We start from the raw sequence: 57671 nt of genomic DNA, 5'->3' as shown, positions 1-57671 counted from the left end.
CCGGATATCATTTTGCAACAGGAAAATCTGGGGCGCAGGGTTTTTCTTACCGGGCTGCGGGAACTGGATTGTCTGAAAATATTCTGGTCGGTGGATACGCATCTCAATATGCACTGGCACGGTCTTTACGGGTCTTTATTCGACGGAGTTCTGACCACCCAGAAAAAATATGTTTCGCGACTGGAAAAGTGCTGCGAGGCGAAAATACATTGGATGCCGTGGATGGGGGGGCATCCGGGGCCGGAAACAGGTACGGCAGCAGGTCTGATTCCATACGGGAAGCGCGAGCACGATCTTACTTTCGTGGGCAGGGTGTCCCCGGAGCGCCGGGCCCGGCAATGGTTTGTTGATTTCCTGAAGAGCGGTTACAACCTGCATCTTGTAGAAGGTCTTAATTACAGCGCAATGATGGAGGTCTACAGGCAGACACGGGTTGTGCCCAATGAATCAATTTTCGGGGAAGTGAATTTCCGTTTGTTCGAAGCCTGCTCCTGTGGCTGTGCAATGGTCACCCCGGACGCAGGTCCCGAACTGGGAGAGCTTTTCGATATCGGGCGTGAGATCATGGTTTACGATGATGTTCTGGAATTGAAGGAGATTCTGGATCGGTTTGAGCGTGACCCCGACTATGCCGCAATGATGGGTCTTGCCGGTTATGAACGGGTTATGCGTGACCATCTGCCGGATAATCGTGCGGCTGCGATTCTTGATTTTGCGGAAGGTCTGGAAAAGCGGTCGGTTTCTGAAACAGAAGCCGGGCTACTGCTCTGCCTCGTGGAAGCGGCTCTGGGCGAGGCCGGTGATCCTGTAACAGATTGGCCCGGGCTTATTAAAAGATTGCTGGCTCTGCCGCAGGATTTTAGGCGGGACGGAGTCCTGTTGCGCATCTTTGCTGTAAGTGGGCTCAAGGATCTTTTTCTGGATGTGGCGCGGTCGTATATGGTCCGGCAGGATCTGGAGTTTGACTGCTATTTTTGTATGTCCGCATCCCTTGCCGCTCTGAAGCTCGGCATGTGGGATATAGCGAAACATTTCTGGTATTCCTGGAGAACAAGAAATCCTGGGGAAAAAGCTTCCGTGCCTGCTGATGAAGTCTCGCTTCTGCTTCTCTGGGGAGATGAGCTTTGCAGAACGGGGAATACGGTTCGGTCCGGTGTGACCTTTAATGAAGTGAAGGGAATCCCTTCCTGCGCTGCAGACTGCTACTTTGCCGCACTGTATCTGGTTCCGGGCAGTCTTGCTGTTTTCAAAAAACTGGACGCAGTTTTTTCCGGAGTAAAAGGTGCTGAGCCGACACGGCTGGGTTTTCTTTCCCATCTTTCTCTGCATGCTCCAGATGACTGGAGGACGAGTGCGGATGTCGGTATAACCAGCCTGAAGGCCTTCAGGTTGACCGAAGGAATGGAGGAACTGAAGCACGCTCGTTTGCTTGCTGCTGCGGAAGGACGCGAGCGTTTCTTCCACCGCAAGATCGGCACCGAATTACCCCGGTATTTTGAATTGGTTAGTGAGGACTGATTATGTTATCTTATAGTCAGGGATCGGGTCATATTCATATCTGTGAGCAAGGAGGAAGGCGATGGACGCCTCTGGGGTCGTTTTAAATACGTCAGCCTTTTATGCCCATCTGGGCGGAGACAAGGAACTCGGTGCGGAAATTCTTACCGTTTATCTGGACGATGCTCCCCAGCGTTTCAATTCGCTGGTCAAGGCCCTTGAAGAGGATGACCAGGTGCTGGCAGTAAAATTTTCCCACGCCTTGAAAGGTATTTCCGCCACCATACGGGCTGAAAGGGTTTCATCTTTGTCCGGCAGTGCCGAGAGGGCTGCACGACAGGGCGACCTTGAAAAGGCGGGGCTCCTTATCCCCGAGATTGAAAATGAGTTGAAGCTGGTGCTGCAGGCCATTGCAACTGCTTTGTCCGCTTAGCATAGAACTGCTGCGGGCGTTCTGCACTTTTTCAAGTCCGATTCTTTTTATCCTCATTTTTTTGAAGACCTGCTTCTATGGCATATTTGGTGCCGGAAGGAACTTAGGTGCTATTGTCAACGTATTGAAGATGCAGTTGCAATTTAGCAAAAAATCCAATAACGCCATTGACATCCGTTATCACTCAGTTGTAGTCGCAGTGAGTACACCTATGCGTTTTATGCCCGGTTCAGAGTTGTCTTAATAAAATCCCGGAGAAATATCGATGTTCAAGAATTTGAAGCTTGGATGGAAAATCGGAGGCGGTTTCGTTCTTGTACTGCTTCTTGCTGTAGTTGTCGGAGGGGTCGGATGGTATGGGCTCAGCGGTGTTGCCAAAGAAAATGCCCGTACTGAGGTTGTCAGCAAAGCTGTTGTCGACATGTATAATTCGAGGCTGATGGTTCTTTACTACACTCTTAGTGGGACATCGGAATATGAAAATAAATTCAACGCGGCCATATCGGAAGTGGCGAACAATCTTTCTGCAAACGAGTCGCTCTTCAGCGGCAAAGGGCTTGCGGACGTAAAGGATGTTGAATCCAAAGCTTCGGAATACGCAAAGAGCTTCAAGGCATATGCCGGGTTTGGCAAGGAAAAGAAAGAAGCTGTGAGCATTTGTCTTACTGCCGCCGAAAATCTTGGCAGTGCTGTTTCCGAGATGGAAAAGCAGGGCCATCAATATCTGCATAAAAATTTCGAGAGCGGTTCCGGTTCCGCAGATGCTGTTGCCGTGTTCGAGGCATATACTTCTCTGGTTGATGCGGATAAACTTTTCCGCAATGCCCGGACACTGGTCAATTCATTCCTGCGGTCAGGCAGGGAAGAGCATGTAAAGGAAGTCCGCCGGGAATTAAACAGCATCCTTGATATCTGCGGTGACCTCAAACGCAATGAATGGGTGAGCACCGCTTCCGGTTGGAATATTTCCGTGCTCGAAAAAGCTGTTCGCTCCTATCTTGATAGTTTCAACGTTCTTGTTGAAAAATCAGAGAGTCAGGCTGTTGAGTTGAAGAATATGGCTTCCATCGGTGCGGATGCTTTCGACCTCGGTTCGAAAATAAAGGATGCACAGCAGGAAGCTGCTAACGCCATCATGTCCTTTTCCTTTTATCTTATTCTTGGAGGATTGGGGCTGGCACTCCTTTGCGGTGTGATTATTTCCATTACTGTCACCCGTGCGATAACGGGACCTGTAAGCAAGGGCGTTGAGTTTGCGGAAAATATGTCCCGCGGTGATTTTACCAGGACTCTTGATATTGAGCAGCGGGATGAAATCGGGATTCTGGCGGCCGCGCTTAATGATATGGTAGCCAGACTTTCCTCCGTTGTTGCGGAAGTGAGCAGTTCGTCCGAGAATGTTGCTTCCGGCAGTGAAGAGCTTTCCGCTACTGCGGAAAGTCTTTCCCAGGCTTCAACCGAGCAGGCGGCCAATGTAGAAGAAGTCTCCGCTTCCATGGAGGAGATGACGGCCAATATCAGGCAGAACGCTGACAATGCCCACCAGACCGAGCAGATCGCTCTCCAGGCTTCCTCTCAGGCAGAGGAAGGCGGTGAAGCCGTAGCCCGCGCGGTGGATGCCATGAAGAATATTGCCGAGAAAATATCCATAATAGAAGAGATTGCCCGCCAGACCAACCTGCTGGCACTCAATGCGGCCATTGAAGCGGCCCGTGCAGGCGAACATGGGAAGGGATTTGCCGTGGTCGCCGCAGAAGTCCGGAAACTGGCTGAACGCAGCGGCGCAGCAGCCGGGGAGATCGGTGAGCTTTCTTCAAGTACTGTCGGTGTGGCTGAAAAGGCCGGTGAAATGCTCAAGCGGCTTGTTCCGGATATCAGGCGTACTGCCGAACTGGTGCAGGAGATTGCAGCCGGCAGCGGTGAGCAGCTTTCCGGTGCGGAGCAGATCAACAAGGCTGTGCAGCAGCTTGATCAGGTTACGCAGCAGAATGCTTCCGCATCCGAGGAAATGGCTTCCACATCCGAAGAACTTTCCAGCCAGGCTGAACAGTTGCAGCAGGTTATGAGCTTCTTCCGGGTGAGTCAGCAGCCGGTAAGGCAGGTCAGGGCATTGCCTGCACCGCAAAAGCCGAGACCGAGCTCAATGCCTTCCGATTTCAGGAGATCCTCCTCTGCTTCAGATGAATCCGGCGTGTCTCTCGATTTGGGCAGCGATTTTTCGGACGGTGATTTCGAAAAATTCTGATAAACTCTGGCTGAGAACATCCTTTTATACTATAGTCCATAGAGGACAAGGTATGTGCAGTCTTCGGATATATTAAAAAGCAGGTGGTAAGGATGAGCGCTGAAATAAATAGCACGACTAACCAGTATCTGACCTTTACACTGAACAAGGACGTCTATGCTCTGGATATCTCCAGTGTAAGGGAGGTGTTGGAACTGACACCCATTACCCGTATTCCGAGAACCCCCAAGTTCATGCGGGGAGTCATCAATCTGCGGGGGCACGCCGTTCCGGTCGTTGATATGCGTCTCAAGTTCGGCATGAGCAGGACTGAGGACACCATCAACACCTGCATCATCATAGTCGAGGTCGTTTTTGATGGCGAAGGAACTGTCATGGGTGCTCTGGCCGACTCTGTAAGGGAAGTTATCGAGCTTACGGAAAACATGATTGAAGAGCCTCCAAGAATGGGCACGACAATCAAGACTGAATTCATCCGGGGCATGGGCAAACAGGACGATGAGTTTGTTATCATCCTTGATATCAACAAGATTCTTTCGGTTGAGGAATTGGCAATGCTCAGGAATGTGCAGCAGGATTCACCTTCCGGAGAAGCCGTTCAGGACTCAGGGGGATCGCAGGGAATGACCTTGAGTCTTTAAATCGTTTCCTTGCTCTTTCTGTGTACCGCTACGGTGCAAAGAATTGAATTGGACAGCCCGCCGTTTAACAAATGGCGGGCTGTTTTTTTTGATGAAACCGGACTTCATATCCTTGCTGTTCCCGGCAGAGCCAGCTGTTTTAATCCGCAAAGTGTCTCAAAAACGATTATTGCTTGAAAATGTGCCTCATGTTCAATACACTTTTTTATAAATTATATTTTTCGGCTGATGTACCGATAGACTGACAAGCTAATTTACTGACGGGTTAATATTATATGAAAAATATATATCCAGCATTGTATGCGGGGGGGCTCGTTTGTGCCGCTTTTTCTGCGGGCACATTTCTGGATGAAAACAGTGTGGGAGCTTTGACTGCCGGGGGATTATGCCTTGCAGCGGTTTGTACTGTTGTAATTCTATATCTGCGCAGAGCCGGGGCGGGGGCTACGTGTAGAAAAAAGGCTGTTTGCGAGGCCATATCCGCGGCCGGTATAGGCTACTACATAACGGACCTCTCCGGGGAAATTGTTTTTTCAGGAGGAGAGGAATCCGTACTGCCCGGTCTCAATAAAGATACGTGCTGTAGTCCTTCCTTCTACAATATAGATTCTTCAACTCTCGGATTAAATGGGACCGTCTTCCGGTCTTTGGCCGCAGGAATGGGAAAATGCAGTTTCAAGACCAAAGTGGATATGCCTGACGGTAAGACGTGCGTCCTTGTCCATACAGCCGTTCTTGTACGCGACGAACACGGTAAACCTGCCGGATGTTCTGTGGTTGTTGTAAACTCCAGTGCATTGATAAAACTTGAGAACGACCTGTGCAGGGAAAAACGATACCTGGACTCTGTAATGAACAGTTCCCCGGACTCGGTTCTCATCATGGATTTGAAGGGAAATTTCCTGCGGGTGAACAGCGTGTTTGCTTCATACGCCGGTGCATCGGACCCGGAGGTCTGCGTCGGCATGAATGTGTATAATTTTTTGAATCCGCAGGCGGCGGAAATCGTTCTGAATGACATAGAAGCATTACAAAGAGGCGAAGAGGGAGGCTGCTTCAATTTTACTGTCGCGGACAGCCGGGGAAATGATCTTTGCCTTAATGTAAGGCATCACCTGCATCGGGACAGTTTCGGCAACCCTGAGTATATTGTAGGCTACGCGCGGGAGTGCCCTCCTGTCGGAGAAAATATTTCAAAGGAAGGATGTTGCGACTTGGCAATGCTTGAGAATCTATCCCATGAACTGCGTACGCCTCTGGCCGGGATAACCGGGAGTCTGCAGATTCTGGAAGGAGAAGACCTTACGCCTGCGGCCAGGGAGTATGTCGGTAAAAGCAAGCATTTGATACGGCGGCTGAAGACGGCTGTAAATAATTTCCTGCGCGGACTCTCGGGTGAGACCGCAGGTTCCGATGCTGTATCCGGCAATTCGGAGAATTCGGCTCCATTTGTGCGGGATGTGCCTGTGGAGGGCGGGAATATTCTGCTGGCAGAGGATGATATGAGCAGCCAGTTTTTTATGCGGCGTACTCTCGAAAACTGGGGATATCAGGTGCGCACTGCAAGTAACGGCTCTGACGTGCTCAAATTCCTTGCCGAGCAGGATTGTGATCTTGTGCTGATGGACATCCACATGCCGGAACTGAGCGGATACGAGGCCATTGCACGGATACGTGAAATGGACGCGCCTGCAGCCCGGCTTCCCATCATAGTGATGAGCGCTTACGGGGCGGAAAGCGACACCGCGAAACTGGAAGAACTTGGCGTTGCAGAATTCATTGCCAAGCCTGTGCGCGCCGAAGCTTTGAAAGCCGCAATGGACAGGCTTCTTGGCGGAAGTTGATCCTATGGCTTCAATAAGTGGTTTATGTAATATGCTATTCCGTCCTCAAGCATTTGTACTGACAGCAGAATAAGAATCAGGCCCATAAGTCTTTCACAGGCCCGCAGTCCTCTTTGACCCAGCAGCCGGGCCAGTGCCGGGCCGGTAAGCATGATGATGACGGATGCTCCCCAGGCCAGCAGGACTCCGGACAGAACAGTCAGGTTTCCGTCCCCTCTTGAGCCGTAAACCATTACTGCGGCAAGCAGGGAAGGTCCGGCGAAAAGGGGAACTGCAATGGGGACTATGAAAGGGTCCTTCTCCGCTTCCGTCGCATTTCCATCCGTTTTCGGGAAGATCATTTTCATGGAGATTATGAACAGGATCACCCCTCCGGCTATTCGCAGCGTTGACTGGTGAATGTTCAGCACATTCATCAGCCCGGCTCCGAGGTACATGAACAGAACCGTGATGAATAAGGCAAAGAGAAGTTCACGCAGGAGGATTCGGCGCTGTCTGCGCGGCGAGAAATCCTTGAGCATGGACAGGCAGACCGGCAGGTTGCCCAGCGGGTCCATTATCAGGAACAGGGGAAATGCTATTTCGAAAACACCGGTCTGAAAAAAAGCATTCATGAATCGCTACTCCTTTCCCCCGGCCTGTCCGTAAGTGGAAAATTTATCAATCACGCGGTCCATCTCTTCGTCAGGCACTAGGACCGGTTTTCCGGCTGAAAGGGCCTGAATATAAATTCTGGCAACAAGTTCCAGTTCTTCCGCAGCGTCAAAGGCGTTGCCGATAGCTTTACCCACAGTGATCAGTCCGTGGTTGGCGAGCAGCACGGCGTTGTAATTTCCTATGGTCTCGGCCACGTATCCGGCAAGTTCCGGGCTGCCGAAGGTGGCGTATGGGGCGAGAGGCACTTTTCTGCCTGAAAAACCCACCAGATAATGGACAGCGGGCAGTTCCATGTTCAGGCAGGCGACCGTTGTGGCGTAGACAGAGTGGGTGTGCACAACCGCGTTTATGTCTTCCCGTTGTTTGTAAAGTATGGAGTGAAAGCCGTGTTCGCTCGAAGGTTTGCGTTCACCCTCGACGATATTCCCGTCAAGATCCATCAGGACAACATCTTTCGGGGTGGCGTCCAGATAATTCAGTCCGCTCGCGCTGATGGCCATGAACCCTTTTTCCCTGTTTACTATGCTTAAATTTCCGCCGGTTCCCGTTGTCAGTCCCGCACGCAGCAGTTTGCGGCCGTATTCCACCACCAGTTCCCTTTCTTTTTTGAGCAGCACGGGCTAGGCCTCCTGTTTGAATGATTTCAGATTTTCGATGCGCTTTATAACAGGGGGATGACTGTATTCCAGCCATACATAGAAAGGATGCGGGGTCAGGTTTGAAAGGCTGCTTACCGACAGCTTTTTCAGACCGCTGATCAGAGCTTCCGGGTGTCCTGTTTTTTCAGCGGAGAAATTGTCCGCTTCATATTCGTGCTTGCGTGAGCGGATGTTGCTGAAGATTGAAAGCACCAGTGAAACGGGAGTGTAGAGGAGTGCAAAGAAAACAAGCCCGGCATGGACTGAGATATGTTCCATTCCGAAGGCCGCGAAAAGCTGACTGTTGCCGAGGAAGAAAGACATGAGCAGAAAGACCACCCCGGTATTCAAAATGCTCATAATCATCATTTTGCGAATATGACCGAGCTTGCAGTGCCCTATTTCATGGGCCAGTACGGCAACGATTTCGTCTGCGCCAAGTTCTTGTACAAGGGTATCGAACAGAGCGATTCGTTTCTTTTTGCCGAATCCGGTAAAGTAGGCGTTGGCCTTTGTGGAGCGTTTTGAACCGTCGATCATGAAAATGCCGTTGAGTTCGAAACCGTTTGCAGCCGCAAAAGTTTCGATTTTATCTTTCAGTTCCCCATCCTCGATGGGAGTGAACTTGTTGAATAGCGGAAGAATCCAGGCCGGGGCGATGTACTGCACGCCGATGGTGATGAGCACGGTGAATATCCAGCACCACAGCCATGCGGTTTTTCCCGCGGCATTGAAGAAAAGCAGTATTCCGCCGAGAATTATGCCTCCGATGATAACGGTGAGCAGGCAGCCTTTTATTTTATCCGTGACAAAGGTTTTCAGGTCGGTTTTGTTGAATCCGAATTTTTCTTCGATCACAAAAGTATGGTACAGGGAGAAGGGCAGGGAGAGCAGTTCGCTCAGCAGTCCCAGACATGCAAAGAATATCAGGCCGGTGCCTATGTCCGCGAACCCGAAACTGCGTGCCAGGAGATCAATTGCATTGAATCCTCCGAAAATTATGAACAGGATTGTGGCGGCGGTACTCAGTGCTCCGGTTATATTTTCAAAGCCCATTTCCGTTTTCGCATAGGCCTGCGATCTGCTATACTCATCAGGGTCGAATATGCCTGTGAATTCTTGTGGTAGAATGGGTGAAAGTGCTTTGCGATTGAGCTGGCGGGCTGTAAGCCCGAGAAAGAAAGCTCCTGCCAGTGAGAATATTATGATAAATAAATAGATGTTCATCGGTGGTACTTAATTCCGGTTTTCAGTGTTTGCAACGGCTGACTTGCAGAGAAATCATGGCGAAACTACCTTTCGCAGGCTTTGGCGTCAATTGCATCTCAGCTTCCCGTCACGGGGTTGTACTGACCGCTGGTATCTGTATCCGGTCTTGACAATGTCGGACTTAGTGTAAAGAATTATATATTAAACAGCCACAGTGCAAAGCGTGTGGTTTGTAAGGTCAGCAGAGCAGCATTTTTCTGTGAAATAAATTTTTTCTCTGTCTTTCAGCCATTGTTTTTCGGGAATCAGATTGCGCTGTCAAGTAACGACGGTTTGCAGAATAAAAAGTAAGTGTTAAGTCCGGGCAGATGTCCAGGATTATAAAGGGAGTCATATGAGTTCACCCAAGACCATCAAGGAAAATATTGCCCGCGCCAAGTCCTACGGGCAACGTAAGGACTATCTGCGCTGTCTGCACGCCTTGAGCCTGTCCCTTGATGATCTGGCTGAAAGCCAGGTGTTCGGACGTGAAAAGTTTGAGATCGGTATCCTGGTTGACGAAGTGATTCGGCAGTTGCTTTCCATGGAAGAATTGCAGCGGGTGCTGCCCCGGAATATGAAGTACACCAAGGGGCAGGAAAAGAAACTCGCGGCAATGCTGCTCAAGATCCATAACACGATCAAGGATGCCATGGAGAAGGCCGCTGTTGAGAAGGTTCGAAAGCAGAAGAACCATATCGACAAATACATCCTTGCCGGACAGAAGTTTCTTGCCGAAAAGAATGTGAAGGAAGCCAAGAAATATTTCCGCAAGATTACGGATGCTTTTCCGGATGAACGTGGCTTGCTGCAGGATGTCGGAGGTCGGCTGGTCAAGTCCGGATTTCCCGCTGACGGCATTGAATATCTGGAGAGAGCCATCGCCGCGACACCCAATGACAGCCGGGCTTATATTTCCCTGCTGCTGGCCTGGGAGATGATGGCTGAGCACGACAAGGCCCTTGATGTCATCAAGGAGATATCCCGCAGATTCGGCGCCAACGAGAGTATTTATATCCGCCAGGCAAAGCTTTTTCTGGGCAAACGCATGTATACTGAAGCATACGACGCCGCAGCAATGGTGCTGAAGACAAATCCCATGAACGCCGAGGCCAAAAAGATTTCCGACAAGCTCGGCCCCAAAGTTTTCGGCAGCAGATATACTCCGGGACAGACAACTGCTGATGCAGCCAAGTCACGGGCCAGGAAAAACGGGAACAAATCTTCCGCATCCATCAATCTGGATGGTTCTTCTGCCGGAACTGAAAAGAAAGCCAGGAAAAAGGCTCCTTCCCGCCAGCCTTCCAAAGTCATCAAGCTGGATTTCTGATAATTGCGGCCTTTGCCGTTTTTATTTCGGCTGCAGGTCCCGTGTTTCCGATCCGTCCTGTCTGGTCCTGTCGGCAATGGCTATGCCGGAGATGTTATGCCACAGGCTGAACAGAGCTCCCGGAAGCGCTGTGGCCGTTCCGAAATACTTGGTTGCCAGCGCCACCCCCAGACCTGAATTCTGCATTCCTACTTCTATCGCCAGAGTAAGACTGTCCCGTTTGTCGAATCCGGCTATCCGTCCCACCCCGTATCCGGCTATAAGTCCACCTGCGTTGTGCAGAGCCACTGCAGCAAGAATCAGCAGCGGAAAGGTCGCCAGCATATCCCTGTTCAAGCCTATGATACAGGCCACAAGCATTGCGATGACAATAATCGATACCGAAGGAAAAATGTGAATTACCGGGTCTATTCTTTTGCGAAGAAAACGGCGCAGCACAAGACCGTCAACCAGCGGAAAAATAACAATCCAGAATACTGATTTTATCATGGGCAGCAGGGGAATTTCCACCTGCTGGTTTAACACCGCGTATATTATCATAGGGGTGAGCAGCGGAGCCAGGCAGGTGGAGATCATGGTCATGGTGACGGAAAGAGCCACGTTTGCCCCGGCAAGGTGCGCGATTACGTTTGAAGCCGTGCCTCCGGGACAGGCCCCGACGACAACCATTCCGATCAGGGCTTCCTGCGGCAGTCCCATCAGGGATGAAAGTATGACCGCAAGGGCCGGCATGACGGTGTATTGCAGGATGATGCCCAGACATACTGCCTTGTAGTTTTTGATAGCAGAAGCAAAATCGCTGAATTGAAGTGTCAGCCCCATCCCGAACATGATCACGCCGAGACAGAATGCAATATGCGGCTTTATCCAGATAAAAAGAGGAGGGGACAGGTACGCGGCTAAACTTGAAAAAACGGCTATCAGAAGAAAGTGCCGTTCAATGAAACGGCAGATTGAATACACCATTAATCCTCCATGACAGGGTGCTGCAGTGACGTTGCTGTAGTTCATAATTCTGATGCATGCAAGCAGGAAAAATAAAACCGGGGCTTGAAAATACAACGGTTTTCAGCGTATAGTAAAGATTATCTCTTTTACCTGCGAGTAGAAATGAATTTAAATAATGCGCTGAATATTCAGACTCTTAATGACAGAGCAGAGGGGAATCTCCGTCTTCTGTTTCATTATTTACAGCGGTACGGAAACAGGTGCGCGTCTTATTCTGTATTGCAGCCCGGCATGAGCTACAGCCTGTGGGAGGGGGTGGGTTTTGCCGCATGGCTGAACGCAAAAAATCTGATTTCCGGTGACCATGCTGTTGTGCTGTCCAATCCTGTTGTCTCGGCACAATTGCAGCAGCTGTTTGTTGAAAGGCTTGCCGGACATCTCGGCAAAACAACTCTGGTACAGATAGACGAGAATCTGGCCAGGCAGTTGTATTTATCCGGATTCCGGGTTTATCAGCTTGGAGTTGAAACCGAGCTTGATATCGGGGCGTTCAATCTTGAGGGGGGAGAGAAAGCTTCCCTTAGACAGTGGAAAAACAAGTGTTTGCGGGCAGGGATAACTGTTGAGGAAAAAAAGTTATCCGAGGTTGATCCGCGCGAAGTCTCAGGATTATGTGCAAGCTGGCTGCAGAATAAGGGAGGCAGGGAGCTTTCTTTTCTTACCCGGCCTATGCCCGGTAAGGATGAGAAAGGGGTTCGTTTTTTCTGGGCCAGATCAGGAGAGCGGTTGGTTGGCCTGGCCGGATTTGATCCAATTTACAGTGCCGGCCGCGTAATCGGTTACTATCACAATTTCGACAGGGTTGAAGATGGAGCCTTAAACGGCATATCTCCTTACATCGTCCTGTGTGCGCTGGAAAAATTCAAAGCCGAGGGCATCGGGACACTGAGTCTGGGGCTTTCGCCTCTTGTGGAGATGAGTTGCGGGTTCAACCTCTCCGGTGCACTGAAAAAGATTTCCGAATTTTTTTTCCGGTTCGGCGAATCCATCTACCCGTTCAAGGGGAATGCCAGACATAAATCCAAATTCTGCGGTAACCGGAAGAAAGTATATGTCGCCAGCAATGCCGGTTGGTTTGATACAATGGTTGCTGCTGCAACTGCTTGCGGACTGGAAGTGGGTAAATCCTGAAAACCGCATGTCAGCTCAATTGTTTTTTAAGTTCATCAAGGTAGATGCGGTATTTTTTGACCAAGGGTTCAAGCGCATCAGACATGCCTAATTCCGATACATCCTGAATCGTAGTGCCCAGTCTGGATAGTGGCTCAAGACAGAAGTTGGCCGCCGCGCCCTTGAGGCTGTGGCCCAACCTTCCTATTCCCTTGAAATCTTCTGAGGCGAGACAATCCTCCATCTGGCAGAGTTCTTCAAGCTGATGAGTGACGAAATGCGGAAGCAATTCCCGCAGGTCTTCATTAATTGTGAACAATATTTTTCCCCGGCCTTCGTCGGCTGTCATTTTTTACTCCGTGAGTGTGATTTTGGCAGGAAGCCCGTATCCGTCTGCTAATGCTGCAATTGTCGCACGTATGGTATCCCATCTTACCGGTTTTGAAATGAAACCGTCACAGCCTGCCTGGCGGCAGTCTTCCTTGTGTTCTCCGAAAGCGTGCGCAGCAAGGGCTACAATTGCCGCCGGTTTTTTGCTTTCCTGCTGCTCAAGTTCACGTATTCTGGAGACAGCCTCAACTCCGTTTACAAGCGGCAGGCCGAGGTCCATGAAGACAAGATCGAAATCATTGTCTGCAAATAGTTGTACCGCCTGCAGACCGTCAGAGGCTATTATTGTTTCCGCCCCTGTTTCAGCTATGAACAGTTCCAGAATTCTGCTGTGATCCTCATTGTCTTCCACCAGCAGAATCTTCATTCCCGTTCCCGGCTTATCCTTTATCGGTTTTTCTCTTTCGTCCGCAGCCTGCAGGCAGCGCAGAATGTCCGCATCGAAAACAGGCTTGATCAGTGTCTGGTCCGCTCCTGCCTCCCTGGCATTGCGTCTTTCCTCTTCGGAGCAGCCTGCTGAAAACATTATTGCCGACAGTCCGGAAATTATTTTTTCCTGCTGCGCTCTTTTCAGAAATTCAATACCCGACATGTCCGGCATTTCGCTGTCGATAAAAATCATGTCGTATTCTTCTTTGCCGCTTGAAGATGCTTTCAGGAATTCCAGACCTTCGTTTCCGTCTGCCGCCATTGATGCTTCAATACCGAAGGTCAGGAGCCTTCTGCCCATGACCTCCCTTACGGTGCGGTTGTCGTCCACCAGCAGAACCTTCACGTCGGAAAAGTCGGCCACGTTCCCGGCCGTTTCATAGGATGATTTTTTGAAGGGTATGGAAAAGTAGAAGACGGTCCCTTTCCCCCTTGCGCTTTCAAATCTGATTTCTCCATCCATGAGGTCTGCCAGCCTGGATGCTGCTGCAAGACCCAGCCCTATTCCGCCGTATTCTCTGGCGGTTGTGCTGTCGGCCTGAACAAAGCTGTCGAAAATATTGCCTTGTATACCATCGGGAATGCCTGCCCCGGTATCTCTGACAGTGTATAGAAGCCTGTCGTAATCATTAGCGGATTCTTCAAGGGTCAGCCGAATGGCAACTTCTCCGCTTGAGGTGTACTTGATGGCGTTTGCGATGATATTCATCAGTATCTGACGGACCCGGACGGGATCGCCCATGACCTGATGGGGAACACTCCGGTCCACATCACAGATTATTTCTATGTCTTTGGCGTGCGCGGAATGGGCCATGCTTTTGCACACGCTCTGCATATCCTCTGAGGGGTTGAACGGAACGGGAACCAGTTCTATCAGGCCTGATTCTATTTGTACGAAGTCAAGAATATCGTTGATGATCTTTAAGAGGATTTCTCCGGAACCCCGAAATATTTCCACATACCCCAACTGCTCTGCATCCAGTTCGGTTTCCTGAAGCAACTCACCCATACCTAGTATGGCATTCATGGGTGTTCTGATTTCGTGGCTTATCATGGCCAGAAATTCACTTTTGAATCGGCTGGACTTTTCTGCCTTTTCCCGTGCTTTTTCCAGTTGCTTCATGGAAAAAGAAAGCTGTTCAAGAGTTGTCTTAAGGTGGGCTTCGATTTCACCGTGTTCAAGAATCTCGTCGCTGAGTTTGCGGTTGGAAATGTTCAGTTCCTCGGTCCTGTTGCGCACCTGCTGGTCAAGATCATTCTGCAGTTGTGAAAATTTGGTTGCAAGAGTGTTCAGGGAGCGGGCCAGTTCGCCTATTTCATCCTTGCGGCCATTATCTCCGGATTCCGTATATTTTTCCTCCGCTATGTCCTGTGCCTGGCGGGAAAGTTTGATGACCGGATTAAGTATTGATTTTCCGAGGAAAAATATCATAGCCAGCCCCCCGAAGACGAAGGCGGCAGCCAAAGCAGGCAGCATAATTTTCAGAAAGAAGCCCCTGTTTTCCGTATCTGCATTTTTGAGGACCCCGACTCTTACGTATCCCAGATATTCTCCGTCCCGGATAATTCTCTTTTGCACAAAAACCGTTTTGTCTTCAGGGTAATCGGATTTGTCTGCGGTGTAGTATTCGCTGAATATTTCCCCTTTTGGCGTATACACGGCACAAAAAAAGATATGTTCGGTCGAACAGGCACTTTTGACCAGTTCCCGTATTTTGTGATTCTGGAATTTGACTATGGGGTCGCCGCTGGATGTGGCTACCAACGCAGCAATTCCTTCCCCTCGGGCGAGTTGGGAATCGGAGACCTCGTTGCTGCGGTAAGCTGTTATAAGTATCCCTAGAGCAATCAGAATTACAGCCTGTATAAGCAACAGGCCGACAATTGCTTTGGCTTTGATGCGTAGAAAATCAAACATGCAAAGGCGTGCTCCGTTCTATTTGTCCGGGCAGTCCAACCGGATCAGCCCCTTGGACAGCTTCTCTTTCAGTTCTGCCAGTTTTTGCAGAACATCTTCTGCTATCAGGTCTTTTGAATATTTCATTTCAGTAAGCCCGATACCATTGTTTGAAATATTGTATTCCTTGGGGCCGGGAATGAACCTGCCCTCAAGCACAGACAGAACTTCATTATATACGGCAACGTCAAGCCTTTTCATCATACTGGTCAGAACAGTGCCCTTGGCAATGCCGTCCTGATCCGAATCCACCCCGATAACGTAGTTTCCGCTTTTGCGTGCCGCGGCAATAACTCCGTTGCCGGACAGTCCGGCAACAGCGTATATTATGTCGACTCCTGAGTTGTACATGCGGGCTGCTATCACGCTGGCCTGTTCGGGGTCTTCGAATCCTTCCCAGTTGTTTCCCCTGCGGACGAACGCCGTCTCTATTTGTACATCGCGATCTGAAAGACGGATTCCTTCTTTGAAGCCGCAGAGAAAATCCTTGATAATAGGCATCTCGTTGGCCCCTATGAATCCTATCCGATCTGTCGCGGTCTGCCATGCACAGAGTGCCCCTACCAGGCATGAGCCCATGCGCTGGTTATAAACGGTTGAAGATACATTGGCGTATCCGCTGACCCTTGCATCGTTGATTATGAACGGGATTTCGGGATATTGGCTTATGAATTCAAGAAGTTTGTCCAGATCAGATGAAAAATTGATGACAATAACCTGAGCCCCACAATCAAGCAGCGATTTGATCTGTTTTTTGTGCTCCTCAAGGGAGAAGCCGCCCTGCCGGACTTCAATCCGTACATGGTTGTTTTTTTCCAGCTTTCGCAAACCTGCAACGGTCATGCTGTTGAAAGAGTCGTCATCAATTGCCGAGCCGCTTGCAACAAAACCCACAACGAACTTGTGTGCAAAGCAGGGGGACGGGCAGGCACAGGCCAGTCCGAACGCGAGCAGTATTACTGCCAGAGCCAGATGGGACACTGTCTTTTTCATTCAGGTTCAGTCCATATCCTTCATGCGGTTGCGGTTAACTGGTGCTGTCCTCTTCCTCATCAATCAGTCCTCCCAGGTCAGCTCCAAGCACTCTGCCTGGCCACTTGTAAAAGCAGTATCCGTATTCCTCCACGGATTTTTTTATCTTCTGCTGTCCGCCGCGGGCAAAGGGCAGGGATGAAAAACCGATATGCTTTTTCGTTACCTCAATGTCTCCGAAAATATACATCAGGTTGAAAGGAACCGCTTTTTCCGGATGAATTTCAGCAGGAACAACGAGATGCATGGCTTTTGAGTTGCTGCCCCGGTAAACATTGATTTTCCCGGTAAGTTCTTTTCGCTCTTCAGTTTCGTCCTTGAAAAAAGGCTCAATCAGCCTGCTCAGGGTACCGTCAACTTTGGCCACGGCAAGCCCGTAGTTGGTGATGGGTACCTGTTGGCGGTCGCAATCCCTTATTCTTCTGAGCATGTCCGCTCTGTCTGCCATGCAGGCTCCGCAGTGGACCACAAGTTTGTATGCGCTCAAGTCAAGGGGAAGCCCGCATCCTGTTTTGGATTCAAAAATTATATTGCGCCCTGTGTATCCTGCTATGCGCGCCGGGATCATTTCCTTTCCAAGGTCTTCCGCCTTGGGGTGGTGCGGGCAGGCTTCCACTATGAGCACCCGGTCGCCGTCTTTAAGGGTGTCAATTGCGTTTGCTCCCTGAACAAGCTGTTCAAGGTTCCCTTTGTGCCGGGCAAACAGAATCGGGAAGGTGGTCATGGAAACATCACCGGGGACGGTCTCCATAACTTTTTTCACAGCCTGCGAGTCTGCAATGACCAGTGCCGGTCGGCGTTTGTGCCCGGAGATAGTCTGATACAGTTCTCCTTCCTTTACTATGACAGCTATTCCGCCTGCATCCAGAATTTCTCTTAGAACCTGTGATTTAGGCAGCCCTAGTCTTCCTTTGGGGGATACCGGGTCCTCGGAAACAACGCATATCACGAAGTCTCCTTTGCCCATCAGATCGCGGGCGAGGACAGGGTCGAGCATGTTTTCTTCCGGAGCGAGGGCGGTAATGGACTTCTTGAGTCGGTCTATGCCTCGGCCGTCCACTGTCGAGGTCGCCACGAACCGGATACCTCTTGAACCGCAGAATTCCATGTCCGCTAGGCTCGGCCTTCTTATATCCGCCTTGTTGAAAACCATCACGCAGGGGATTCCGCGTTCTCCCAGAAGCGAGGTCAACTCACGCTCTTCGTCCATTATCCCCGAATCGTCGGTGACAATAACAACAACGTCTACGCTGTAGAGGCCCTCCCGGATGACTTTGGCCCTGTCGTCGTGTGGAATATGGGCATCCGTATCATAAATGGTAACGGGACCAAGAGGCTGAATCTCAGTCCTGGTCAGCGGGTACATCTCGTCTTCATGGGCTATCGGAGCCACTTCGTCGGCTTCAATTCCTGATAGTGCGCGTATTATGGATGACTTGCCCACGTTGTTTCTTCCGGCAATGGCAATGGCCAGTTTGGGGCTGTTTGTTTCGGTGCTCATGTGCAACCTCCGGATCAAAGTACAATCGAATCAGCTTGAATGACAGTGCATATCCATACGGATAACACTTTTTGAGGAAATATTCATCCAGATATACTACGTATGAAAAAATTGCAGGCGCAGTACTTTGCAAAAAAAAGCGGGGGCCGTGCCCGGTCCCCGCTTTTTATCTTCATACGCTTATGCAGTTTTGCTATTTCTGCTGTTTTTTCTCAATTTTTTTCCATGTATCCCTAAGACCTACGGTCCTGTTGAATACCGGCTTTTCCGGGGTCGAGTCCGGGTCGGAACAAAAATATCCGATCCTCTCGAACTGGCAGCGGAATCCAGGCTCAACCTTGTCGAGCGCCGGTTCCACGTAACAATTTGGACGGACTTCCAGAGAATCCGGGTTGATGTGGGCCTTGAAGTCTGAGCCGTCCTTGTTGTCCATGGGATTTTCCTTGGTGAACAGGTGCTCGTAAAGACGGACTTCCGCTTCCACCGCGTGTTCAACCGATACCCAGTGAATGGTCCCTTTGACTTTGCGGCCGTCCTTGGACCAGCCTCCCCTTGTTTCAGGGTCATAGGTGCAGCGCAGTTCGACCACCTCACCGTTTTCGTCCTTGATAACTCCGGTGCAGGTTACGTAATAGGCAGCCCTGAGGCGGACTTCCCTGCCGACCGAGAGACGGAAGAATTTTTTGGGAGCGTCTTCCATGAAATCATCCCGCTCAATGTACAGTGTGCGGGAAAAAGGAACCATGCGTGTTCCTGCTTCCGGATTTTCAGGATTATTCTGGCATTCGAATTCTTCGGTCTTGTCCTCGGGATAGTTCTCGATAACCAGACGAATGGGGTTGATCACACCCATGAATCTGGGAGAGTGGGCATTGAGGTCTTCTCTCACGGAAAATTCCAGCAGGGCGAAATCAACCATGTTGGCTGCCTTGGCCACTCCGATGCGTTCGCAGAAATTGCGGATGGATGCCGGAGAGTATCCGCGTCTTCTCATGCCCGAAATTGTGGGCATGCGGGGGTCGTCCCATCCGGAAACATGGCCTTCCTCGACAAGCTGGATCAGTCTGCGTTTACTCATTACCGTGTAGCTCAGATTAAGTCTGGCGAATTCAATCTGCTGCGGCCTGTATACTCCGAGAGTTTCCAGAACCCAGTCGTAAAGAGCACGGTTGTTTTCGAATTCAAGTGTACAGATAGAGTGGGTTATTCCTTCCAGAGAGTCGGAAATGCAATGAGTGAAGTCGTACATAGGGTAGATGCACCAGTCGTCCCCGGTCCTGTGGTGGTGCGCTTTTCTGATGCGGTATATTGTCGGGTCGCGCAGAATCACATTCGGAGCAGCCATATCTATTTTGGCCCGCAGGACATGTTCACCGTCTGCGAATTCACCGTTTTTCATCTTTTCGAACAATTCGAGGTTCTCATCCACTGAGCGGTCCCGGTAAGGGCTGTTTTTGCCCGGTTCAGTGAGTGTTCCCCTGTATTCACGTATTTCTTCCGCACTCAGGCTGTCCACGTATGCGTGTCCGCCCTTGATCAGCTGTACGGCGAAGTCGTACAGTTTGCCGAAATAGTCGGAGGAATAAAATTTGCGGTCCTCCCAGTCGAACCCGAGCCAGTGGACGTCTTCCTGTATGGATTCCACATATTCGACTTCTTCCTTGACCGGGTTGGTGTCGTCAAAGCGCAGGTTGCAGGTGCCTTTGTAGTCCATTGCTAGACCGAAGTTGAGACATATGGATTTGGCGTGTCCTATATGCAGGTAGCCGTTCGGTTCGGGAGGAAAACGGGTGGCAACCCTGCCATCGTATTTTCCTGTTTCATTATCATTATCTATGATTGCGGTGATGAAATTTTTTCCAACACTTGATTCGGTATTGCTTTCTGACATTTGGCTCTATCCTTGATCTTGTATTCTTTCGGACCGGAAAGCCCCGCTCCGGCTGCTGCCCGATATTGAGTTCAAACCTTGCGACCTAACTAAGTACGAAAAAATATAACTCCGGTCAAACACAGAACAATGACGAAAACAAAAAACAGATAAGTGTAAAGTCCAATATTCGGTCATGATGTCTTATTGTATTTTGCGAATGCCGGTTTTTGTCGTTTCGTGCTTATTACCGGCCATACTGTCCATTGCCGATGAAACAATTTGTTGATATCCTCTTTTTCTGCTAACTTGCAGTAACAGCAGGGAGGTTGATACCTTTTCCGCAGAATATTGTTGCGGGCAACAAAGGATCGGGATGCTCCGGTCAAAAAGAGAGTGACTGCCTGCAACTTCGTAAATTGACACAGGTAAGTCTGCAAAATAAAAGGTTGTGGCGCTTATAATTTTCAAGGAGTCCGTATAATGAATGTAGAATTGGCTAAGCCTTTTATCAAGGCAACCTCTGATATTCTGACAATGATGGCCATGGTCACTCCCAAGGCCGGAAAACCTTTTGTAAAAAAAGGCAACATGGCCACAGGCGATGTTACCGGTATTGTCGGTTTTACAGGAAATGTCAGCGGAAGCGTTTCAATTTCATTCGACAAGGCTTGTGCCGCTCAGATCGTCAAGAATATGCTCGGTGATGATATTCAGGATATCGTTCAGGATGTAAAGGATGCGGTTGGTGAAATTACCAATATGGTCTCAGGGCAGGCCCGTGCCGGGCTCACCGAGATGGGGTACAAGCTTCAAGGCTCCACCCCGACAGTTATCATGGGTGACAACCATACAATTGCCCACGTTACAGCCGGTCCGGTAATGGCCATTCCTTTTACTACGGAGCACGGCGGTTTCACTATTGAATTCGGGTTTGATTAAGAACCATGGTACAAACAGACAGCAGCAGGGGGCAAAAACAGAGACCCTTGCTGCCGCACGGAGTTTTTGCTCCCGGCGTACCGCCTATATCATATTCAAAGATTTTTAAGATGAACTGACCGGCCCTGTGCTGAAAAGAAATTTCCATATTTTTTAAGCAGCCGATATCTGACTACCCAGCCTTCCTCATGCCCGCCTTCAGCCAGAGGCTATTTTTTTTCAACGGAACCGTCCGGAGAAATCTGTATTTCCACCCTGTTCCTGCCCGCATGCTTTGCGGCATATAGACCGATATCCGCCGCCTTCAGCAGGTGTTCAAGGGACCTGGTCTGTTCGTTCAGGTTTGCTACACCTATGCTGACAGTGATTGTCAGTTCTCCGGAACGGGTAATCATTCTTGTCTTTTCTATTTCCTGCCGCAGTCGTTCTGCAACTATTCTGGCGCCTTCCAGCCCCGTATCCGGCAGCAGAATGGAAAATTCCTCTCCTCCTATCCTGCCGAATACATCTATCTGACGCAGAATTTTCAGTCCGGCTGCTGCCAGACCTTTGAGGACATCATCTCCCGCATCATGTCCATACATGTCATTGACGTTCTTGAAGAAGTCTATGTCCATCATCATAAGGGAAAGCTCGTGCCCGTAACGGAGGGAGCGCTCAAGAGCTTCTTCGGCGCTTTCCATGAAGTGGCGGCGGTTGGCCAATCCTGTCAGGGGGTCGGTGGTGGCCAGTTTTCTGAGTTTGTCTTCCGCTTCCTTGCGCTCGGTTACATCCCTGATTGTTCCCACAACCCACCATTGTTCATCCTTGCGAAGCGGGGAGAGAAGGACTTCGGCGGGAAAAATTTTTCCGGTCTTGCGCCTTACATTAACGGTGAAGGAACCGTGCCGGGAAAAAAGTCCTTCAACTCCGTCTGCCCCTTCTTCTGTTCCGGAAATATCCTCGTTATCTTCTTCGAGAATGCAGCACCGGAGGCTTTCACCCAGCATTTCTTCCGATGTGTAGCCGAAAATACTTTCAGCGGCCTGATTCCAGAAGTGGACAAGCCCGTTTTCATCCATAAGCACAAGGGCGTCCTGAACCGAATCACTTATACTCTGGAGCATGTTTTCACGGTCTGTCAGGTCCTGCAGAGCTTTCTGCTGCGCCGTGATGTCCGATGTCGCTCCGCGAAAACCGGTCACAGTTCCCTGTGCGTCAAAGACCGGGACTCCGTTGAATTCCAGCCAGAGTTTTCGGCCTTCCCTGTTTACGAATTTGAAAACCAGTCCGTTGAAGCTGTTGCCGTTATGGGCCGCATCGAGAAATTCCTTGCGGACTTCCCATGAAGACTCTTCATCAACAAAGTCGAAAGGCGATCTGCCGATGAGTTCTTCGGCGCTGTAACCGAGAATATCGCCTGCACGGCCGGTAACAAAGACAAAGCAGCCGTCGGGCCCTGTTTCCCAGATGAATTCTCCCGCAGCATCTGCCACATCCATAAACCGTCTCTCGCTTTCCTCCAATGCTTCCCGCATTTTTTCGCTTTCGAGCGTGGAGACCGTCATCCGCCAGAAAAAAAATCCGCTCATCAGATAAAGAAGTCCGAAAAGGGCGATAGTGACATTGCTGAACGGGGCAACCAGGTTGCTCTCATCTACCATGCCAATTATTTTCCAGTTTTCGTTGAAGATCACATTGTGTTTGAAAGAGGATGAAAAGCTGGACGGTTTTACCGTGTCGTAGGTGAAAAGCCCTTCGCCGGACGTGAATTGTCCTGAATTTCCTTTGCGGATAAGTTCCCATTCGTGCGGGAATGTATCCATCATGTAGCCGCTTTTTTCTCCGAATAGAAAAAGCCAGTCCAGGCTTCTCTCCGGAGCTACCAGCCACCCTCCGGATTTGTTGGCCAGCCCGCACCAGCCGAAAGATGATTCTGAAGTTTTTTTGATGAATTCCAGCAGGCTGTTGCCGGAGAGGTTTATAACCAGCACTCCGAGGGGTTCGTTTTCGCGACCAAAAATGTTTTTCATGAACCGTATTACGGGGAGCCTCGGTTCACTTATTTTCCCGAACTCAATGTTGAGGTCAAAGGCCGAGACATAAACTCCTTTCCCTATCCCTTTGGAGTCACGGAAGTAATCGCGTCCGCTTTTGTCCTGAAGTTGTTTTTTTTCAACTCGGCTGGCTTTCCCTTCTTCAACATTGATCCGCACAAGCTCCTGGCCCTGTGACGAAAGCAGCCGGACCTGAACGCAATTGCGGTTTTCCTGGGCAAAAGTTGTGAATGTGTCCGCAATATCGTCCATACAGGCTGGAGATGCACCCGCCCGGCACATCTTTTTTTCCACCAGTCCGGCCAGAAAGCTTACATCTTCAATGCCGGATTCAAGCCACCCTGTCATGGTAATGTAGTCGCTGTAGATCATGCTCAGTTCGTTACTTCGGACACTTTCCACATACTGTGCGCGCTGGTTGATGTGGACTATTACAGCAACGGCGAGGATGAATACGGCTACCGGAAGAAAGCGTATGGCAAAACGCTTGATTACAGGGAATTTCTTTTTATTCATTATAAATAACCGTCAGGTTTTTTTGCCTTTAATCTGGTCATATTCCTTCAAGCCGTTTTTTTACTCAGAGCAGGTGCTATTTATATTAAGTGCCCCAAAACCGGGGTCAATTTTTTCTCCACCGGCGGAACAGCCGTCCCTTGAGATGACAACCGGAACCGTCATGTCAGACCGTTCCGCGATACGAGTTGCTGCCGGTCGATGCGCGTTTTCAAAAACTTATATCACAATAGCGGGTGGTCTGACTTTATACCATTAGTATTTCCATACATGTTTCTACCATAATATAATATAACATTTCGGCTTTTCATTCAATGTCGGTCTGATGCGCCCGCAATCTTTGCGCTGTTCTTACCGAAATCCCGAACCTTTCCGCAATCTGGGCCGGAGTGGCTCCATCGGCATAAGCCTGTCGTATCCTTTCCCGCAGGCGCACCCGGCTCAGATCCTTTATGCCCGGTACGGAAACCCTTGCTCCGCCCCAGTAGTACATAAGCCGTTCCGCAGCTTCGTCTCCCAGTATCCTGAGCAGGCTCTCTGCCGACATACCTTTCATCTCGTCCTGTTCAGGAAACTTTCGTCCTATCGAAGCTTCTCCTGAAATCATGATGTCTCCTTTATCCGTTGTCGCACGTGTTCTGCGATATGTTTTTTACCCGTGCCGGTGGAACCGGCTTATAACAACGGGAGTCTTAATATTGTTTACCGGTCTATAATGCAAGCCATTTAATAAAATAAATTTACCAATTGGTATAAAATTAAATAAATAGACTCAATTTAAAACTATATGACGACATTTTTTTTAAAAAAGTGTACATGATTTTTCCAAGGAGGCAGCATGAGTTTTTATACGGATATGGTCGAGGGATTGAAGAGTATGATCGGCCCGGGGAAAAAATATACCAACCCCACGCAGATGGCCAAAGCATGCGGAGTGGCACCCAATCAGATCATCAGGTACATCCGGCAGGAAAGAGGCAAGCACATACAGGTGGTGGCAAAAGTGCTTGACGAGGTCGGGGCCCGTATTGTTTTTCCCGGAGGGACACCAGAATGTCCGAACACCGGGTTTACCACAGTTCAGGAGGGTATTACCCGTCCGGACGAGAGCGGCGAGTCACTGACTCCTTCCGGGAGTGAAAGCCGGATTGCATTCGCCGCTGACCGGCTTGCCGACATGGGGTCTGCGGATGATATGATATTTGTCAACGTCACTGGCGATGCCATGAGCCCGAGAATTGAGGACGGGGACGGGATCATTGTGGATCAGTCTCAAAGGGAGCTGTACGAGGGGCGCATATACGCCTTCCGCATTGACAGGGAAATTGTTATCCGCAGGGTGGCAAAAGAACCGGGCAAAATCATTCTTGTGTCGGACAACAGGGATTCCGAGCCGAGGACCATCAGCCTGCAAATAGGGGATGAGTTTCGCGGCTGGGCCGCTTTGGGAAGGGTGGTTTTCGTGGCCAAGGACCTGGCCTGATCCTGTCTTTCGTTAATTTCGCAAAAAAAAAGACAGGCGTGGTTGACAGTTCAGGATAATGTCTTACTTTGATTCAATCCGTTCGGCCGGACATTTTACCTGATGATTGAACACGGGTCGAAATACGGAAAGGGCCGGGCGCCCTATCAAAAAAAGTTATTGAATATGTTTTGGAGGACAACACATGAAACTTAAGCCGCTTAATGACCGCGTTCTGGTCAGACGCCTTGAAGTGGAAGAAAAAACTGTAGGCGGAATCATCATCCCCGACTCCGCCAAGGAAAAACCCTTGAAAGGTGAAGTCGTTGCTGCCGGTCCCGGCAAAGTCGATGACGACGGTGCCAGAATCGCCATGGGAATTAAAGAAGGCGATGCTGTTCTTTTCGCAAAATACGCAGGCACGGAAATCAGCATCGACGGTGTGGACCACCTGATCATGCGCGAAGACGACATTCTTGCTGTCGTTGAATAATACGGTTTTTGCCTGAACATTTTTTATAGATCATATCTTTTAAGGAGATAACACCAAATGGCTAAACAGATTCTTTTTGACGCTAAAGCACGTGAAAAACTCAAACTCGGCGTGGATAAACTCGCCAACGCAGTAAAGGTTACTCTCGGACCCAAAGGCCGCAACGTAGTCATGGATAAATCCTTCGGCTCCCCGGTCATTACCAAGGACGGAGTTTCCGTAGCCAAGGAAATCGAACTCAAAGATAAATTCGAAAACATGGGCGCACAGATGGTCAAGGAAGTTGCTTCCAAGACTTCCGACATCGCAGGTGACGGTACCACCACCGCTACCATCCTTGCCCAGGCCGTATTCAGCGAAGGCGTAAAGCTCGTTGCCGCAGGCCGTAACCCCATGGCAATCAAGCGCGGTATCGACAAGGCTGTTGAAGCCATCATCGATCATCTGGAAACTCTGGCCAAACCTACCCGCGACCAGAAAGAAATCGCTCAGGTCGGCACCATCTCCGCAAACAACGACGTCACCATCGGTAACATCATTGCCGAAGCCATGAACAAGGTCGGCAAAGAAGGCGTAATCACCGTAGAAGAAGCCAAAGGTCTTGATACCACCCTCGACGTTGTTGAAGGTATGCAGTTCGACCGCGGTTATCTTTCCCCCTATTTCGTAACCAACGCAGAAAAAATGATCTGCGAAATGGACGAGCCCCTGATCCTTATCAGCGAAAAGAAAGTTTCCAACATGAAGGAACTTCTCCCCGTGCTGGAACAGGTTGCCAAGATGGGCAAACCCCTGGTCATCATCGCTGAAGATATCGAAGGCGAAGCTCTTGCCACCCTCGTTGTCAACAAGCTGCGCGGAACTCTCAATGTTGTTGCTGTAAAGGCTCCCGGTTTCGGTGACCGCCGCAAGGCAATGCTCGCCGATATCGCCGCTCTTACCGGCGGTGCAGTTGTTTCCGATGACATCGGTCTGCAGCTTGAAGGTGTAACCCTTGAAGACCTCGGCTCCGCAAAGCGCGTTGTTATCGACAAGGAAAACACCACCCTGGTCGACGGTGCCGGTAACGCTGAAGTAATCAAAGCCCGCGTAGGCCAGATCCGCAACGAAATCGATCTGTCCACCTCCGATTACGATCGTGAAAAGCTTCAGGAACGTCTGGCCAAGATCGTCGGCGGTGTTGCTGTCATCAACGTCGGTGCCGCAACCGAAACCGAAATGAAAGAAAAGAAAGCCCGCGTGGAAGATGCTCTTAACGCAACCCGCGCAGCTGTGGAAGAAGGCATCGTCCCCGGCGGCGGAACCGCTCTTATCCGCTGCATCCCCTCTCTGGACGGTGTTACCCCTTCCGATGACGATGAAGCAGCCGGTATCGACATCATCCGTCGCGCCATTGAAGAGCCCCTGCGTCAGATTGCAGGCAACGCCGGCCTCGAAGGCTCCATCGTTGTTGAAAAAGTCAAGGAAGCAAAAGACGGTAACGGCTTCAACGCTGCTATCGGCGAATACGAAGACCTCATCAAGGCCGGTGTTATCGACCCCAAAAAGGTTACCCGTATCGCTATCCAGAATGCCGCTTCCGTAGCCGGACTTCTGCTGACCACTGAATGCGCCATTGCCGAAAAGCCTGAAAAGGCTCCCGAAATGCCTGCCGGAATGCCCGGTGGCATGGGTGGAATGGGCGGTATGGGCGGCATGGGTGGAATGGGCGGCATGGGCGGAATGTACTAGCCTCCCCGGTTTCACCACAGCCATAAATCTTAAAATCCCCGGCAGCCATAAGGTTGCCGGGGATTTTGCATTTTATACCGGGGCCGTCTCGACTCTCGGCATCTGTTCCCTACTGTCTCAGGGAGCAGCTTTTTCCAGAGCAGCCAGCAGCGAGTTCATATCAAAAGGCTTGGAGACAAATAACGTCAGCCCGGCCTTGTCCATGTCCTCTTTTGCATCATCGTAACTGTGTCCGGTCATCGCTATGATGGGGATATCGGCTTTGTCTCCGAAGGTCTTTCTGTCGCGGATTTTTCCGGAAGCTTCCAGACCGTCCATTACCGGCATCTGCAGGTCCATGAGAACACAGTCAAAATCGCCTTCGGCGAGTTTCTCCAGGGCTTGTGCCCCGTTGACCGCGGTTGTTACCTCATGCCCATGCCGTTCCAGCATCTTTGATGCGGACAGGATGTTTATTCTTTCATCATCTACAAGCAGTATTCTCATACTTTTTAGATAATAAAAAAAGGCCCCGCTTGTAAAGGCGGGGCCCGATTTTGTCATTACATTTCGTTCGGCAGCTGTTTCAGCTGTTCGTAGGTATATACCGGCCCGTCCATGCAGACGTAACTGGTTCCTATGTTGCAGCGTCCGCAGATGCCTATGCCGCACTTCATGCGTTTTTCAAGCGTGGTCACGATCTGGTTGTCCTTGAACCCGAGCTTGGCCAGAGCCTGCACGGTGAACTTGATCATGATCGGCGGACCGCAGGTGACGGCCATGGCATTGTCCGGAGAAGGAGCGATATCGAGCAGGACATTGGGGATAAGCCCGACATTGTGCTCCCACCCTTCGTATGCGGAGTCGATGGTCAGGTGCGTGTCGAGGTCATCGCGTTCCAGCCATTCCGGCAGTTCGTACTGATAAGCCATGTCCACGGGGCTTCTGGCGCCGTAGAGCAGGGTTATCTTGCCGTAGTCCTTGCGGTTGTCCAGCATGTAGTAGAGCAGAGTGCGCAGGGGGGCCATACCTATCCCTCCGCCTACGAAGACAATGTCCTTGCCTTTCATATCCTGATAGGGAAAGTGGTTGCCCAGGGGAGCACGCACACCTATCTGGTCACCAGCGCTCAGAGTATGGAGCTTTTCGGTTACTTCCCCGGTGCGCATGACGCTGAACTGCAGGTAGTCCATGCGGGTGGGGGAAGAGTTGATTACAAAGGTGGATTCACCGATACCGAAGGCTGACAACTGTCCGACCTGTCCCGGCTCGAAGGTGAATTTATCTCTGGCTTCCGGGTTGTTGAGCGTAACCCGGAAAGTCATGATATTCGGAGTTTCCTGAATGACCTCCTGAATGGTGGCCATTGCCGGAAGATAAGGATTGCTAGTCATTTGCAGCCTCCTTTGCCTCGTATGCAATTGCGCTCAGCACCAGTTCCCTGATGTCCACGCCGACCGGGCAGCTCTTGATGCAGCGTCCGCAGCCGCAACAGGAGATAACTCCCCCGTGCAGGTTGGGATAATAGCTGAACTTGTGGCCGACCCTGTTTTTAAGGCGATGGGCCTTGGTGGGACGGGGGTTGTGTCCGCTGGCTTCAAGGGTGAACATGTTGGACATGCAGTTGTCCCAGCTTCTGATTCTTTCACCGGAGATTCCGTCGGATTCATCGGTGATGTTGAAACAGTAGCAGGTGGGGCATAGGTATGTGCATGCGCCGCAGCTGAGACACTTGGCAGACATCGCTTCCCAGTGTTCCATGTCGTCGAAGACTGCAAGAAGCTTTTCCGGAGCTGCGGAAAGATCCTTTGCTTCACCCATGGACTGGTCGGCTTCGGCACGGAACTTATCAGCTTCGGCCTGTTTGGAACCGCCGTCTTCAAGAAGAGAGCTGTCCAGAAGTCCTTCACCCCTGTCGCTGACAGCTTCAAGAAAGTAGCCGCCGTTGACCGGAACCATCAGAACGTCCGATCCCGAAGGATCAGATGGACCGGAGCCCACCCAGTTGCAGAAACAGGTGTTTTCGCCTTTTTCGCAGGCCAGGGTGATGAAGTAGGTGTTTTCCCTGCGGCTCTTGTAGTAGACGTCCACGTGTTTGCCGTTGAGGTAGACACGGTCGAACATGGTGAATCCGCGGGCGTCACAGGGACGTCCACCGAATACTACCCATGAAGATGCGGGAATATTTTCTTCTACATCGAGAATCTGTTTATCAGGATTCTCAAGGTCTTTGATATATTTGAATTTGAGCAGGGTTTCGCTCTGGGGGAAGATCGCCTTTTTGGGAGGGGCGGTGGCTTCCCGTTCTATGGAGAACCCTTTCTTTGCGTCATACGGGCGGAAGATGACCGCATCACCCTCGGTGCGCGGGGCCAGAACTTCGTGTTTCTGTCCAAGCTCTTCCAGCCATGCCGGTACGTTGTCCGATTTGATGAATTTTACCTTGGCCATTACCACTCCCTCTCTTTGATCTTTTCTTCTTCATTCTTGAAGGTGAGAAGCGGAGGTGTTGCCTCGGGATCAAGCCCGGCCTCGTAATTGAAGACTTCCTTGATTTCCTTGTTGAACTTCTTTTTGAAGAGCAGGATGGGAATGTCTACGGGGCAGGCACGCTGGCATTCGCCGCACTCGGTGCAGCGTCCGGCCAGATGGTAGGCGTGAACGACCTGGAACATCCATTTGTCGCGAACATGAGCTTCCTGGCTCAGCCAGTGCGGGTTGCGGCTCTGGGCTACACAGTGGTCGCGGCATACACACATGGGGCAGGCGTTGCGGCAGGCGTAGCAGCGGATGCAGCGGTCCATTTCACCGAGCCAGAAGGCGAACTTTTCGTCCTCGGACTTGGCTTCGAATTCCTCAAGGTCCTTGTAGCCGTCTTCAAATGAAGCGGCGGCCTTGATTTCCTCTCCGGCGAAGTGGTCGGAAATGACTGCATTGGGGTAGCGGCAGGTCTTGCATTTGTCTGCGAGCACGTCCTCAAGAGCGAGCTTGATTTCATTTCCGCCGACAGTAAGCGTTATTTCGCTGCTGCCGATTTCACAGGATTCAACCTGTCCTACATCGCCTACCGCCCTGCGGATCTTGGTCTGGTCAACCACACCGTCGCAGCCGAAGCCGAAAACAGTGACGTCTTCGCGATTGATGAGGTCTTCCTGCAGCAGTTCCACAACAGAGCGGCTGTCGCAGCCCTTGACCACAATACCTGTTTTCTTTCCCTTCAAGGAGGGCAGGTAGGTGGCGAGGTTATGGACACTCAGGGCGTCCACTTTCAATTTGTCTATATCTTCTTCACTGCGCATAAAGAGCGGCGTGGCATGCAACGGGTCGAAACTGTCCGACCAGCCGATGACCGCATCCAGCTCAGGCAGGGCTTCCCTGATTTGCTTTTTGAGATCTTCGAGATTTTTCACCCTGTTTCTCCTTGGTTGAAGACTTCCCCGGTTAGAGGGAGGCCTCCATCAATTTGAGTGTCTCTTCGGCTTCCGGACCTTCAATCTTGGTGGCCGGGCCGAGTTTGTGAATCTGGTCGGTGAACTTGGTCACAACTTCCTGCCAGCGCTGGCCTTCCGAGGCGGAAACCCAGGTGTAGTCGAAACGGTCGGGGTTTATTCCCAGCATGGGGATGAACCTTTTAAGCATTTCAAGTCTGCGGCGGGCATAGAAGTTGCCCTCGGAGTAATGGCAGTCGTTGGGATGGCAACCGGACACAAGCACTCCGTCCGCTCCGGACATGAGTGTTTTCACAATGAACAGAGGATCTATACGTCCTGAACAGGGGACCTTAATAATTCTCAGGTCGGTGGGCTGGTTGAAGCGTCCTACCCCGGCAGTGTCGGCGCCGCCGTAGGAGCACCAGTTGCAGAGAAAACCGACGATTCTGAGTTCTTTACCTTCTAGAACCGGCATACTGCGTTAACCTCCGCAAGAATCTGGTTGTCAGTGAAGTGCTGCAATTGAATTGCACCCTGCGGACAGGTGGATGTGCAGATTCCGCAACCCTGACAGATTGTTTCAATCACCTCAGCCTTGGGCATGCCTCGGAATTCCACCGCTTTGATGGCTCCGAACGGGCATGTGCTGATGCATTTGCCGCAACCGATGCAGCGTTTGATATCAACTACAGAAACCTGCGGATCGCTTTCCAGCTGATCCTTGGAGAACATGGCCAGAACCTTGGCTGCGGCAGCGCTGCCCTGGGCAACCGAGGACGGGATGTCCTTGGGACCCTGACAGGAACCGGCCAGGAAAACACCGGCGGTGTTGGTTTCAACAGGCTTGAGCTTGGGATGGCCTTCCATGAAGAAGCCGTATGCATCGTAGGAGATGCGGAGCTTCTTGGCCAGGTCGGTAGCGCCGTGGGCCGCTTCGGCTCCGACAGCGAGGACCACGAGATCGGCATCCACTTCAACCTGGTCGCCCATCAGGGTGTCCGCGCCGCGTACGAGCAGCTTGTCGCCTTCAGGATAAATCATGGAAACACGGCCGCGGATGTAGCGTGCGCCGTATTCTTCCATGGCCCTGCGGGTGAATTCATCGAACATTTTGCCCGGTGACCGGATGTCCATGTAAAAAACATAGGACTGGGATTCGGGACAGTGGTCCTTGGTCAGGATGGCCTGCTTTGCGGTGTACATGCAGCAGAAACCGGAACAGTACGGACGTCCCACGGATTTGTCGCGGGAGCCTACGCACTGGATGAAGACCACGTTCTTGGGTTCCTTGCCGTCTGAAGGACGCTTGATGTGGCCGCCGGAAGGACCGGAAGCGGAAAGCATGCGCTCATACTGCAGCGAGGTGATTACATCGGGATATTTTCCACCGCCGTACTCGGAGTAGACGGTCCAGTCAAAAAGGTCAAAACCGGTGGCCGCTACAACTGCACCCACTTCTTCGGTGATGATTTCGTCCTGCTGATCGTAAACGATAGCTTCGGACGGACAGACCTTGGCGCAGACTCCGCACTTATCCCTTTTTATTTTCATGCAGAAATCGGGATCAATGACGGCTTTTTTGGGAATAGCCTGCGGGAAGGGGATATTGATGGCCGTTGTTTTGGCCAGATGTTCGTTGAAAGGATCGTCGGCCTTCTTGCTGGGACACTTTTCCATGCATATGCCGCAGCCGGTGCATTTGTTCCAGTCAACGTAAGTGGCTTTCTTTTTGACTTTTACAGAGAAGTTGCCGACATAACCGTTTACTTCCTCTATCTCGGAGCAGGCGTGCAGGGTTATGTTCGGGTGCTGAGCGATATCAACCATGCGTGGGCCGAGAATACAGCTGGAACAGTCCACAGTCGGGAACGTCTTGTCCAGCTTGGCCATCTTACCGCCGATGGAAGATGTTTTTTCAACCAGCACAACTTCAAGTCCGCCGTCGGCACAGTCCAGAGCGGCCTGGATTCCGGCAACACCGCCGCCGACAATCATGACCCGCTTGTTCATGTCAAAGGACTTGGAGAACAGGGGTTTGTCGTTGAGCAGTTTGGCCGCGGCCATACGGACGAGGTCGGTTGCCTTGTTGGTGTTGGCCTCGCGATCCTTGCCGATCCATGAAACGTGTTCGCGGATGTTGGCCATCTCGAACAGGTAGCGGTTGAGCCCGGCTCTTTCCAGAGTTCTGCGGAAAGTGGGCTCGTGCATTCTGGGTGTACAGGATGCTACGACCACACCGTCGAGTTTATGTGTCTTGATGGCTTCAATTATTTCATCCTGTCCGGGTTCGGAGCAGGCGTACATCGTATCTGTTGCGAAAACAACACCGGGAAATTCCCTCGATGCGGCCGCTACGGCGGCGGTGTCGACGGTTCCATCGATGTTTGTCCCGCAATGGCATACAAAGACTCCTATTTTCATTTAAGTCTTCTCCTTAGCAGGGTTTCCGCTATTTTTCCTCTCTGCCGATGGCATTGATCGCGTTTCGGGGGCTCACGCAGAGCTTGTCCAGTCCCAGTTCCTTTTCTCCTATGGCAAGGGCCAGGCCCATAAGCTGGGTGTAATAGAAGATGGGGATGTTGTGTCTTGCTCCGGTGGCGGAGTTGATCTGGCTCTGACGCAGGTCAAGGTTCATCTGGCAGAGCGGGCAGGCGGTAACCAGCGCGTCTATGCCGAGTCCCTCGGCTGCATCCAGCAGTTTTCCGGAGAGCTTCATTACCACGTCCTTGCGCGGGATGCCGAAGGATGCTCCGCAGCACTCGACCTTGAGGGGAAAAGGCAGCACCGTCGCTCCCATGGCGGTCATTATGTTGTCCATGGCCATGGGGTGTTCCGGATCATCGAAGTTCATCACTTCCGGGGGTCTGTTCATGATGCAGCCGTAGTAGGCGGCAACCTTGAGCCCCTTGAGCGGTTTGATTGTCTTTTTCTTTATTGCATCGAGTCCGAGGTCTTCAACCATTACCTGCAGGACGGACTTGGTGGTCACGCCGCCGTTGTACGGCTTGTCCAGCAGTTTGTTGACCTTTTCGCGCATGGAATCTTTCTGCATGCGGTGTTCGGCCGTTTTCAGGTTGGTCAGGCAGCTCGGGCACGGCGTGATTGCAGTGTCCAGATTCATGCTTTCCACCAACTGAAGGTTGCGGGCGGAAAGTGCGCTGGAGAGTGCATGGTCCACAGTATGGGCCGGAGTGGAACCGCAACAGCTCCAGTCCGGGATCTCGGCAAGTTCAATGCCGAGTTCGGCACAGACCGCGCGGGTGGACATGTCATATTCCATGGATGTCCCGGTGCCGGAGCATCCGGGATAGTATGCTACTTTCAAGGAATCACTCATTTGCGGGACTCCTCTTTGAACCGTTTGAATATTTTGGCAATTTCTTCCTTGCCCTGGATCTGATGAGGTTTGAAGTGCATCTTGCCCTTGGGCAGGATCTTCGGTCCCAGATCAAGGTCTGTCCAGAATCTTCCGGTCTTGGCAACATAAGCAGCCAGAAGACCTACTTCAAACACACGACCGTTGTTTTCAACTGAATCGAGAAAGCTGTCCCAGAACGTCTTGACCGTGGGCACGGGAGCATATCCTTCCCGGCGGGCCATGTGGCGCAGAACATCCATTATGTGCGCAACATCAATGTTGTTCGGGCATCTGGTTGTGCAGGATTCGCAGGTGGCACAGAGCCAGAGGGATTTGCATTTCAATACAGTTTCCTTCTGCCCGGCCTGAACGAGACGCATGATCCTGCTGACCGGGATGTCGTACGCAAATGTGTACGGACATCCGGCGGTACAGTTTCCGCACTGATAACACAGCGCAAGATTCTGTCCGCTCTCTTCTTCAACCTGCTTTACAAAATCGGCGTCATAAGACTTCGTAATGTTAACTATTCCCATAAGTGAGTAGCCGCCTTACCGCTTTTAAAGCCCAGTGGAGCGGGCTTTTGTGTCTAGATTTGGCTTAAAGATTATACAGAGGATGGATTCTTAAGATGCCGTATACTGCCAGAAGAAGCTGCCTGACCGCAAGTAGTATTACGCGATAATCTCTGTTGTTGCCGGAGGTTATCTTTGCTTTCGATGTAAGTGCTCGTTTTTATTTGATGTTGGATTTATTTCATTTTAAGCATAATTTGTGAAAAAAATAACGTGCAGTGTCTTGGTTGATCTTTCAGTCAATTTTTTCTCTTTATGATGTTGCGCAGTTATTTGTTGTATATTGTCGGGTGTGTATAGTTATCTGAGTTTTCGGTATGCAGTTAAATGGTATCATGCCAGGTTTGAACATTAAGAAGCATAGCCGCAAGTACGGTTGGCAGCAGGAAAATATACTTCACATCTCAGAATAAAAGGCGTAGGTCTTGATAAATATGGGGGAACAGAAGCCTTGTTTGCATGTGAGCCGGGAAAGCCGCATTTGTGCAGCTTCACTGCAATAGCAGGTTGTTTTCTGTATGATCTTTACATTCATCAACGGGGTTATATCTTATGCGAGGAAGATTGCCTGCCGTCCGGATCGGGGTTTTTCTGGCGGCGTTTATCGTTATGGGCTGCTTTGCATCGGAATATGGTATTTCCGATTCCGCAACGTATGTTGGATCTGGAAAATGCAAAGAATGTCATGAACAGGAGTACAACAACTACCATAAGTTCTCGAAAAAAGCGCATTCCAGCAAGAGTGTTAAGATTATGGCTTCGGACCTTGATCCTGACGAACTCAAGGAATGCTACGGATGCCACGCAACAGGATACGGCAAACCCGGCGGATTTGTTTCCTTTGAAGAAACACCGGAACTTGCCGATGCCGGGTGCGAGGTCTGTCACGGTCCGGGCTCTCTCCATGCAGAGGATGGCGATCCGGAATTCATAAAAAAGGATCTGTCCATAAAGGACTGTGAAACCTGCCACAATGCTGAAAGGGTAGAGAATTTCAACTTCAAGCCGCTGATTTTCGGCGGAGCCCATTAGGAGGGAAGTATGAAATTCATCAGAGATTCCCTCGGCAACAAGGTAATGGTCCTTACCACTCTCCTTACTGCTACCGTTTTCATTCTTCTTTTTCTGGGTAATTCTTTCTGGCAGCGATCTTCCATGATGGAGGAAATCGAAAAAACAGCTCTTCGTTATGCGGAGATGCTTCAGCTCGCCATACGCGAACCCATGGCCAAGGGGGATAACAGCGGAACAACTGAAAAGTTTGCCTCGGTTGCCACTAATTATAATGATGTTGAAATTTATCTGACCAATTTCAAAGGTAATATCACCTATTCCACGGAGACCGGAGAAATTCGTTCTGACCTTGTAAAAAAATTCAATAATCAGGAGATAGTCTCTCTTTTCGTTGAAAGCCTTCAGGCACCGATTAAAAGGGGAATGCTGACTTCATTGGATGGCAAGGACGTTTTTGTGGAAGTAGAAAGCATTAAGAACGAAAGGCGTTGCCATCACTGTCATGGAAGCAGGCAGCCGATACTGGGTTCAATGCTGATGGTTCAGGATGTCTCGGCGCAGTTCGCTTCTCTGCATATGTCCCAGTATAAGGGAGCCATGCTTTCCTTCGCAGGGCTTGTCGCCTTGCTGGGAGCGTTGCTTTTCTTCATGCGCAGATCAATTGTCAGCCGGATAAAGATCATTTCAGATGCCACGGACGAGTTTGTTTCTGGAAACCTGGATGCCTGTTTTGAGGTGAACAGTTCGGATGAACTCGGTTCTCTGGGGCATCATCTGGCCGGAATGGCCACGCAGATCAAGGACCAGCTTGTTTACAACAAGGGGGTCCTGGGCGGAATTACCGTGCCCATGTGCGTGGTTGACAGGGATCAGAGAATTAATTTTGCCAATACTCCGCTGCTGGACATTCTAGCCAAAACAGAAGAAGAGGTCCTCAATTCATTTGTGGGTGATTATTTCACCAGAAACAATGATCCGCTCACCGCAGAAGCTATTGCTTCCGGGGAATGTCCGGAAGGGCTGCTCCGTTATAAAAGGGCTGACGGAGTGGAATTCCCATTGCGTTATCAGGTCTGTCCGCTGCTCAATGCAGAGAGGGAAACTGTCGGCGCCATTGCGGTGATGGTTGATCTTACCGAAGAGGAAGCCGGACGTTTGCACATAGAGCAGCAGCAGGAAGCTTTGCTTGAGGTTGCCAACGAGGTTACCGAGGTGTCCAGGCATCTGCTGAATTCTTCCGAGGACTTGTCTCTTCAGATGAACGAGTTGACTTCAGGAGTTGATACCACTGCAATGCAGACCGGGCAGGTTGCAACAGCCATGGAGCAGATGAATGCCACGGTTCTGGAGGTTGCCAGGAACACTGGTGAAACCGCGGAGGCTTCCGACAGAGCCAACAAGGTGGCCCGTGACGGCGGCGTGGTTGTTTCCGATACTGTAAGTGAAATCTACAAAGTTACTGAAATAACGGATAAACTATCTGATATGCTCGCAGACCTGTCGAGCAGGGCTGAGAACATCGGCGCGGTTATGTCTGTAATTAATGATATTGCCGACCAGACAAATCTGCTGGCCCTGAATGCTGCCATTGAGGCCGCAAGAGCAGGCGAAGCAGGCAGGGGATTTGCCGTTGTCGCCGATGAAGTCCGCAAGCTGGCCGAAAAGACCATGAGCGCTACAAATGAGGTTGAAAGCGCCATAGGCCTGATCCAGCAGGGCACAAGTGATGTTGTAAAAGAAATGTCCGGAGTGCGCGGACGTGTTGAGAAAACAGTGCAGATGGCCGAGGGAGCCGGAACGGTCCTTTCTGAAATCGTAACCGAATCCGACAAGATAGCGGATATGGTTCGGGCCATAGCCACCGCCGCGGAACAGCAGTCGGCAACAAGTGACGAGGTCAACAACAGCGTCACGGAAATCAACGGACTGTCTCAGTCCCTGTCGTCAGGCATTCAGAATGCCAATGGCGGCATTCAGGATGTGGCGGAAATGGCCAGAAAGCTGAGCAATCTTGTGGAAAGGTTTAAATAACCACTTCTTGGAGATACGAAGAATTCCCTGTCGCTGAATCGGCAGGGAATTCTTTTTGTCCATTGTGATGTAATAAAAAAAATGGCCGCCCTAATGGACGGCCATTTTCGTTTGGTCGAATAGATGCCGATCTAGCTGATAATGATGCTGCGGCGGCAGAATTCCACTGCTTCCTTCCGTACATCACGTCCGGCAGGCCAGTAGAGCTGCATTCTGGTCAGGCCGAAAATGATGGTCATGACGACTGTTGCGTTGTCTTCGATGTTTATATCCTTGATTTCGCCCTTTTCCACTCCGATACGGATGCAGTCTTCAAGAATGAGTTCAAGGTTCTTCAGGAAAACAGCCATAAGCCGTTTGGAGGAATCAAGCAGCCCGTATGTCGAGAGCATGATCTTCATATCTATTTCATTCTTCTCGAAGAAGTCGAAATATTCATTCATAATGTCTTCAAGTGAACATTCCTTTACATCCAGTTTTTTGCGTATCGCCTCAATGTAATACGAAAATTGTTCTTCGAGGGCATTGAGAATATGCATGAGGATGTCTTCCTTGCTTTCAAAATGCCTGTAGATAGTTCCTTCTGAAATGTTGGCAGCCTTGGCCAGATTGGCCGTTGTGGCTTTGTGGAAACCCACCTCTGAGATCATTTCCTTGGCTGTTGCGAGGATGATATCCTTGGTCTTCATGCTGCGGTCTCCCTTAGACGCATTTGTTCGCCGGTTGTCGGTCTTGTTAATGGAAATATCATAATCAAAAAATGAGAATATGTAACACTTTTTTTGAACGGCAATCCCTATTGAACGGTAACACCTACCTCATGGTTGTAACAAGGTCAACTCAATGCATTTGACAAAACCTGATACAAATCTTATTTTAGATAGACAAAATCTATGAGGAGGAAAAAATGGTTGAATTAACCGATGCTGCATTAAAACAGCTTGAAAACTATTTTGCAGATAAAGACAGAACCCCTATCCGCGTATATCTGGCTACCGGCGGTTGAGCCGGCCCCCGGCTGGCATTGGCTCTGGATGAGCCAAAAGGTACTGACGATACGCTTGATGTTGAAGGGTTTACCTTTCTGATCGATAAGGATCTCAACGAGCAGGGCAGCCCTTTCCGGGTTGACTTAAGCTATACCGGATTCGTCATTGATTCCAGAATGGAACTTGGCGGCGGAGGGGAATGCGGTTCCTGCTCCGGCAGCTGCGGCTGATAAATCCGGTCCTGTGGTCTCTTTTAGAATTAAAAGCAGTAATACAGGCATAATACTATATGATAGGCATATGAGCTTAACGGAAACCGGCTGATCCGGTCTGTGAGATAACATAAAGCCGAATCAAAAAGTAACGGGCTGCCCCTGTATGGGACAGCCCGTTTTTTTACGATCGGTATCCGCTTTCATATCAAATAGGAGCCGACGGATAAAATCTGCTGTTGCAGCGCCTAACTTTTCCAGTCGTCCATGAAATCTTCCGGTCCAACAACCTTGTAACCTCTTTCCCGGATGCTCGCGATGATCGGGGTAGGGTCTTCCGTGGCTACGCGGACAACAACCACCCGCCTGTTGCGGTGGTTGAAAACGCAGGTGCTGATGATGCTGTATTTCATGTTGGAGATGATTCCGGCAACTTCGTAGATAATCCCTGTCCGTTCCTCCACATCAATGACAATACGGCTGCCACCCTGCTTGAGTCCCATTTCCTCAACCAGAACTTCGAGCATTTTGTTGCGGTTGATGTAGCCAATAAGCTTCTTGTTTTCATCCACAACGGCAATGCCGGACAGGTTCATTTCAAACATGAGGTCCGCTGCGGCCTCAATCTCTGTTTCCGGCGGGATGGTGGTGATGTTTTTGTGCACGACTTCGCGAACAGTGACCTTGCTGATCAGATAGTTCAGTTCATGCTTGTCAAGAGAGTTGATAACCGACGGCAACGCTGCGCGGACATCTTCCTTGGTAACGTAACCGATAAGTTCGTCACCATCCTTGACCAGAAGCATCCACAACTGATTGTCTTCCAGAATTTTGTCCGCTTCCCTCACCGGAGTGTCGGGCGTAACGGTGACAAAGTCCTTGAGCATTTTCAGTCCCACATACATCTGCGTGTCCTCCAGAGTCCGGAATATCCGGTGAATATATGATTGTCTGTCTCCGGTAGTGGAGATCGGCTGGCTGAAACAGGATTGGTTCCTGTTCCGGAGTGTTTACTGGAAACGGCACATGGATAAAACACAATCTTCACATACTCAAGCTTTAATATTCCCGCAAGGCCGTCCACTCTTGCGTTCAGTTGTTCAGCGTATTTTGTCGTTTGTCTATTGTATTTTTGGAACATGTTGTTTTTAAAGGTAAAAATTTGATTGCAAATTTATCTCCCAAAGGTTCCGGAATTATGCGCTGCTGCACCTTGCCCCTGATAATTTTTTGGGTTAGTCCAGATTTTATGCATGAAATGTCAATTGCGCAAAGTATCTTTGCAATAATTCAAGAGGAAATGGAGAAGCAGCCGGATTCCACGCTGAAGAAAATCAATGTGGGAAACGGAGCCCTTGCCGGAGTGGTGTCTGATGCACTTACTTTCGGCTGGGAAGCTGTAACCATCGGAACAAAGTTTGAAGGTTCAGTTCTTGAAGTAAGGGAAATTCCGATAAAGGTCCGATGCGGCGGCTGCGGGGAGGAGTTTACGCCTGAAGACAAGCTGTACATGGCCTGTCCTAAGTGCGGCTTGGAAATAGGCCACGAGGTACTGCAGGGAAAGGAACTGCAGATCGAGAGCATCGAGGTTGATTGAGATTCCCGGAAATCTGAACTTTTTTAGCCTTAGTTAAGGATTGTTTAAAAGGAGACGGAAATGGGCGAGATTCCCGTAGTAAGAAATATTCTGGAAGCAAATGATAGAATTGCTGAAGAGCTCAAACAGTTTTTCAAGGAAAAAAACATACTGTGCCTGAACCTGATGAGTTCTCCGGGGTCCGGCAAAACCAGTCTGCTGGAAAAGACCCTTGCCGATCTCAAGGATGAATTCAAGATGGCCGTAATCGAGGGTGATCTTCAGACCGACAACGATGCCCGCCGGGTTGCGGCTACAGGTGCTCAGGCCGTTCAGATAAATACCGAGGGCGGCTGCCATCTCAATTCCAGCCAGGTCAAGGAAGCTCTTTCCCTGCTGGACCTTGAAGGGCTGGACATCCTGTTTGTTGAAAACGTGGGTAATCTGGTCTGCCCGGCAGAATTCAATGTCGGTGAAGATCACAAGATAACCCTGCTCACGGTTACTGAAGGTGATGACAAACCTGAAAAGTATCCCCTCATGTTTCATATTTCATCCGTAATGATCCTGAACAAGATCGACCTGCTGCCGTATGTTGATTTCGACCTTGAAAAGGCCAAAAACCATGCTCGCAAGCTTAACGCCGATATAGAGCTTTTCCCCATGTCCTGCCGTACTCGCGAAGGACTTGAAGACTGGTACGCCTGGTTGCGTAAAGCCCGCTCCGAAAAAGCGTAACTTCTTGTCTGACATTGAATAAATACTCCCGGAAGGCTCAGGCCCGTCCGAACTGAAACAGTGTTCTCGGGCGGGTTCGCGCCTTCCGGGGGTTCGAATCCCCAGCAGGGCCCGCAGGGCCTCCGGAGACATGCGCCAGATGAAATTCCCCAGCAACCTGCCCTGTTCCGCTGTGCTGGACTCCCTTGCCGATGGAGTCTTCACGGTTGATCTGGACTGGAACATTACATTCTTCAATGAAGCGGCGAGCCGCATAACCGGCGTGCCGGCGGAAGAAGCAGTTGGTTCCAAGTGCTGGGACGTATTTCATTCCAGTCTTTGCGATGGGGAGTGTGCATTGCGTTCCTGCATGAACGGGTGCGGGCGCATCAGCAACAAATCCATATTTTTCATTCATGCCGATGGCCGCAAGGTCCCTATCTCGATAAGTGCTTCTCCGCTTGTGGATGCTGCCGGCAATCAGCTTGGCGGGGTCGAGAGTTTTCGCGATCTGACTGATATCCAGATAATTCGCAGGGAAGTTGAGGATTCGTGGCGTTTTGAGGATATCATCGGCAAGAGCAGGCCGCTGGCCAAGGTTTTTTCCATTCTGCCGCAGGTGAGCAGGAGTGAGGCCACGGTGCTGCTTCTCGGTGAGTCCGGTACCGGGAAGGAGCTTTTCGCCCGCGCAATACATAATCTCAGCGATCGCCGGAACGGTCCGTTTGTGGCCGTAAACTGCGGAGCACTGCCGGACAACCTGCTGGAGTCGGAACTTTTCGGCTACAAGGAAGGGGCCTTTACCGATGCCAGAAAAGACAAGGCCGGCCGCTTTGAACTTGCTGCCGGAGGGACCATCTTTCTTGATGAGATAGGGGACATGCCCGCGAACCTGCAGGTAAAACTTTTGAGGGTTCTCCAGGAAAAGTCGTTTGAACCGTTGGGCGCTGTTGCCAGCGTAAAAGCGGATGTAAGGGTGGTCGCCGCTACCAACAGGAATCTTGCCGAACTGGTGGAGCAGGGAACATTCCGTCAGGACCTGTTTTACCGGCTTAACGTGGTTACCCTGACACTCCCTCCGCTAAAGGATCGAGTTGAGGATATACCTCTTCTCATCAATCATTTCATAAGCAGGCTTAATGCCCTGCAGGGAAAGGATATTGACGGTGTTTCCGAAGATACCCTGCAGATTCTCATGCGCCACCCTTTTCCCGGCAATGTGCGTGAGCTTGAGAACATTCTTGAATTCGCCTTCATCCTGTGTCCGAGCGGATTTATCCAGGTAGAGCATCTGCCCGAATATCTGCAGCCCCAATCAAGGGAATCCCTTCCTTCCGCCGATATGCCCCTGACCATGGAGGAGATAAAATGCCTCGCGGTCCGGCGCGCTCTGGAAAGAAACAATCAGAAAAAAATGGCTACCTGCCGTGAACTTGGAATATCCAAGGATACTCTCCGGCGCATAGTTTCCCGCTGTGATGAAATGGGCGTATAATTCGCCTTTTTGTTTCTTTCTCGACTTGTTTTAATCCCATTCTGCTGTATCTTAAAATTCATCTTTGCTTTAATTTATTAAAATTATTGATTAAAATTGAGCAGGCACAAAGAATGCTTTTAGTCAGAGCATGAGAGGAAACGAAGAAAGCAATCATAATTCAAAGCTGCTTTGTTTGGCCTGTTATGAAAACAGGCTGGCCTCGGTGTTTGATAATGCTTCGGAACTAAAACTGTTCCGGGTGACAGACAATGAAATTTGCCCCGCAGGTTACCTATCCCTTCCCTCAAAAGACCCAAAGGACAGGACATCCGCCATTATGACCTGCGGGGCAACGTTTTTAATATGCGGCGCTATCTGCGGCTGCACAGTCAATGAACTGGAGCGGACCGGCGTCCGAGTCATTCCCTGGATACGGGGAATGGTTGATGAAATTCTTGAAGCTTACAGGCAGAACTGTCTGGAAAATTACATCATGCCCGGATGCGGCGGAAGGGTCGGCATGCCGGGCCGGTGCAGACAGGGCGGCCGTGGTTTCAAAAATCAGAGGTCCGGGCAGGGAGCAGGCCGCTTGGCGGGACCATCCCTCAGCAACGGACAAGGGAGAGATTAATATGAAAGTAGCTATCAGCTGTCAGGGCAAGGACCTGAACGGTGAAGTGGATCCCCGCTTCGGACGGGCCAAGGGTTTTCTTATCTGCGATACTGAAAACGACGGCTTCGAATTTGTGGATAATATTCAGAACCTGAATGCCGCCCAGGGGGCCGGAATCCAGTCCGCCCAGAATGTGGCCGCGACGGGTGCCAAGGCCGTAATTACCGGGCATGTAGGTCCGAAGGCATTTATGGCTCTGGACAAAGGCAAAATCTCTGTGCACCTCATTGAAAGCGGAACTGTTGCAGAGGCTCTGGCCTCCTTCAAGGCAGGCAAGCTTGAATCGGCCAGTGAAGCTGACAAGGACGGGCACTGGTAGAATCTTTTACATCCGGTTCAGTCCTGCCTTTTCTCCTCTCCTTTGTGTGCAGGCACGACTGGACAATTCCTGTTGGTTGTTCAGGCATTGACAAGATTCTTATGAATCTTAGATTAACCTGAATGTTTCAGTGAGGCGGGTCCTGGGGGCCCGCCTAATTTGCACTTAAATGAAACCCTCTCGTTTGTCCGAGGGGCAGGAGATTTATAGATGAGTGATCATGCTTGCGGAAGCTGCTCCGCTTCCGGTTCCGGGTGTTCCTCGCAGGGTTGCAGCCCTGAGGACATGAAACTGAAGAAGGCTCTTTCCAGAATAAAACACAAGATTGTTGTTATTTCCGGTAAGGGCGGGGTGGGTAAAAGCACTGTTGCCACCAATATTGCGGTGGCTCTTTCTCTTGCCGGCAAGCAGGTAGGGCTGCTTGATGTGGACGTACACGGTCCAAGCGTCCCCAGATTGCTCAGTCTGGAAAACGAAAAGCCGCATATCGGCCATGAAGTTATCGAACCCATTTCCTGGTCCAGCAATCTCTGGGTCATGTCTCTCGGATTTATGCTGCCCAGCAAGGATGATCCGGTCATCTGGCGCGGTCCCGTTAAAATCGGGCTGATCAAACAGTTCGTGCAGGATGTTGCCTGGAACGATCTCGATTTTCTGGTTGTAGACTGCCCTCCGGGAACCGGTGACGAACCTCTGTCTGCACTGCAGACCCTCGGCACTGACGCCCAGGCTGTTATCGTAACCACCCCGCAGGGTCTTGCGGTGGACGATGTGCGCCGCTCCGTAAATTTCTGCAAGCAGGTAGGCAACCCGGTGCTTGGACTCATTGAAAACATGAGCGGATTTGTCTGCCCGGACTGCGGAAGCGTTCACAATATATTCAATACCGGCGGCGGTGAAGAACTGGCAAAGGAAACCGGCGTGAAATTCCTCGGCCGCATCCCGCTTGACCCGGAAGTAGGCCGTTCCGGGGATGAAGGCTACCCCATCATCAGGGTGGATCATGAAAGCCCCACCGGCCAGGCCCTGAACAAAATTATCAAACCCATGTTGAACCTGACGGATACGCTTCAGGAGGATAATGATATGCCTAAAGTTGATGATCTCGAAAGCAAAAACGGTATGCTCAGAATTGCTGTTCCCGTTGCTGCGGGTAAACTCTGCATGCACTTCGGGCACTGCGAACAGTTCGCACTGGTTGATGTCGATGTTGCCACCAAGGGAATTGTCGCCACAACCATGGAAACTCCTCCGCCCCACGAACCCGGTGTTCTGCCCAAATGGATCGCTGAACGCGGCGTAAGCCTCGTTCTCGCCGGCGGTATGGGCTCCAGAGCACAGTCCCTGTTCACCGACGAAGGGGTCAAGGTTGTTGTCGGTTCTCCGGCCGAAGCTCCGGAAACCGTGGTGGCCAGCTACCTTGCCGGAACTCTTCAGACCGGATCAAATACCTGCGATCACTAATATTGCCTATATGTAAACCTACCTTTACATAGCCTCGATTGACGAAACCGCCCGCAGAGACATCTGTGGGCGGTTTTGTCTTTAAGGTCCCGGAGGGCCTTCGGATACTATTTTGCAGGGATTATGCACTCAACCTGTGCGCGACCATCTTTGATGGTGGAAATGATGACTTCCTTGTCCGGGTCGCCATTGTTGTTGTAATCGATGTTTCCGGTAACTCCGTGGAAGGGCGGCATATCCACCATGGCCTGGTGGATTGCTGCAGGCTTAATGGAACCGGCCGTTTTCACAGCTTCAAAGAGGCTGCCGAAGGCGTCGCAGGTCAGGGCTTCAAGTTCCGTAGGGTCTGCCCCGGTCTTTTTCTTGAAATCTTTTTCGAACTGCGAATTACCTTCGATGGGCAACCCTTTGGTCCAGTGGTCCGTGTAGTAGCTGTTTGCAAAAATTCTGTTGCGGTCCAGATCAACCGGGTCCCATGAATCGCCGCCAAGCAGCGTGCCTTTGAAGCCTAACTTGCGGGCCTGTGCAGCCTGAAGCTGCACCTTTTTGGTGTTCCCCGGCAGGAAAAGAATTTTTGCACCCGAGTTAATTATGCTGCGCAGTTGTCTGGCGTACTCCCGCGCTCCCTCGGCATAACTTTCATGCGCGACGACTTTACCGCCGTCCTTTTCGTAGCTTGATTTGAAATATTCGGTCAGTTCCGTGCTGTAGGTGCTGCCGGAAGAAAAGAGAATACCTACCGAGCCGGACTCAAGATATTTGTGGACAAATTTGGCCAGAGCCCTGCCCTGGGCTTTGTTCGTGTAGCAGACCCTGAATGAATAGGGCATGGAAGTCAGCCTGGTTGTTCCTGCCACAGGGGTGATGAAAGGTATTTTGTGCGTTTCGCAGACATCAGCCACGGCAAGGGCCACATCGCTGGAGGTGGCTCCTACAATGGCTGAAACATGTTCCTGTTCTATCATTCTGGTTGCCGCTTTTGCCGCAGTCTGCGCATCAGCCCCGCTGTCAGCCGGGTAAAGCTTTACGGAAAAAGTTTTTCCGTCAGCGGCAATCCCGCCGGCATTGTTGATTTTGTCAGTCATATAGCGGGCCGCAGTCATAACGTAATTACCCTTACGGAACAGTTCCCCGCTGGTGACCGCCACAACTCCGACCTTCAGTTCCTGCTTCGCGGAAGCTCCATTTCCGGAACATCCTAAGGCGAATACTGCCAGAATCATCAGGAACAGTGCTGCTGTCTTTATGGATCCGCTCATTTGCAACCTTTACTGATTTATCAGGATCGATGTCAAAGGGCGTTTCCGCAGTGGAAACGCCCTTGAAAGAATCAGATACCTGCCATGCAGTCGTACAATTCTTCGCTGACCTCGATGCGGACTATGCCGTCCTCGATGTAAACCCTGATGTTGTTTTCGGGGATGAGAGCCATGTCCATGGCTACTTCCATCCATTTATCTCTGAGTTCCGCTGGATCAACATCCTTGAGCGGATGACTCTCTGCAACTTTCCAAGCCATTTCAATCTCTCCCGGTTATATTTTTCCCCGGACGGTCCCGGCATTTCCGGAGCCGTTCCGTACACGTCAAAAAAAGGATCAGATCTTATCCCGATCATCCTCCCCCGGACAGTCTTATCTACTTTTTGAACACCCGCGGGTTCATTCCCAGCAGGCAGAAAGCTTCGTAAGTAATGGTTCCCCACCAGCCTGCCAGATCGTCCGGGCTGATGGTTCCTTCGCCTTCGCCTCCCAGCAGGTAGGCCTTGCCTCCGAAGCGGACATCGGGAATGTCCGTTACGTCCACGATGCACAACTGCATGCAGACCCTTCCGAGTATGGGGGCGCGTCTGCCGTTTATGCAGACTTCCCCTGTGTTGGAAAGATGTCTGCTGTATCCGTCTGCGTAGCCTGCGCAGACAATGGCAACGGTCATGTCCCGCTCGGCGACATAGGTGCAGCCGTAGCTTATGGCCTGTCCCTTCTTGAGTTCACGCACGGCCGCAATTCTGGTGCTGACCTGCATGGCGGGTTTAAGCCCGTCTCCGAGCGAACTCCATTTGGTGTCTTTCAGCGGGTTGGCGCCGTACAGGGCAATGCCGCCCCTCTGGGCCGTAAAATGGAGCTTGTCGTGGACGAGAATTCCTGCGGAGTTGGCCAGCGAGGCTTCCACATCATATCCGGATTCGGACAGGGTCTTGAGTATGTGCGAAAATCTCGCAAACTGTCCATCCATGTAGTTTTCGTAAGCCGGATCATCGGATGTTGCAAGGTGGGAGCTGGCCAGCACCGGTTCTATGGCCGGGTTTTCCTTGAGCCAGCCGATCAGTTTATCCAGCTCATCCGTTGAGAAGCCGAGTCTGGACATTCCTGTTTCGAATTTCAGGCAGATTTTGATTTTCCCGTCATGTTTCCCGGCAATTCCGGCCAGCATTTCCAACTGCTCGAATTCGCCGATAAAAGGGATTATTTCAAACATGGCGGCGTTGGTGCAGTCCGTTTCGTTCAAAGGGCCGAGCAGGGAAATGATGCGCTTGTCGCAGCCGCTTTTGCGCAGGGTGATCCCTTCGCCGATGGTGCCGACCGCGAAGGTGGTTGCTCCTTCTGCTTCAAGGGCGCGGGAGACCTCAACCAGTCCGTGTCCGTATGCATCGGCCTTGATTACACCGTAGACATTTGATCCTTTTTCGCAAAGGATTCTGTAGTTGTTGCGGATAGCCTGCAGATCAATTTCCACTTCAAGTGTGTTGTATTCGATAGTCATGATGATTTACCGTTCGATATTGAAAGATTACTTGCGTTTGAACAATTTTTCCATTTCCGGAGCCGACCAGCTGACCAGGATGGGTCTGCCGTGGGGGCAGTATTCGCGCTGAGGGCATCTGACCCATGTCTCCAGAAGAGAAAGGGCTTCATCTACCGCAAGGGGTTGATTGGCCTTTATTGCGGATTTGCATGAAAGCATGATCCAGAGATCTTCAAGAGTCCGGGCCTGGCCGTCCAGCGCGGCCCTTAGATACTCTCTTGCCTCGCCGGTTTCAAGTCCCGGAGGAATTCCGCGCATGCAGAGGTTCTGCCCGCCTTCAAGCTCCATTATGAACCCTGCTGCCTGCAGGTCGTCCCACATTTCCTGCGCTCTGCGGGCTTCTCCCGGATGCAGTGCCAGTTCCACGGGAATGGCCAGCAGCCGTGAATCGCCGCGTGTACGCAGGCTGCGCATGTTTTCATAGATGACCCGCTCGTGGGCTGCGTGCTGATCCAGCAATCCCAATGAGCCGTTGGGGAGCTTGAGAACAAGGTAGGTATTCGAAACCTGTCCGAGATATTCGATGGCCGAGCCGGGGACCATAAGCGGACCGTGCGAAGCCTCGCGATGTTCACGTATAGGTGAATCCGGGCGTTCCTCGGCATGGTAGTCCGGGTAATCTTCCCGAACCGTTCCCTGATCCGGCTTTTGGTCCGGACTGACCGGTTCCGTGAAATCCGTTGTCGGCAGGTGGGCCGCAGTAAAAGTTTTTTTCGGCTCGTTATCCTCCGTTGCGGAGAAATCTGTGTTCTTGAATTCTGTCCAGCTGGAAAATTTGGCAGCGGGTTCAACGGGCAGCGGACTTATTTCCTGCCGTGGTGATTTTTCCCGTATCCGGGCGGGCTGAACAATGGGACCGGATGCCGTGCTTTGCGGCCCCTCCACTATGCCCAGTTCATAGCGGGAGAGCGCCTGTGCTATCCCGTTGCGGATCACACCGAAGACCCTGCTTTCCTCCTGAAAGCGCACTTCCATCTTGGCCGGGTGGACGTTTACGTCCACCATGTGCGGGTCGACCGTAAGGAAAAGCACCGCCTGCGGATATTCCCGGGAAATGAGCCTGCCTTTGTAAGCACCTCTGATCGCGCTAAGGAGCAGTTTGTCCTGAACGGCCCGGCCGTTTACATACATTACGATGCGGTCCCCTCGTGCCTGAGCCAGACCTGGAATCCCGGCACATCCGCTGACTTTCATTTCTCCTGAGTCATAGGAAAAATCGAGCATGGATTCGCAGATGTTGCGAGGCCAGAATACCGCAAGGCGTTCCTGCAGACTCTGACCTGCCGGTAGACGGAATTGTTCCTTGCCGTTGGATACAAGTGAGAATCCGGTATCCAGATTGGCGAGGCTGATTCTGAAAAGGGACTGGTAGCAGCGGCGCGCCTCTGTGGATTCGGTCTTAAGAAATTTGAGCCTGGCCGGAACGCTGAAAAAAAGGTCACGGACTTCAACGGATGTGCCGCCCGGAATTGCAGCCGGGCCTTCATCAAGAACCTGTCCGCCTTCAACCAGAATGAAGCTCCCCTCGGGGCTGCCTTTTCTGCGGGAGGACATTTTGAATCTGGACACCGAAGCAATGCTGGGCAGCGCTTCGCCTCGGAAACCGAAGCTGGATATGGCGGAAAGGTCCTCCACGCTGGTAATCTTGCTTGTGGCATGGCGGGTTACCGCTAGGCTCAGTTCATCCGCTTCTATGCCGGTGCCGTTGTCCTGCACGGTTATGAGTCCCTGACCCCCGCGTTCGATGATGACGTCCACCTGAGTGCTTCCGGCATCAATGGAGTTTTCCACCAGTTCCTTGACTACGCTCGAAGGACGTTCCACCACCTCTCCGGCTGCAATCTGATTGCGCAGGGCCGGGGGCAGGACCTGTATCTTGCGATTATTCATTTTTTACGAGTTGATATGTCGTTTATCGGCTGCTGCCGGGGAATATTGTCCGGCAGAATATTTGTCGTCGAGAATTCAAGGTACAACATGGCAAGGCCCCCGTCTACCGTGCAGACGGGGGCCCTGGAAATAGATTTTTTTCTATTCGGAGGGACTAGAACAGTCCCATGCTGATCAGGTTGAAGTTGACGCTGTAACGTTCATCGACCGTTGTTTTGGAGCCCACGAATTCAAGGAAGAAGCACTGATGGTTCCAACCCAGAGAAACGGTTTTCTCGAGGTCTTTGTCCGCGTTCAGGTCGTTTCTGTACCGACCGCCGATTTCAAGTCCAAGCGGCAGTTTGGCTTTGAGGCCGTATTCCATGATCTGCATGTCACTGTCCTGCTGGCGTTTGTACTCGTCAATCTTGCGCAGGTAGTCGTAGCCGAATTTGATTTCGCCGTATGAATCGTGGAACAATTTGAAAATGTTTTCGTGCTCGGTAATATCGCCTAGATAGGGGGAAACCCAGGTGCGGGACGAAAGCGATACGTAGTCATAAGGGGTGAGTATGACTTCGCCCATCAAATCCGAGAACGGCCTGCGTTCGTATTCACTCAGTTCCGAAGTTCGGCCGGCTTCGTCTATGTCGTAGCCCTGTTCGAGGCGTATGTTCAGGAATTCAAGATAGCTGCTGTCCAGAACGGGCGTGCCGTCCTTGCCCATGATTACGGTTCCCTTGTTGCGGTCGAACACGTTGGTCAGCGAGAAAACGATGTCGTTCTGTTCCGAGATGCGGTCTCGTGAATCGAAGTAGGGCAGTTTGGACTGCGAACTTGAATCATCCTGTATCCAGGAATATTCGAGCCGGGGGATGAAGTTGTGTTTCATTCTGGTCCAGCTGCTTTTGCCCACGTTTTCCCTTGTTACCGCAGGTGCGGAACCGAGTTCGAAGACCCTGTAAAAATCCGTTACGGCACTTACGCCTGCATCGGCCAGAAAACGGGCCTGGGTAGTGTCTCTGCTTACATCCTCGCTGGCGTTCTGAAAGGAGTCCACAAGGTAGGATGTGGCCCTGAATCCCGCACGGGGAATAAAGGTTATTCCCGCAGCCTTAATCGGCATGGACAGTTCCGGGCGTATGTCGAAGCGTCCGCCGGTGGTTCCGTATTCACGCCAGAAGTAGTTGCCCTGAAATTCTCCCTGCCATTCCAGCGGAGTGCCGAAAACACTGCTTTTGAACGCATAGGCATTGAGCTGCGGAAGTTTCTGCAGGGTCGGGTCCTTGCTGGCCGGGTTGTTATCGTTTCTGTAGAGCAGGTTCTCGTTGTACTGGGCCATGCCGGAAATGGAGTAATTTTCCCAGCTTCTGGCGACCAGGGCGGTACTTGTCCTTGTTGTTGCGTCAACGGTTGCTATGTCGCGTCCGAATTTGGAGAGGAATGCTTCGCGGGTCTGTTCGTAGCCGTTTATGCCGGTACGGTATTCGCGCAGGTAGTCCTGGTCGGAAACCAGGTCCATGTCGAAAATTGTCTGCCAGTCGGGATTGCCGAGATACCCTGTGTATTTTGAACGGACCCACCACCTGTTGTGGTTCGGGCGTATCAGTCCGTCTCCCTGAAATGCGTTGTCGGCATCGGCTGTGTTGTCATATGCCTTGCTGTCATAGAGCCAGTCGGCGCGCCACTGTCCCTTGGAGTTGGCGTCTTCTGCGTGGCGAAAGTCAATGCCCGGTCTGAAGCCCCGTTTGGTGAGATATTCGCCGAAGAAGGTGACATCCATTTCATCGTTTATGGCCCAGTAATAGGGGATGTTCACCTGACCGCCGAGTCTGTCGGTTGTTCCGACTTCCGGGGTCAGAATGCCGGACTGCCGTTCACGGGCAACCGGGAGTTCCATGTACGGTGTGTACATGACCGGCACGCCCTTGACGTTGAACTTGGAATGCCAGAGACGGGCATAACCGTTGATGGTAATGTCGCCTTCGCCGGACTCGAATGACCAGAGCGGGTTGTCTCCGCTGCAGGTGGTGACCTTGGCGTCCTTGAAGCTGTATGTGGCTCCGTTATGTTTCTCTATGAATTCGCTTTCAAAGAAGACGTGCGGTTTGGCAACGAACACACGGCCCTTCTTGAGCCAGCCGACCATGTTGTTGAGGTCGAATTCCGCTTCCTGAGCGTCGTAGAAGTCCCCTTTGATCTGGGCTTTCACATTGCCGCGCAGGTAAATCCAGTTGGTGGCCCGGTAGAAGCGCGCGAAATCGGCTTTAATGTAGTTCTCGCCGCTGCGAAGGGTGACGTTCCCCCGCGCCTGCATGTATTCGCTGTCGTTTTCCACAACCAGCTTGTCCGCGGAAAATTTCCACTCCTCTCCCTTGCGTGCCTCTCCCTTTCCATTGGTCGTGGGCACATCAATCTGTTGCTGCGCCAGCACCGGGCAGGGCAACAGCAGGAGCAGAAGGATCGCGTATATGACAAATCTGGATTTCAAAACAACCCGCCTTTGAAAATTTGAATTCGGTTTGATCGGAGCCGCCTAGCTTTTGAGGTAGGGGTCTTCCTTGGCCAGATAGTTCTGCACGTAGTCCTTTGCCGCATCTTCAAGCGGTGTGAACGGTTTGTCGTAACCTGCAGCCACCAGCTTGTTCATGTTCGCCTGAGTGAAATACTGGTATTTGTCCCTGATAGATTCCGGCATCTCGATGTAGCTGATGTCCGGTTCCACGCCCATGGCCGCGAAAACCGCACGGGCCAGTTCGTTCCATTCCCGGGCCTGTCCTGTGCCGATGTTGAAGATTCCGTTCTTGTCGGGATTTTCAAGGAACCACCACATTACGTCCACGCAGTCCTTTACGTAGACAAAATCGCGTCTCTGTCCGCCGTGGGGGTATTCCGGTTTGTAGGACTTGAAAAGTTTCATTTCCCCGGTTTCGCCGATCTGTTTGTGCGCTTTGCAGATGACGCTTTTCATGTCGCCTTTGTGATATTCGTTGGGGCCGAAGACATTGAAGAATTTGAGGCTGACGAGTCTGTCCAGAACACCGCCCCGTTTTGCCCAGAGGTCGAAAAGCTGTTTGGAATACCCGTACATGTTCATGGGCTTTAGCTGGTCAATCCCGTCATGATCATCGTTGAACCCGAACTTGCCGTCACCGTAGGTGGCGGCGCTGGATGCGTTTATAAATCTGACGTCATGGTTGAGGCAGAAACGGCAGAGCATCTGCGTGTAGCGATAGTTGTTTTCCATCAGGAAATCGGCATCAAGTTCCGTGGTGGAGGAACATGCGCCCATATGTATAACGGCATCCGTTTCAAAAGGGTCATCGCCTTCGAGAATCAGTTTATAGAACTGGTTCCTGTGGACGTAGTCCTCGTAGCGCAGGTTGACCAGATTTTTCCATTTTTCAGTCGATGCCAGATTGTCGACAATGAGAATATTGTCGATGCCCATCTGGTTCAATTTCCAGACCATGGCACTGCCGATGAAACCGGCTCCGCCAGTAACTATATACATATATAAAATCTCCTGCTTTTTTAGGCAGATATAATTATCAGTTCGGGTACTGCATAGTTCAAGTTGCCGGATGTTACTTATTTTTCAGATACTTTTCAACTGCAATTATCCCATAAACAGGATTGGACTGGTGTTTTTAACAGAAAAACAATCAAATAATACAGAATTGATTGGAGGAGGGTAAAATCATGGCTTGCAAGATCTGAAGCCCTGAATGGAGGTTCTTCCCGTGTTTCAGCTGTTCTTGAATGAAATAAGGCTGCGAGCGGAACTGTTCATCTTTGTTTGTTTATGTGTCTGTGTCGATGTAAAATACATTGTCGTTTTTTGTCATGCTCTTTGTTTTGCATTGCAAAATTTGTTTTTTGAGGGTTTAAATTACGCTGTAGCGTAAATATGAATATGTGTTAAGTTGAGGAGTAGATGTTCCTTTGTCAGCTAAATAAAAATATCTTTGCATAACTTTGTGTTATTTTCCATCTTTACACTTGATTGTTTTTGATTGCATGTTATTTTAGATTATCATTTGTTGATGTTCTTGGTTTTATCTAGACTTTTTTTACAGTATGTTTTGCGGTTGTGTGTAAGGCTTCCGCTTTTGCGGTATCAATAACGGTTGTCGGAGGTGGGCGGATTGCTCCGTAAAAAAATATTCTTCCCTTGGGTCATTTTCGGGGAGATACAAGGAGTACAGATTCCGGTTGGTCGGCCTTTTTGATTTCCCGCGTCCGGTTACGGATGCTGTCTGGAGATCAGATTCGCTGTGTGTGAAGGCTCATACTCTCCGGGGGATGATCGTCGCTGATCGCAACGTGCTGAAAATTATGCTCGAAAAATACTGTGTTGCAGAAATTAATCAGTGAATCTACCTGTAAATTGTTATAAAGATGTTGATTACAGGGTGTTAATCCCTTAATTTGATAAGAACACCAAATTATTTGAAACCGTTAACCCTGCAGAATGGAGGAACTACCATATGTTTGGCAAAAAAATGTTTTCAGTGCTGGCGCTCACGCTGGTCGCGTTTATGGCCTTAGGCTCGATGGCTTCCGCTGAGACTAGAGTCGTCCTTAAACCCAAAGTAGATGCTTTCGCGTATTTTGTAGATACTTCCCCTTCCATGGCTCAATCCTACAAATCAACGGGCAATCCCAAGATTGTAGCTGCTCTCAACGCCATGAAAAAGCTTAACGCTGTAGTACCCGAACTGGGATACCAGTCGGCTCTTTACACCATGCCGGATTTCGCTACCTATGCACCCAAATCCACCTTCAGCCGTGCCGCCATGGCCAGGGGGATTTCTGCTGTGCCCTCCGATCTGGGCTTTTTCCAGTCAACACCCATGGGCAGCGGATTTGCTGATCTTGACGGTGTTCTCAAAAACTGGGACGGCAAGTTTGCTGTTATCTTTGTTTCCGACGGGCTCGCCAACTCCGGCAGAAGCCCTGCCGTTGTGGTTGCAGACATGGCCAAGAAATACGGTGACCGTTTCTGTCTGCATGTAATCAGCGTTGCCGATACTCCCAAGGGTGTTTCCACCCTCAAGCGTCTTGCTTCCCTGACTCCCTGCGGTGTTTATGTCGATGCATCCGACCTTGCCGACAAGGCCGTGCTGGACAAATTCGCTCAGGACGTATTCTACACTCAGGAAGAAGAACTCATCGTAGAAGTTGTTGAGCAGGTCACGGAAGTTGTTCCTGTTCCCGTACCGGTTCAGGAAAAGATAGTTTTCCGTAACTTCAACTTCGGTTTCGACAAGTACCAGATCACCGATGAAATGATCCCGGCTCTTACCGAAGCAGCAGCCCTCCTTGAAGACTACCCCAACCTCAAGGTACTGGTTGGCGGACACACCGACTCCACCGGTCCTGCTGCATACAACCAGGGACTGTCCGAACGCAGAGCCAAATCCGTAGCCGACTGGCTGGCTGGCAACGGTGTTGCTGCCGACCGCCTCGTGGTCAAAGGATACGGCGAGGAAAATCCCAAGTACGACAACAACACCAAGGAAGGCCGCAAGCTGAACCGCAGGGTTGAAATAGACGTACAGGATTAGCCAATTGTCGGCTCCTGCTAAATCTCCCTTACCAGTCTTGTATTGGAGATAAATCAGGCGTATTGATCGGGTGGAAGGGGTATCCTTCCACCCGATTTTTGATCCGGAGAAATTTATGAAATCTGTTTACAAGTTGTCCGCAGCACTTTTTCTTACTCTTTTCCTTGCTTCGGCCGCGTTTGCAGCCAGCCAGTCACCGATGGCCTCTCAGTCCGAACAGGACGAGTTCAGGGTCTTTGCAGCAACCTGGGTTAATAAACTCAACAGGAGCCACATCAAGGGCTTTCACAATATGGAAATAGTTCTGCTTCCGGACGGGCAGTATCTGGCCCGCTATCATCATATTGATCCGGTCAGCATTTCCTGCAAGGTGAAGAAAACAAGCTCAAAGAAAAAGGGCATGGTGGGACTGCTGAAGTACATTGAAACCATTTATGAAAGCACGGGGGAAACCCCTCAGATTGCCCGTAGCAAGCAATTTAAACCCGTTAAGAATATTCGGATTACGGAAATTTTCAGTAATACGGGAAAAGGCTGGCGCTGATTTATCACTGATGGTGCAGGGCAGAATATAGCCCTGCATTTCTCGCGGGGTGGGGTGTTACGGATGGATGGGCATAACAGAACATTCTGACCTGTAATATAAATCGTTCTTATCTGTTGCTTAATGTTATTGCCCGGCCGGTAAAACTGAACTCATGTTTTCCCGGGAGTGTCTATCTGGCCGGTCCGATTCGGACTTGATAAAGTTGTTAAGGGTTTTGCGGATAAGCTGCTCTGCTTTTTTTATTCCCCGCTCACTTCCCGGATGGAATTCGGTTATACCTAGACCGCATATCTCCAGGTTATCATCCATGTATTCAATCATCGCGAGCAGGTGGTTGAACGAGATGCCTGCCGGGAGTGTCTTTTTGCCATGGGGAAATCCCATGGGATTGACAGCGTCAACATCCAGATGAATGTACACTCTGCCGAAGCCTGACCTGCGGATTTGTTTTGCAAGCCATGACGGGTCTATCTCCAACTCTCCGGGACTGAAAATACGAATTTTTTCTTTTGTCAGAACATCCATCTCATGCGGATCGAATATCTGCTGTCCGGCGCAGAAAATCTGACCGCTTTTTATGCTGCCGCACATGGCTTCGTCCAGTTCCCGGCCTGTCTGTCCCAGCAGGGCGGCAAGGGCCATTCCCTGAAAACGGCCGGAGATTGATGAACGCGGATTATTGAGGTCCGGATGGGCATCAAACCAGACCAGCGCAAGGTCGTTTCCGAATTTTCTGTTCAGCCAGGAAACCGGAGCAGCCTCCGTGGAACAATCCCCGCCGAGCAGCAGAATCCGGTCCGGATCATCCTTTTCCAGAATGCTGCGGGCTTCAATAAGCTGTCTTACTATATCCTCTTTTCCGACTATCCCGCTGCCTTTTTCAAGCTCGTAGTACGGGGGCACATTCACTTTTCGCAGGGCTGGCAGTCCCGTAATTTTTCCAGCCAGTTCCAGGGCTCCATCGTACAAGGCAATGTTGTCGATGGAGCCCTGCCACTGGGGAAAAACAAGTGTCAGGTCTTTTTTCTCCAAATTCAGTCTTCCGGTTTAAACAATTTCAGCCTCAAAGCGTTGCTTACCACGGTAACGGAACTGAGCGACATGGCCGCTGCCGCAAACATGGGCGAAAGTGTGGGCCCTCCGAAGATATGCAGCAGTCCTGCTGCCACGGGAATACCCAGCACGTTGAATGCAAAGGCCCAGAACAGATTCTGCTTGATGTTGCGCACGGTGGCCCGACTAAGCTGCAACGCAGTGAGTACCCCGCTCAGATTCCCCTTCATCAATACAACATCTCCGGATTCTATGGCAACATCAATTCCGGTTCCCATTGCTATACCCAAATCTGCCGAGGCCAGTGCCGGAGCATCGTTGATGCCGTCCCCGACCATGGCAACCTTGTGTCCGTTTTCTTTTTTGCGGTTTACTTCGGCCGCTTTGCTTTCCGGCATTACCTGCGCAATGACTTCGTCGATCCCTGCACTGGCGGCAATGGAGCTGGCAACACGCTCGTTATCACCGGTCAGCATAACCGTCCTTACTCCGAGTTTGTGCAGCCTGCGTATTGTTTCCGGTGACTCGTCCTTAATGCGGTCTGCAATGGCCAATATCCCGGCAAGTTTTCCGTTCCGGGCAATGTACAGGGGGCTCTGCCCAGATTCGGCGAATTTCTGCGCAGCTTCAAGCGCTGCGGGCTCATCAAGACCGGTGCAGGAATTTTCTTCCAGAAATCTGCGGTTGCCAAGAAGCAGGTCTTCACCGGCAGTATCTGCTGTTATGCCCAGACCGGATACGGCGTGAAAGGCTTTGGTCTCCGGGAGGGGAAGGGCCAATTCTTTGGCTGCGTTTACCACGGCCCGCGCCAGAGGATGCTCGGACTGCTGCTCCGCGGACCCCGCAAGCAGAATCAGTTCCGTTCGATCCTGTCCTCCGACCAGAAATATGTCCGAGAGCTCCGGCCTGCCGTAGGTCAGGGTTCCGGTTTTGTCGAAAATTATCGTGTCGATTTTTCCTGCAGTTTCAAGAGCCTCTCCGGATTTCACCAGCACACCGAGCT

50 protein-coding genes (2 of these 50 only partly in view) are annotated in these 57671 nt (G+C 51.0%); 21 read left to right on the top strand and 29 right to left on the bottom strand.

Annotated features, from left to right (window positions below; all coding sequences use genetic code 11):
- From ACKU4E_RS10455 to ACKU4E_RS10435, 5 genes are all read left to right on the top strand, one after another.
- A protein-coding gene (locus tag ACKU4E_RS10455; protein WP_320171018.1) for a glycosyltransferase crosses the window boundary here: on the top strand, window positions 1-1518 show its 3' portion. The gene continues 138 nt to the left of window position 1, outside the view; 1518 of the gene's 1656 nt are visible here — the last part of the coding sequence; its start codon lies off the left edge, out of view; its stop codon occupies window positions 1516-1518.
- Between the two features lie 61 nt (window positions 1519-1579).
- On the top strand, window positions 1580-1930 hold the full coding sequence (locus ACKU4E_RS10450; RefSeq protein ID WP_320171017.1) for an Hpt domain-containing protein: 351 nt from the start codon (window positions 1580-1582) through the stop codon (window positions 1928-1930).
- 265 nt (window positions 1931-2195) lie between these two features.
- Window positions 2196-4175, top strand: coding sequence for a methyl-accepting chemotaxis protein (locus ACKU4E_RS10445; RefSeq protein WP_320171016.1), 1980 nt, complete (start codon window positions 2196-2198; stop codon window positions 4173-4175).
- 92 nt (window positions 4176-4267) lie between these two features.
- Window positions 4268-4816, top strand: coding sequence for a chemotaxis protein CheW (locus tag ACKU4E_RS10440; RefSeq protein ID WP_320171015.1), 549 nt, complete (start codon window positions 4268-4270; stop codon window positions 4814-4816).
- Window positions 4817-5175: 359 nt separating this feature from the next.
- Window positions 5176-6660, top strand: coding sequence for a response regulator (locus ACKU4E_RS10435; protein ID WP_320171014.1), 1485 nt, complete (start codon window positions 5176-5178; stop codon window positions 6658-6660).
- A gap of 2 nt (window positions 6661-6662) precedes the next feature.
- Here ACKU4E_RS10435 and ACKU4E_RS10430 read toward each other — a convergent pair whose 3' ends face one another.
- The 3 genes from ACKU4E_RS10430 to ACKU4E_RS10420 are packed head-to-tail and all read right to left on the bottom strand — an operon-like array spanning window position 6663 to window position 9182.
- A complete protein-coding gene (locus ACKU4E_RS10430) occupies window positions 6663-7274 on the bottom strand; it encodes a MarC family protein (RefSeq protein ID WP_320171013.1) in 612 nt (203 codons plus the stop codon).
- A gap of 6 nt (window positions 7275-7280) precedes the next feature.
- A complete protein-coding gene (locus ACKU4E_RS10425) occupies window positions 7281-7934 on the bottom strand; it encodes an L-fuculose-phosphate aldolase (RefSeq protein WP_320171012.1) in 654 nt (217 codons plus the stop codon).
- A gap of 3 nt (window positions 7935-7937) precedes the next feature.
- Window positions 7938-9182: a M48 family metallopeptidase gene (locus ACKU4E_RS10420; RefSeq protein WP_320171011.1), complete on the bottom strand. Its 1245-nt coding sequence runs from the start codon at window positions 9180-9182 to the stop codon at window positions 7938-7940.
- Between the two features lie 376 nt (window positions 9183-9558).
- Between ACKU4E_RS10420 and ACKU4E_RS10415 the strand changes: the two genes are divergently transcribed.
- Window positions 9559-10533 (top strand): hypothetical protein, encoded by a 975-nt coding sequence (locus ACKU4E_RS10415; protein ID WP_320171010.1) that lies wholly within the window; start codon window positions 9559-9561, stop codon window positions 10531-10533.
- Window positions 10534-10554: 21 nt separating this feature from the next.
- On the opposite strand, the gene ACKU4E_RS10410 is transcribed toward ACKU4E_RS10415, so the two are convergent.
- The gene (locus ACKU4E_RS10410) at window positions 10555-11499 is read right to left on the bottom strand and encodes a bile acid:sodium symporter family protein (protein WP_320171009.1); all 945 of its coding nucleotides are present in this window, start codon (window positions 11497-11499) and stop codon (window positions 10555-10557) included.
- 144 nt (window positions 11500-11643) lie between these two features.
- Here ACKU4E_RS10410 and ACKU4E_RS10405 point away from each other — a divergent pair, with 144 nt between their 5' ends.
- Entirely contained in the window at window positions 11644-12672 is a 1029-nt protein-coding gene (locus ACKU4E_RS10405; protein ID WP_320171008.1) for a phosphatidylglycerol lysyltransferase domain-containing protein, read from the top strand.
- Window positions 12673-12682: 10 nt separating this feature from the next.
- On the opposite strand, the gene ACKU4E_RS10400 is transcribed toward ACKU4E_RS10405, so the two are convergent.
- The 5 genes from ACKU4E_RS10400 to ACKU4E_RS10380 all read right to left on the bottom strand — a co-directional run bounded on the left by ACKU4E_RS10400 (window position 12683) and on the right by ACKU4E_RS10380 (window position 19851).
- Window positions 12683-13000 carry an Hpt domain-containing protein gene (locus tag ACKU4E_RS10400; RefSeq protein WP_320171007.1) on the bottom strand — a complete coding sequence of 106 codons (318 nt, stop codon included), beginning with the start codon at window positions 12998-13000 and terminating at the stop codon, window positions 12683-12685.
- A 3-nt stretch (window positions 13001-13003) separates the two neighbouring features.
- Window positions 13004-15388, bottom strand: coding sequence for a response regulator (locus ACKU4E_RS10395; protein ID WP_320171006.1), 2385 nt, complete (start codon window positions 15386-15388; stop codon window positions 13004-13006).
- Between the two features lie 18 nt (window positions 15389-15406).
- On the bottom strand, window positions 15407-16420 hold the full coding sequence (locus ACKU4E_RS10390; RefSeq protein ID WP_320171005.1) for a BMP family ABC transporter substrate-binding protein: 1014 nt from the start codon (window positions 16418-16420) through the stop codon (window positions 15407-15409).
- A gap of 34 nt (window positions 16421-16454) precedes the next feature.
- Window positions 16455-17960 (bottom strand): [FeFe] hydrogenase H-cluster maturation GTPase HydF, encoded by a 1506-nt coding sequence (hydF, locus tag ACKU4E_RS10385; protein WP_320171004.1) that lies wholly within the window; start codon window positions 17958-17960, stop codon window positions 16455-16457.
- A gap of 193 nt (window positions 17961-18153) precedes the next feature.
- A complete protein-coding gene (locus ACKU4E_RS10380) occupies window positions 18154-19851 on the bottom strand; it encodes a glutamine--tRNA ligase/YqeY domain fusion protein (RefSeq protein ID WP_320171003.1) in 1698 nt (565 codons plus the stop codon).
- A gap of 462 nt (window positions 19852-20313) precedes the next feature.
- On the opposite strand from ACKU4E_RS10380, the gene ACKU4E_RS10375 reads away from it, so the two are divergent.
- The gene (locus ACKU4E_RS10375) at window positions 20314-20772 is read left to right on the top strand and encodes a chemotaxis protein CheX (protein ID WP_320171002.1); all 459 of its coding nucleotides are present in this window, start codon (window positions 20314-20316) and stop codon (window positions 20770-20772) included.
- Window positions 20773-20981: 209 nt separating this feature from the next.
- Here the strand turns inward: ACKU4E_RS10375 and ACKU4E_RS10370 are convergent, their stop codons facing one another.
- Window positions 20982-23324, bottom strand: a complete 2343-nt coding sequence (locus ACKU4E_RS10370; protein WP_320171001.1) for a diguanylate cyclase — start codon at window positions 23322-23324, stop codon at window positions 20982-20984.
- A gap of 307 nt (window positions 23325-23631) precedes the next feature.
- Window positions 23632-23931, bottom strand: a complete 300-nt coding sequence (locus tag ACKU4E_RS10365; RefSeq protein WP_320171000.1) for a helix-turn-helix domain-containing protein — start codon at window positions 23929-23931, stop codon at window positions 23632-23634.
- Between the two features lie 231 nt (window positions 23932-24162).
- Between ACKU4E_RS10365 and ACKU4E_RS10360 the strand changes: the two genes are divergently transcribed.
- From ACKU4E_RS10360 to groL, 3 genes are all read left to right on the top strand, one after another.
- Window positions 24163-24807, top strand: coding sequence for a S24 family peptidase (locus tag ACKU4E_RS10360; RefSeq protein ID WP_320170999.1), 645 nt, complete (start codon window positions 24163-24165; stop codon window positions 24805-24807).
- 184 nt (window positions 24808-24991) lie between these two features.
- Complete coding sequence (gene groES / locus ACKU4E_RS10355) at window positions 24992-25279, top strand: co-chaperone GroES (protein ID WP_320170998.1); 288 nt, start codon at window positions 24992-24994, stop codon at window positions 25277-25279.
- A 57-nt stretch (window positions 25280-25336) separates the two neighbouring features.
- The gene (gene groL / locus ACKU4E_RS10350; protein WP_320170997.1) at window positions 25337-27010 is read left to right on the top strand and encodes a chaperonin GroEL; all 1674 of its coding nucleotides are present in this window, start codon (window positions 25337-25339) and stop codon (window positions 27008-27010) included.
- Window positions 27011-27127: 117 nt separating this feature from the next.
- Here the strand turns inward: groL and ACKU4E_RS10345 are convergent, their stop codons facing one another.
- Genes ACKU4E_RS10345 through ACKU4E_RS10310 form a run of 8 tightly spaced genes read right to left on the bottom strand, consistent with a single transcriptional unit; the run spans window position 27128 to window position 34314 of the window.
- On the bottom strand, window positions 27128-27496 hold the full coding sequence (locus tag ACKU4E_RS10345) for a response regulator (protein WP_320170996.1): 369 nt from the start codon (window positions 27494-27496) through the stop codon (window positions 27128-27130).
- 56 nt (window positions 27497-27552) lie between these two features.
- Complete coding sequence (locus ACKU4E_RS10340; RefSeq protein ID WP_320170995.1) at window positions 27553-28383, bottom strand: FAD/NAD(P)-binding protein; 831 nt, start codon at window positions 28381-28383, stop codon at window positions 27553-27555.
- Entirely contained in the window at window positions 28376-29440 is a 1065-nt protein-coding gene (locus ACKU4E_RS10335; RefSeq protein ID WP_320170994.1) for a 4Fe-4S dicluster domain-containing protein, read from the bottom strand. Before ACKU4E_RS10335 ends, ACKU4E_RS10340 begins: the two co-directional genes overlap by 8 nt.
- Window positions 29440-30399, bottom strand: a complete 960-nt coding sequence (locus tag ACKU4E_RS10330) for a 4Fe-4S dicluster domain-containing protein (RefSeq protein ID WP_320170993.1) — start codon at window positions 30397-30399, stop codon at window positions 29440-29442. The genes ACKU4E_RS10335 and ACKU4E_RS10330 overlap by 1 nt, the downstream gene beginning before the upstream one ends.
- Window positions 30400-30430: 31 nt before the next feature.
- Window positions 30431-30895 carry a hydrogenase iron-sulfur subunit gene (locus tag ACKU4E_RS10325; RefSeq protein ID WP_320170992.1) on the bottom strand — a complete coding sequence of 155 codons (465 nt, stop codon included), beginning with the start codon at window positions 30893-30895 and terminating at the stop codon, window positions 30431-30433.
- On the bottom strand, window positions 30883-32841 hold the full coding sequence (locus tag ACKU4E_RS10320) for a CoB--CoM heterodisulfide reductase iron-sulfur subunit A family protein (RefSeq protein ID WP_320170991.1): 1959 nt from the start codon (window positions 32839-32841) through the stop codon (window positions 30883-30885). Before ACKU4E_RS10320 ends, ACKU4E_RS10325 begins: the two co-directional genes overlap by 13 nt.
- A gap of 28 nt (window positions 32842-32869) precedes the next feature.
- The gene (locus ACKU4E_RS10315) at window positions 32870-33757 is read right to left on the bottom strand and encodes a CoB--CoM heterodisulfide reductase iron-sulfur subunit B family protein (RefSeq protein ID WP_320170990.1); all 888 of its coding nucleotides are present in this window, start codon (window positions 33755-33757) and stop codon (window positions 32870-32872) included.
- The gene (locus tag ACKU4E_RS10310; RefSeq protein WP_320170989.1) at window positions 33754-34314 is read right to left on the bottom strand and encodes a 4Fe-4S dicluster domain-containing protein; all 561 of its coding nucleotides are present in this window, start codon (window positions 34312-34314) and stop codon (window positions 33754-33756) included. Before ACKU4E_RS10310 ends, ACKU4E_RS10315 begins: the two co-directional genes overlap by 4 nt.
- 591 nt (window positions 34315-34905) lie before the next feature.
- Between ACKU4E_RS10310 and ACKU4E_RS10305 the strand changes: the two genes are divergently transcribed.
- Complete coding sequence (locus ACKU4E_RS10305) at window positions 34906-35385, top strand: cytochrome c family protein (RefSeq protein WP_407944111.1); 480 nt, start codon at window positions 34906-34908, stop codon at window positions 35383-35385.
- A 9-nt stretch (window positions 35386-35394) separates the two neighbouring features.
- The gene (locus tag ACKU4E_RS10300) at window positions 35395-37398 is read left to right on the top strand and encodes a methyl-accepting chemotaxis protein (RefSeq protein ID WP_320170988.1); all 2004 of its coding nucleotides are present in this window, start codon (window positions 35395-35397) and stop codon (window positions 37396-37398) included.
- A gap of 131 nt (window positions 37399-37529) precedes the next feature.
- Here the strand turns inward: ACKU4E_RS10300 and ACKU4E_RS10295 are convergent, their stop codons facing one another.
- The gene (locus ACKU4E_RS10295; protein ID WP_320170987.1) at window positions 37530-38087 is read right to left on the bottom strand and encodes a TetR/AcrR family transcriptional regulator; all 558 of its coding nucleotides are present in this window, start codon (window positions 38085-38087) and stop codon (window positions 37530-37532) included.
- Between the two features lie 218 nt (window positions 38088-38305).
- Between ACKU4E_RS10295 and ACKU4E_RS10290 the strand changes: the two genes are divergently transcribed.
- On the top strand, window positions 38306-38617 hold the full coding sequence (locus ACKU4E_RS10290) for an IscA/HesB family protein (protein ID WP_320170986.1): 312 nt from the start codon (window positions 38306-38308) through the stop codon (window positions 38615-38617).
- 230 nt (window positions 38618-38847) lie between these two features.
- Here the strand turns inward: ACKU4E_RS10290 and ACKU4E_RS10285 are convergent, their stop codons facing one another.
- Window positions 38848-39504 carry a CBS domain-containing protein gene (locus ACKU4E_RS10285; protein ID WP_320170985.1) on the bottom strand — a complete coding sequence of 219 codons (657 nt, stop codon included), beginning with the start codon at window positions 39502-39504 and terminating at the stop codon, window positions 38848-38850.
- Window positions 39505-39797: 293 nt separating this feature from the next.
- On the opposite strand from ACKU4E_RS10285, the gene ACKU4E_RS10280 reads away from it, so the two are divergent.
- The 5 genes from ACKU4E_RS10280 (at window position 39798) to ACKU4E_RS10260 (ending at window position 44825) form a co-directional block, all read left to right on the top strand.
- Window positions 39798-40196, top strand: coding sequence for a hydrogenase maturation nickel metallochaperone HypA (locus tag ACKU4E_RS10280; protein ID WP_407944128.1), 399 nt, complete (start codon window positions 39798-39800; stop codon window positions 40194-40196).
- A gap of 60 nt (window positions 40197-40256) precedes the next feature.
- Complete coding sequence (gene hypB / locus ACKU4E_RS10275; protein WP_320170984.1) at window positions 40257-40913, top strand: hydrogenase nickel incorporation protein HypB; 657 nt, start codon at window positions 40257-40259, stop codon at window positions 40911-40913.
- A 139-nt stretch (window positions 40914-41052) separates the two neighbouring features.
- Window positions 41053-42387, top strand: a complete 1335-nt coding sequence (locus ACKU4E_RS10270; protein WP_320170983.1) for a sigma 54-interacting transcriptional regulator — start codon at window positions 41053-41055, stop codon at window positions 42385-42387.
- Window positions 42388-42815: 428 nt separating this feature from the next.
- Entirely contained in the window at window positions 42816-43361 is a 546-nt protein-coding gene (locus ACKU4E_RS10265; RefSeq protein WP_320170982.1) for a NifB/NifX family molybdenum-iron cluster-binding protein, read from the top strand.
- 210 nt (window positions 43362-43571) lie between these two features.
- Entirely contained in the window at window positions 43572-44825 is a 1254-nt protein-coding gene (locus ACKU4E_RS10260; protein ID WP_320170981.1) for an iron-sulfur cluster carrier protein MrpORP, read from the top strand.
- Between the two features lie 107 nt (window positions 44826-44932).
- On the opposite strand, the gene ACKU4E_RS10255 is transcribed toward ACKU4E_RS10260, so the two are convergent.
- The 6 genes from ACKU4E_RS10255 to rfaD all read right to left on the bottom strand — a co-directional run bounded on the left by ACKU4E_RS10255 (window position 44933) and on the right by rfaD (window position 53012).
- Window positions 44933-46084: an ABC transporter substrate-binding protein gene (locus ACKU4E_RS10255; RefSeq protein ID WP_320170980.1), complete on the bottom strand. Its 1152-nt coding sequence runs from the start codon at window positions 46082-46084 to the stop codon at window positions 44933-44935.
- A gap of 71 nt (window positions 46085-46155) precedes the next feature.
- Window positions 46156-46344: a hypothetical protein gene (locus ACKU4E_RS10250; RefSeq protein WP_320170979.1), complete on the bottom strand. Its 189-nt coding sequence runs from the start codon at window positions 46342-46344 to the stop codon at window positions 46156-46158.
- A gap of 118 nt (window positions 46345-46462) precedes the next feature.
- Window positions 46463-47587 carry an alanine racemase gene (gene alr, locus ACKU4E_RS10245; RefSeq protein ID WP_320170978.1) on the bottom strand — a complete coding sequence of 375 codons (1125 nt, stop codon included), beginning with the start codon at window positions 47585-47587 and terminating at the stop codon, window positions 46463-46465.
- A gap of 27 nt (window positions 47588-47614) precedes the next feature.
- Entirely contained in the window at window positions 47615-49519 is a 1905-nt protein-coding gene (gene mutL / locus ACKU4E_RS10240; RefSeq protein WP_320170977.1) for a DNA mismatch repair endonuclease MutL, read from the bottom strand.
- A gap of 154 nt (window positions 49520-49673) precedes the next feature.
- On the bottom strand, window positions 49674-51989 hold the full coding sequence (locus ACKU4E_RS10235; protein WP_320170976.1) for an LPS assembly protein LptD: 2316 nt from the start codon (window positions 51987-51989) through the stop codon (window positions 49674-49676).
- A 45-nt stretch (window positions 51990-52034) separates the two neighbouring features.
- Window positions 52035-53012 carry an ADP-glyceromanno-heptose 6-epimerase gene (gene rfaD, locus ACKU4E_RS10230; protein ID WP_320170975.1) on the bottom strand — a complete coding sequence of 326 codons (978 nt, stop codon included), beginning with the start codon at window positions 53010-53012 and terminating at the stop codon, window positions 52035-52037.
- 976 nt (window positions 53013-53988) lie between these two features.
- Between rfaD and ACKU4E_RS10225 the strand changes: the two genes are divergently transcribed.
- Both ACKU4E_RS10225 and ACKU4E_RS10220 read left to right on the top strand, forming a co-directional pair.
- Window positions 53989-55068: an OmpA family protein gene (locus ACKU4E_RS10225; protein ID WP_320170974.1), complete on the top strand. Its 1080-nt coding sequence runs from the start codon at window positions 53989-53991 to the stop codon at window positions 55066-55068.
- A gap of 115 nt (window positions 55069-55183) precedes the next feature.
- A complete protein-coding gene (locus ACKU4E_RS10220) occupies window positions 55184-55612 on the top strand; it encodes a hypothetical protein (protein WP_320170973.1) in 429 nt (142 codons plus the stop codon).
- A gap of 126 nt (window positions 55613-55738) precedes the next feature.
- Here the strand turns inward: ACKU4E_RS10220 and ACKU4E_RS10215 are convergent, their stop codons facing one another.
- Window positions 55739-56647, bottom strand: a complete 909-nt coding sequence (locus ACKU4E_RS10215) for an arginase family protein (RefSeq protein WP_320170972.1) — start codon at window positions 56645-56647, stop codon at window positions 55739-55741.
- A 2-nt stretch (window positions 56648-56649) separates the two neighbouring features.
- Window positions 56650-57671 carry the end of a heavy metal translocating P-type ATPase gene (locus ACKU4E_RS10210; RefSeq protein WP_320170971.1) on the bottom strand. 1465 nt of this gene lie beyond the right edge of the window, so only the last 1022 of its 2487 coding nucleotides appear in the window; its start codon lies beyond the right edge, outside the window; the stop codon is at window positions 56650-56652.

Source organism: Maridesulfovibrio sp., from assembly GCF_963677005.1.
In the GTDB taxonomy this organism is placed as follows: domain Bacteria; phylum Desulfobacterota; class Desulfovibrionia; order Desulfovibrionales; family Desulfovibrionaceae; genus Maridesulfovibrio.
The sequence above is the reverse complement of the archived record's forward strand: the minus strand, read 5'-3'. Positions and strand labels throughout refer to the sequence as shown.

Coding starts and splice junctions, on each gene's coding strand:
- ACKU4E_RS10450 (WP_320171017.1), top strand. CDS start 1,580: ATGGACGCCTCTGGGGTCGTTTTAAATACGTCAGCCTTTTATGCCCAT.
- ACKU4E_RS10445 (WP_320171016.1), top strand. CDS start 2,196: ATGTTCAAGAATTTGAAGCTTGGATGGAAAATCGGAGGCGGTTTCGTT.
- ACKU4E_RS10440 (WP_320171015.1), top strand. CDS start 4,268: ATGAGCGCTGAAATAAATAGCACGACTAACCAGTATCTGACCTTTACA.
- ACKU4E_RS10430 (WP_320171013.1), bottom strand. CDS start 7,274: ATGAATGCTTTTTTTCAGACCGGTGTTTTCGAAATAGCATTTCCCCTG.
- ACKU4E_RS10420 (WP_320171011.1), bottom strand. CDS start 9,182: ATGAACATCTATTTATTTATCATAATATTCTCACTGGCAGGAGCTTTC.
- ACKU4E_RS10415 (WP_320171010.1), top strand. CDS start 9,559: ATGAGTTCACCCAAGACCATCAAGGAAAATATTGCCCGCGCCAAGTCC.
- ACKU4E_RS10410 (WP_320171009.1), bottom strand. CDS start 11,499: ATGGTGTATTCAATCTGCCGTTTCATTGAACGGCACTTTCTTCTGATA.
- ACKU4E_RS10405 (WP_320171008.1), top strand. CDS start 11,644: ATGAATTTAAATAATGCGCTGAATATTCAGACTCTTAATGACAGAGCA.
- ACKU4E_RS10400 (WP_320171007.1), bottom strand. CDS start 13,000: ATGACAGCCGACGAAGGCCGGGGAAAAATATTGTTCACAATTAATGAA.
- ACKU4E_RS10395 (WP_320171006.1), bottom strand. CDS start 15,388: ATGTTTGATTTTCTACGCATCAAAGCCAAAGCAATTGTCGGCCTGTTG.
- ACKU4E_RS10390 (WP_320171005.1), bottom strand. CDS start 16,420: ATGAAAAAGACAGTGTCCCATCTGGCTCTGGCAGTAATACTGCTCGCG.
- hydF (WP_320171004.1), bottom strand. CDS start 17,960: ATGAGCACCGAAACAAACAGCCCCAAACTGGCCATTGCCATTGCCGGA.
- ACKU4E_RS10380 (WP_320171003.1), bottom strand. CDS start 19,851: ATGTCAGAAAGCAATACCGAATCAAGTGTTGGAAAAAATTTCATCACC.
- ACKU4E_RS10375 (WP_320171002.1), top strand. CDS start 20,314: ATGAATGTAGAATTGGCTAAGCCTTTTATCAAGGCAACCTCTGATATT.
- ACKU4E_RS10370 (WP_320171001.1), bottom strand. CDS start 23,324: ATGAATAAAAAGAAATTCCCTGTAATCAAGCGTTTTGCCATACGCTTT.
- ACKU4E_RS10365 (WP_320171000.1), bottom strand. CDS start 23,931: ATGATTTCAGGAGAAGCTTCGATAGGACGAAAGTTTCCTGAACAGGAC.
- ACKU4E_RS10360 (WP_320170999.1), top strand. CDS start 24,163: ATGAGTTTTTATACGGATATGGTCGAGGGATTGAAGAGTATGATCGGC.
- groES (WP_320170998.1), top strand. CDS start 24,992: ATGAAACTTAAGCCGCTTAATGACCGCGTTCTGGTCAGACGCCTTGAA.
- groL (WP_320170997.1), top strand. CDS start 25,337: ATGGCTAAACAGATTCTTTTTGACGCTAAAGCACGTGAAAAACTCAAA.
- ACKU4E_RS10345 (WP_320170996.1), bottom strand. CDS start 27,496: ATGAGAATACTGCTTGTAGATGATGAAAGAATAAACATCCTGTCCGCA.
- ACKU4E_RS10340 (WP_320170995.1), bottom strand. CDS start 28,383: ATGACTAGCAATCCTTATCTTCCGGCAATGGCCACCATTCAGGAGGTC.
- ACKU4E_RS10335 (WP_320170994.1), bottom strand. CDS start 29,440: ATGGCCAAGGTAAAATTCATCAAATCGGACAACGTACCGGCATGGCTG.
- ACKU4E_RS10325 (WP_320170992.1), bottom strand. CDS start 30,895: ATGCCGGTTCTAGAAGGTAAAGAACTCAGAATCGTCGGTTTTCTCTGC.
- ACKU4E_RS10320 (WP_320170991.1), bottom strand. CDS start 32,841: ATGAAAATAGGAGTCTTTGTATGCCATTGCGGGACAAACATCGATGGA.
- ACKU4E_RS10315 (WP_320170990.1), bottom strand. CDS start 33,757: ATGAGTGATTCCTTGAAAGTAGCATACTATCCCGGATGCTCCGGCACC.
- ACKU4E_RS10310 (WP_320170989.1), bottom strand. CDS start 34,314: ATGGGAATAGTTAACATTACGAAGTCTTATGACGCCGATTTTGTAAAG.
- ACKU4E_RS10305 (WP_407944111.1), top strand. CDS start 34,906: ATGCGAGGAAGATTGCCTGCCGTCCGGATCGGGGTTTTTCTGGCGGCG.
- ACKU4E_RS10300 (WP_320170988.1), top strand. CDS start 35,395: ATGAAATTCATCAGAGATTCCCTCGGCAACAAGGTAATGGTCCTTACC.
- ACKU4E_RS10295 (WP_320170987.1), bottom strand. CDS start 38,087: ATGAAGACCAAGGATATCATCCTCGCAACAGCCAAGGAAATGATCTCA.
- ACKU4E_RS10285 (WP_320170985.1), bottom strand. CDS start 39,504: ATGTATGTGGGACTGAAAATGCTCAAGGACTTTGTCACCGTTACGCCC.
- ACKU4E_RS10280 (WP_407944128.1), top strand. CDS start 39,798: ATGCGCTGCTGCACCTTGCCCCTGATAATTTTTTGGGTTAGTCCAGAT.
- hypB (WP_320170984.1), top strand. CDS start 40,257: ATGGGCGAGATTCCCGTAGTAAGAAATATTCTGGAAGCAAATGATAGA.
- ACKU4E_RS10270 (WP_320170983.1), top strand. CDS start 41,053: ATGAAATTCCCCAGCAACCTGCCCTGTTCCGCTGTGCTGGACTCCCTT.
- ACKU4E_RS10265 (WP_320170982.1), top strand. CDS start 42,816: ATGAAATTCTTGAAGCTTACAGGCAGAACTGTCTGGAAAATTACATCA.
- ACKU4E_RS10260 (WP_320170981.1), top strand. CDS start 43,572: ATGAGTGATCATGCTTGCGGAAGCTGCTCCGCTTCCGGTTCCGGGTGT.
- ACKU4E_RS10255 (WP_320170980.1), bottom strand. CDS start 46,084: ATGAGCGGATCCATAAAGACAGCAGCACTGTTCCTGATGATTCTGGCA.
- ACKU4E_RS10250 (WP_320170979.1), bottom strand. CDS start 46,344: ATGGCTTGGAAAGTTGCAGAGAGTCATCCGCTCAAGGATGTTGATCCA.
- alr (WP_320170978.1), bottom strand. CDS start 47,587: ATGACTATCGAATACAACACACTTGAAGTGGAAATTGATCTGCAGGCT.
- mutL (WP_320170977.1), bottom strand. CDS start 49,519: ATGAATAATCGCAAGATACAGGTCCTGCCCCCGGCCCTGCGCAATCAG.
- rfaD (WP_320170975.1), bottom strand. CDS start 53,012: ATGTATATAGTTACTGGCGGAGCCGGTTTCATCGGCAGTGCCATGGTC.
- ACKU4E_RS10225 (WP_320170974.1), top strand. CDS start 53,989: ATGTTTGGCAAAAAAATGTTTTCAGTGCTGGCGCTCACGCTGGTCGCG.
- ACKU4E_RS10220 (WP_320170973.1), top strand. CDS start 55,184: ATGAAATCTGTTTACAAGTTGTCCGCAGCACTTTTTCTTACTCTTTTC.